At 61.7% G+C, this 57,671-nt stretch carries 50 protein-coding genes (1 of these 50 running past the window's edge); 18 read left to right on the top strand and 32 right to left on the bottom strand.

Annotated features, from left to right (window positions below; genetic code table 11):
• From U5A65_RS23780 to U5A65_RS23725, 12 genes are all read right to left on the bottom strand, one after another.
• Window positions 1-313, bottom strand: partial view of a TadE family protein gene (locus U5A65_RS23780; RefSeq protein ID WP_321912823.1) — the 5' portion only. 65 nt of this gene lie to the left of the window's left edge; the window shows 313 of its 378 coding nt (coding positions 1-313); its start codon is at window positions 311-313; its stop codon lies off the left edge, out of view.
• 183 nt (window positions 314-496) lie between these two features.
• Entirely contained in the window at window positions 497-1,465 is a 969-nt protein-coding gene (locus U5A65_RS23775; protein ID WP_321912825.1) for a type II secretion system F family protein, read from the bottom strand.
• Between the two features lie 45 nt (window positions 1,466-1,510).
• Entirely contained in the window at window positions 1,511-2,488 is a 978-nt protein-coding gene (locus tag U5A65_RS23770; protein ID WP_321912827.1) for a type II secretion system F family protein, read from the bottom strand.
• Window positions 2,489-2,519: 31 nt separating this feature from the next.
• The gene (locus U5A65_RS23765; RefSeq protein ID WP_321912829.1) at window positions 2,520-3,911 is read right to left on the bottom strand and encodes a CpaF family protein; all 1,392 of its coding nucleotides are present in this window, start codon (window positions 3,909-3,911) and stop codon (window positions 2,520-2,522) included.
• 12 nt (window positions 3,912-3,923) lie between these two features.
• Window positions 3,924-5,132 carry an AAA family ATPase gene (locus U5A65_RS23760; protein WP_321912831.1) on the bottom strand — a complete coding sequence of 403 codons (1,209 nt, stop codon included), beginning with the start codon at window positions 5,130-5,132 and terminating at the stop codon, window positions 3,924-3,926.
• Between the two features lie 48 nt (window positions 5,133-5,180).
• Window positions 5,181-5,480, bottom strand: coding sequence for a hypothetical protein (locus U5A65_RS23755; RefSeq protein ID WP_321912833.1), 300 nt, complete (start codon window positions 5,478-5,480; stop codon window positions 5,181-5,183).
• A gap of 21 nt (window positions 5,481-5,501) precedes the next feature.
• Window positions 5,502-7,361, bottom strand: coding sequence for a type II and III secretion system protein family protein (locus U5A65_RS23750; RefSeq protein ID WP_321947760.1), 1,860 nt, complete (start codon window positions 7,359-7,361; stop codon window positions 5,502-5,504).
• A gap of 105 nt (window positions 7,362-7,466) precedes the next feature.
• Window positions 7,467-8,303 (bottom strand): Flp pilus assembly protein CpaB, encoded by an 837-nt coding sequence (cpaB, locus tag U5A65_RS23745; protein ID WP_321912835.1) that lies wholly within the window; start codon window positions 8,301-8,303, stop codon window positions 7,467-7,469.
• A gap of 83 nt (window positions 8,304-8,386) precedes the next feature.
• Window positions 8,387-8,929 (bottom strand): prepilin peptidase, encoded by a 543-nt coding sequence (locus tag U5A65_RS23740; RefSeq protein WP_321912999.1) that lies wholly within the window; start codon window positions 8,927-8,929, stop codon window positions 8,387-8,389.
• A 72-nt stretch (window positions 8,930-9,001) separates the two neighbouring features.
• On the bottom strand, window positions 9,002-9,172 hold the full coding sequence (locus tag U5A65_RS23735; protein ID WP_321936439.1) for a Flp family type IVb pilin: 171 nt from the start codon (window positions 9,170-9,172) through the stop codon (window positions 9,002-9,004).
• Between the two features lie 74 nt (window positions 9,173-9,246).
• Window positions 9,247-9,417, bottom strand: coding sequence for a Flp family type IVb pilin (locus U5A65_RS23730; RefSeq protein WP_321912838.1), 171 nt, complete (start codon window positions 9,415-9,417; stop codon window positions 9,247-9,249).
• A gap of 156 nt (window positions 9,418-9,573) precedes the next feature.
• On the bottom strand, window positions 9,574-9,744 hold the full coding sequence (locus U5A65_RS23725) for a Flp family type IVb pilin (RefSeq protein ID WP_321912840.1): 171 nt from the start codon (window positions 9,742-9,744) through the stop codon (window positions 9,574-9,576).
• A 753-nt stretch (window positions 9,745-10,497) separates the two neighbouring features.
• Between U5A65_RS23725 and U5A65_RS23720 the strand changes: the two genes are divergently transcribed.
• The 4 genes from U5A65_RS23720 to U5A65_RS23705 are packed head-to-tail and all read left to right on the top strand — an operon-like array spanning window position 10,498 to window position 15,416.
• Entirely contained in the window at window positions 10,498-11,733 is a 1,236-nt protein-coding gene (locus U5A65_RS23720; protein ID WP_321947758.1) for a glycosyltransferase family 87 protein, read from the top strand.
• Window positions 11,734-11,748: 15 nt separating this feature from the next.
• A complete protein-coding gene (locus U5A65_RS23715; protein WP_321947756.1) occupies window positions 11,749-13,020 on the top strand; it encodes a glycosyltransferase family 87 protein in 1,272 nt (423 codons plus the stop codon).
• A gap of 33 nt (window positions 13,021-13,053) precedes the next feature.
• On the top strand, window positions 13,054-14,127 hold the full coding sequence (locus tag U5A65_RS23710) for a glycosyltransferase family 2 protein (RefSeq protein WP_321947754.1): 1,074 nt from the start codon (window positions 13,054-13,056) through the stop codon (window positions 14,125-14,127).
• 2 nt (window positions 14,128-14,129) lie between these two features.
• The gene (locus tag U5A65_RS23705) at window positions 14,130-15,416 is read left to right on the top strand and encodes a glycosyltransferase family 87 protein (protein WP_321947752.1); all 1,287 of its coding nucleotides are present in this window, start codon (window positions 14,130-14,132) and stop codon (window positions 15,414-15,416) included.
• Window positions 15,417-15,661: 245 nt separating this feature from the next.
• Here the strand turns inward: U5A65_RS23705 and U5A65_RS23700 are convergent, their stop codons facing one another.
• The 3 genes from U5A65_RS23700 to U5A65_RS23690 form a co-directional block, all read right to left on the bottom strand.
• Window positions 15,662-15,955: a superinfection immunity protein gene (locus U5A65_RS23700; RefSeq protein ID WP_321947750.1), complete on the bottom strand. Its 294-nt coding sequence runs from the start codon at window positions 15,953-15,955 to the stop codon at window positions 15,662-15,664.
• 206 nt (window positions 15,956-16,161) lie between these two features.
• Window positions 16,162-17,418, bottom strand: coding sequence for a glycosyltransferase family 87 protein (locus U5A65_RS23695; protein ID WP_321947749.1), 1,257 nt, complete (start codon window positions 17,416-17,418; stop codon window positions 16,162-16,164).
• 475 nt (window positions 17,419-17,893) lie between these two features.
• Window positions 17,894-19,288, bottom strand: a complete 1,395-nt coding sequence (locus U5A65_RS23690) for a phosphomannomutase/phosphoglucomutase (protein WP_321947747.1) — start codon at window positions 19,286-19,288, stop codon at window positions 17,894-17,896.
• A gap of 247 nt (window positions 19,289-19,535) precedes the next feature.
• On the opposite strand from U5A65_RS23690, the gene U5A65_RS23685 reads away from it, so the two are divergent.
• Window positions 19,536-20,798: an oligosaccharide flippase family protein gene (locus tag U5A65_RS23685; RefSeq protein ID WP_321947745.1), complete on the top strand. Its 1,263-nt coding sequence runs from the start codon at window positions 19,536-19,538 to the stop codon at window positions 20,796-20,798.
• Window positions 20,798-21,634 (top strand): glycosyltransferase, encoded by an 837-nt coding sequence (locus U5A65_RS23680; protein WP_321947981.1) that lies wholly within the window; start codon window positions 20,798-20,800, stop codon window positions 21,632-21,634. Before U5A65_RS23685 ends, U5A65_RS23680 begins: the two co-directional genes overlap by 1 nt.
• 198 nt (window positions 21,635-21,832) lie before the next feature.
• On the opposite strand, the gene U5A65_RS23675 is transcribed toward U5A65_RS23680, so the two are convergent.
• Window positions 21,833-22,087 (bottom strand): citrate/2-methylcitrate synthase, encoded by a 255-nt coding sequence (locus U5A65_RS23675; protein WP_321947979.1) that lies wholly within the window; start codon window positions 22,085-22,087, stop codon window positions 21,833-21,835.
• A gap of 377 nt (window positions 22,088-22,464) precedes the next feature.
• On the opposite strand from U5A65_RS23675, the gene U5A65_RS23670 reads away from it, so the two are divergent.
• Window positions 22,465-23,910, top strand: coding sequence for an acetate kinase (locus U5A65_RS23670; RefSeq protein ID WP_321947743.1), 1,446 nt, complete (start codon window positions 22,465-22,467; stop codon window positions 23,908-23,910).
• A 45-nt stretch (window positions 23,911-23,955) separates the two neighbouring features.
• On the opposite strand, the gene U5A65_RS23665 is transcribed toward U5A65_RS23670, so the two are convergent.
• The 6 genes from U5A65_RS23665 to U5A65_RS23640 all read right to left on the bottom strand — a co-directional run bounded on the left by U5A65_RS23665 (window position 23,956) and on the right by U5A65_RS23640 (window position 29,398).
• A complete protein-coding gene (locus tag U5A65_RS23665; protein WP_321947741.1) occupies window positions 23,956-24,615 on the bottom strand; it encodes a hypothetical protein in 660 nt (219 codons plus the stop codon).
• Between the two features lie 62 nt (window positions 24,616-24,677).
• Entirely contained in the window at window positions 24,678-25,364 is a 687-nt protein-coding gene (locus U5A65_RS23660; RefSeq protein ID WP_321947739.1) for a C39 family peptidase, read from the bottom strand.
• A 3-nt stretch (window positions 25,365-25,367) separates the two neighbouring features.
• Window positions 25,368-25,865, bottom strand: a complete 498-nt coding sequence (locus U5A65_RS23655) for a hypothetical protein (RefSeq protein WP_321947737.1) — start codon at window positions 25,863-25,865, stop codon at window positions 25,368-25,370.
• Window positions 25,866-26,067: 202 nt separating this feature from the next.
• Window positions 26,068-27,327: a hypothetical protein gene (locus tag U5A65_RS23650; RefSeq protein WP_321947735.1), complete on the bottom strand. Its 1,260-nt coding sequence runs from the start codon at window positions 27,325-27,327 to the stop codon at window positions 26,068-26,070.
• 959 nt (window positions 27,328-28,286) lie between these two features.
• Window positions 28,287-29,030, bottom strand: a complete 744-nt coding sequence (locus U5A65_RS23645) for an LrgB family protein (protein WP_321947733.1) — start codon at window positions 29,028-29,030, stop codon at window positions 28,287-28,289.
• Entirely contained in the window at window positions 29,027-29,398 is a 372-nt protein-coding gene (locus U5A65_RS23640; protein ID WP_321947731.1) for a CidA/LrgA family protein, read from the bottom strand. Before U5A65_RS23640 ends, U5A65_RS23645 begins: the two co-directional genes overlap by 4 nt.
• A gap of 373 nt (window positions 29,399-29,771) precedes the next feature.
• On the opposite strand from U5A65_RS23640, the gene U5A65_RS23635 reads away from it, so the two are divergent.
• The 4 genes from U5A65_RS23635 (at window position 29,772) to cysC (ending at window position 34,074) form a co-directional block, all read left to right on the top strand.
• A complete protein-coding gene (locus U5A65_RS23635) occupies window positions 29,772-31,016 on the top strand; it encodes an O-antigen ligase (protein WP_321947729.1) in 1,245 nt (414 codons plus the stop codon).
• Between the two features lie 114 nt (window positions 31,017-31,130).
• Window positions 31,131-32,309 (top strand): glycosyltransferase family 4 protein, encoded by a 1,179-nt coding sequence (locus U5A65_RS23630; RefSeq protein ID WP_321947977.1) that lies wholly within the window; start codon window positions 31,131-31,133, stop codon window positions 32,307-32,309.
• A 32-nt stretch (window positions 32,310-32,341) separates the two neighbouring features.
• Complete coding sequence (gene galE / locus U5A65_RS23625; protein WP_321947727.1) at window positions 32,342-33,373, top strand: UDP-glucose 4-epimerase GalE; 1,032 nt, start codon at window positions 32,342-32,344, stop codon at window positions 33,371-33,373.
• Between the two features lie 125 nt (window positions 33,374-33,498).
• Window positions 33,499-34,074: an adenylyl-sulfate kinase gene (gene cysC, locus U5A65_RS23620; RefSeq protein WP_321947726.1), complete on the top strand. Its 576-nt coding sequence runs from the start codon at window positions 33,499-33,501 to the stop codon at window positions 34,072-34,074.
• Window positions 34,075-34,144: 70 nt separating this feature from the next.
• On the opposite strand, the gene U5A65_RS23615 is transcribed toward cysC, so the two are convergent.
• From U5A65_RS23615 to U5A65_RS23600, 4 genes are read right to left on the bottom strand one after another with little or no spacing between them, the layout of a single operon-like run.
• Window positions 34,145-36,028, bottom strand: coding sequence for a nucleoside-diphosphate sugar epimerase/dehydratase (locus U5A65_RS23615; protein WP_321947724.1), 1,884 nt, complete (start codon window positions 36,026-36,028; stop codon window positions 34,145-34,147).
• Window positions 36,015-37,052 carry a glycosyltransferase family 4 protein gene (locus U5A65_RS23610; RefSeq protein ID WP_321947722.1) on the bottom strand — a complete coding sequence of 346 codons (1,038 nt, stop codon included), beginning with the start codon at window positions 37,050-37,052 and terminating at the stop codon, window positions 36,015-36,017. Before U5A65_RS23610 ends, U5A65_RS23615 begins: the two co-directional genes overlap by 14 nt.
• A gap of 26 nt (window positions 37,053-37,078) precedes the next feature.
• Window positions 37,079-38,035, bottom strand: a complete 957-nt coding sequence (locus U5A65_RS23605; protein WP_321947720.1) for an NAD-dependent epimerase/dehydratase family protein — start codon at window positions 38,033-38,035, stop codon at window positions 37,079-37,081.
• A complete protein-coding gene (locus U5A65_RS23600; RefSeq protein WP_321947718.1) occupies window positions 38,032-38,877 on the bottom strand; it encodes a glycosyltransferase family 2 protein in 846 nt (281 codons plus the stop codon). Before U5A65_RS23600 ends, U5A65_RS23605 begins: the two co-directional genes overlap by 4 nt.
• A gap of 854 nt (window positions 38,878-39,731) precedes the next feature.
• Between U5A65_RS23600 and U5A65_RS23595 the strand changes: the two genes are divergently transcribed.
• From U5A65_RS23595 to U5A65_RS23565, 7 genes are all read left to right on the top strand, one after another.
• Window positions 39,732-41,156 carry a UbiA family prenyltransferase gene (locus U5A65_RS23595; RefSeq protein ID WP_321947715.1) on the top strand — a complete coding sequence of 475 codons (1,425 nt, stop codon included), beginning with the start codon at window positions 39,732-39,734 and terminating at the stop codon, window positions 41,154-41,156.
• Window positions 41,157-41,159: 3 nt separating this feature from the next.
• Complete coding sequence (locus tag U5A65_RS23590; RefSeq protein ID WP_321947713.1) at window positions 41,160-42,476, top strand: FAD-binding oxidoreductase; 1,317 nt, start codon at window positions 41,160-41,162, stop codon at window positions 42,474-42,476.
• On the top strand, window positions 42,473-43,213 hold the full coding sequence (locus U5A65_RS23585) for an SDR family oxidoreductase (protein ID WP_321947711.1): 741 nt from the start codon (window positions 42,473-42,475) through the stop codon (window positions 43,211-43,213). Before U5A65_RS23590 ends, U5A65_RS23585 begins: the two co-directional genes overlap by 4 nt.
• Before the next feature lie 11 nt (window positions 43,214-43,224).
• Window positions 43,225-44,895 (top strand): hypothetical protein, encoded by a 1,671-nt coding sequence (locus tag U5A65_RS23580; RefSeq protein ID WP_321947709.1) that lies wholly within the window; start codon window positions 43,225-43,227, stop codon window positions 44,893-44,895.
• A 109-nt stretch (window positions 44,896-45,004) separates the two neighbouring features.
• Window positions 45,005-45,943 carry an NAD(P)-dependent oxidoreductase gene (locus U5A65_RS23575; protein ID WP_321947707.1) on the top strand — a complete coding sequence of 313 codons (939 nt, stop codon included), beginning with the start codon at window positions 45,005-45,007 and terminating at the stop codon, window positions 45,941-45,943.
• 6 nt (window positions 45,944-45,949) lie between these two features.
• Window positions 45,950-47,233 (top strand): NAD(P)/FAD-dependent oxidoreductase, encoded by a 1,284-nt coding sequence (locus tag U5A65_RS23570; protein ID WP_321947705.1) that lies wholly within the window; start codon window positions 45,950-45,952, stop codon window positions 47,231-47,233.
• On the top strand, window positions 47,230-47,658 hold the full coding sequence (locus tag U5A65_RS23565; RefSeq protein WP_321947703.1) for a GtrA family protein: 429 nt from the start codon (window positions 47,230-47,232) through the stop codon (window positions 47,656-47,658). The genes U5A65_RS23570 and U5A65_RS23565 overlap by 4 nt, the downstream gene beginning before the upstream one ends.
• A gap of 195 nt (window positions 47,659-47,853) precedes the next feature.
• On the opposite strand, the gene U5A65_RS23560 is transcribed toward U5A65_RS23565, so the two are convergent.
• From U5A65_RS23560 to U5A65_RS23535, 6 genes are read right to left on the bottom strand one after another with little or no spacing between them, the layout of a single operon-like run.
• Window positions 47,854-49,797, bottom strand: coding sequence for a glycosyltransferase family 9 protein (locus U5A65_RS23560; RefSeq protein ID WP_321947701.1), 1,944 nt, complete (start codon window positions 49,795-49,797; stop codon window positions 47,854-47,856).
• A gap of 2 nt (window positions 49,798-49,799) precedes the next feature.
• Window positions 49,800-53,210 (bottom strand): glycosyltransferase, encoded by a 3,411-nt coding sequence (locus U5A65_RS23555; RefSeq protein WP_321947699.1) that lies wholly within the window; start codon window positions 53,208-53,210, stop codon window positions 49,800-49,802.
• 32 nt (window positions 53,211-53,242) lie between these two features.
• Window positions 53,243-55,135 carry a glycosyltransferase family 2 protein gene (locus U5A65_RS23550; protein WP_321947697.1) on the bottom strand — a complete coding sequence of 631 codons (1,893 nt, stop codon included), beginning with the start codon at window positions 55,133-55,135 and terminating at the stop codon, window positions 53,243-53,245.
• Window position 55,136: 1 nt separating this feature from the next.
• Window positions 55,137-55,886 carry an ABC transporter ATP-binding protein gene (locus tag U5A65_RS23545; protein WP_321947696.1) on the bottom strand — a complete coding sequence of 250 codons (750 nt, stop codon included), beginning with the start codon at window positions 55,884-55,886 and terminating at the stop codon, window positions 55,137-55,139.
• Window positions 55,887-55,895: 9 nt separating this feature from the next.
• A complete protein-coding gene (locus tag U5A65_RS23540; protein ID WP_321947694.1) occupies window positions 55,896-56,678 on the bottom strand; it encodes an ABC transporter permease in 783 nt (260 codons plus the stop codon).
• A gap of 58 nt (window positions 56,679-56,736) precedes the next feature.
• Window positions 56,737-57,666 (bottom strand): glycosyltransferase family 2 protein, encoded by a 930-nt coding sequence (locus U5A65_RS23535; RefSeq protein ID WP_415765563.1) that lies wholly within the window; start codon window positions 57,664-57,666, stop codon window positions 56,737-56,739.
• Between the last annotated feature and the right edge of the window lie 5 nt (window positions 57,667-57,671).

Genomic DNA, 57,671 nt, shown 5'->3' with positions numbered 1-57,671 from the left:
GTCCGAGCGCCAATCCGTTGTACGTATAGGAGACGGTCACCGAAAGCGGTTGACCGAAATTGCCGCCGGCGCCAGTCGTCACGACCGTAGGCGTATTCTGCGTTCCGAACGTCAGCAGGTAGCTCGACGTGTAATTCGTCACGACCGTCTGGACGTCGCTGGCCGTTGGCTTCGGGCTCTTCAGCACGACTCCGGCGCGGGCGCCTTCCCGGCTGGCATTGGTAATCACCGCCTTGTCGTAAAGGAACAAGCCCATTTCGATGATGCCGAACAGCAAGATCAGCAGCACCGGCAGCACGAGAGCAAATTCCACTGCAGCCACGCCGCGCTGGCCGCGCCTGCCGGGCCTGCGCCGCGGGCTCGCTGGGCCCCTATTTCCCCGTCCCGGGCCTAACGGAAGTGACGGCGCGCCGGTCTTTGCAGTTTTCATAACATCCCCCGATTGAATCGCCCGTACAGGGCTTGCTCTATTCATGTCGCGCGTTCCAGCCCACTACTAGCCGCCGTTCATGGTCGGCAGCATCGTCCGATAGATATGCAGCATCGCCGGCCCCATCAGCACCACCATCAGCGCCGGAAAGATGCAGAACATCAACGGAAAGAGCAGCTTGAGCGCGATTTTTGCGGCCTTTTCTTCTGCAAGCATGCGACGGCGCGTGCGCAGCGTATCCGAGAGCACGCGCAGCGAATCGCCGATGCTGGTGCCGAAACGCTCGGCCTGGATCAGCATCGTGCTGAAGGAGTCGACGTCTTCCACACCCGTGCGCATGGCGAGGTTGCGCAACGCCTTTTCCTTCGAATAGCCCGAGCGCATCTCCAGAAGCGTGAGGTCCAGTTCGTCGGCGACCACTGCGCTGCGCAACCTGATCTCCTCCGCTACGCGCATCAATGCGGCATCGAGACCGAGGCCCGCTTCGACGCAGACCGTCAGCAGATCGATGGCGTCGGGGAAGTCCTCGAAGATCGCGCGCTTGCGTTGCGCGACGAAGCGCGCGAGCGCAAGCCCCGGCAAGTAGTAGCCGAACACCACAAGCGACACGAGAACGACTGCGAAGCGTGTAACCGAACTGGCCGCCCCGCCGCCGCTAATCATCCACATGGCCGCAAGCGTGGGCAACAACAGTGCCAACACGGTGCGAGTGCCGAAAAAAATCGCCACGGCACCCGGCGAGCGCCAGCCCGCGTTCATCAGGCGTACGCGCAGCGCCGAAACTTCCCAGCCCTCCTTGGGCGTCGAGAGCCGGGAAAGCGGCTCGGAAATCTGCACGAGCTTTTCGTACCAGGCCTCGTTGGTGGCATCCGGCTGCATACCAGGAACAGGTGAGCCGCGAGCGCCGCCCACTTGTTCAATGCGCCGCCGCATGGTCCTCGGTGCAAGGACATACATGCCGGCCAGAGACAGGCCGAATACGCAGGCAAACAGACAGATCAGCAACAACAACCGCGTCGAATCGATCGCTAACATGACTCCCCCCTTCGAATTTTGTGGATGGCGCGAAACGCGGCGTCTTCAGACGCGTATGCGTACGATGCGCCGCCCCCAGAACATGCCGGCCAGCAGCAGCGCGGTGCCGGCTTCGAGCATCATCACGCCCGCCGGGTCCTGCCATAGCACTTCTAGAAAGTCAGGATTCACGAAGGAAATGGCGCCGCCCGTGACCACCGGCAGCAAACCCAGCACCCGCGCCGAGAGGACCCCTTCCGCCGAAAGCACGCGCACCTTGTCGAACAGTTTGAAGCGCTCCCGCACGAGGCTCGCAATGCCGTCCAGCAGCTCGGCCAGGTTGCCGCCCGTCTCGCGCTGGATCAGCACGGCGATGACGAGGTAACGCAGATCCCCCACCGGCATGCGCTGCGCGAGCGCCGTCAATGCCTCGTTGAGCGACACGCCATAGTTGATCTCGTCGAACGTGGTGCGAAACTCGGCGCCCATCGGGTCGGCGAACTCGGTGCCGACGAGGTCGATCGCACCCGTGAGCGCATGCCCAGAGCGCAATGCGCGCGCCAGCATGTCGCAGGCATCCGGCAACTGCTTCTGGAAGCGCTGCATCCGCTTCGTGCGCCGATAACGCACGTACATCAATGGCAGCAGCGTAGAGACCGCCGCACCCGACGCCAGCATGACGAGCGGTACATGGATGAACATCGCCGCTACGGTCGCGAGAACCGGCATGAGCGCGCACATTGCGATAACGCGTGAAGCCGTCCAGCTGATGCCCGACTGCTGCACCCACGCCTCGAACGAGCGAATGCCCGGCGTGAGCAGCAGCATGCGATCGACCAACTTCGACCCGTCGAGCTTGCGCGCCTTGAGGATCGACATCGCCTCCTTGCGCCCCAGTCCGCCCGTCGCCACGGCCTCGATGCGCGACTCGAGGCGGCGCGCAACGGCGCCGTGCCGGCTGTTCCACCATTCCCACGCGCCCTGGCTGGCAAGCACCACGGCTACGAAGAGCAGCAGGATTGCCAGAATGAAGGTTGTACTCATGCCATGCTCCCCCGGATGAACGTCGTGAATATCAGACCGTGTCGTAGCGTCGGCCCGGATCGAAAATCTGCTCCGGCAGGTTCACGCCAAACGCCGCGAACCGCTCGCAGAATTTCGGCCGCACACCGGTCGCACAAAAATGGCCACGCACGTTGCCGTTCGAATCCATGCCGGTGCGCTTGAACGTAAAGATTTCCTGCATGTTGATGATGTCGCCTTCCATGCCGGTCAGCTCCGAAATGCTCACGATCTTGCGGCGGCCATCGGTCAGGCGTGCGGCCTGCACGACCACCGAGATCGCAGACGAGATCTGATGGCGCATCGTGCGCGGCGGCAACGCGAGGCCGCCGAGGCTGATCATGTTTTCGAGGCGTGTGAGCGCATCGCGCGGCGTGTTGGCGTGGATCGTCGCGAGCGAGCCTTCGTGGCCGGTGTTCATCGCGTTGAGCATGTCGAGCGCTTCCGCGCCGCGCACTTCGCCGAGGATGATGCGGTCCGGGCGCATACGCAGCGCGTTGCGAACGAGCGCGCGCTGGGTGATCTCGCCTTTGCCTTCGATGTTCGGCGGACGCGTCTCCAGGCGCAGCACGTGATCCTGGCGCAGTTGAAGTTCGGCCGCGTCCTCGATCGTCACGATGCGTTCGTCGTTCGGAATGAAGCCCGAGAGCACGTTGAGCATGGTCGTCTTGCCGCTGCCGGTGCCGCCCGAAACGAGAATGTTGACCTTGGCGCGCGCGAGGCCCTCGAGCACCTGGGCCATGGGCGGCGTGAGCGTTTGCAGCTCGATCAGATCCGAGACCAGCAGCGGCTTGACCGCAAAGCGCCGGATCGACACGAGCGGCCCGTCGACAGCCGAAGGCGGGATGATGGCGTTCACGCGCGAGCCATCGGGCAGGCGCGCGTCCACCATCGGGCTCGATTCATCGATACGCCGCCCCACCCGCGAGACGATCTTCTCGATCACCTTCATGAGATGGGCGTCGTCGTAGAAGTTGACGTCGGTGAGTTCGAGCTTGCCGCGGCGCTCCACGTAAGTCTGGCACCACGTGTTCACGAGAATGTCCGAGACAGTGGGGTCGCGCAGCAACGGCTCGAGCGGACCGAAGCCGAACATCTCGTCGTACACGTCGACGGCCAGCTGCTTGCGCTCGAGGTCGTTCGCAAGCGCCTTCTGCTCTTCGAGGATGCGGCCCACGAGCGCGTTGATTTCGCTACGGATCTGCTCCTGGGGCATGCGTGAGAGACGCTCGAGTTCCACGCGTTCGAGCACCGCATGATGCGTGTCGTACTTCAGCTTCTGGTACGCCTCGGTCTTCGCCCGGGACGGCGGCGCGGAGGCCAGGGCGGCCGCGCCGCCCGTATCGGTGCGCTCGACGATCGTCGGCTCGAGGCGCTGTGCAAAGATCTGCTCGCGAAGGGACATGACCTTTCTCCTTTACATCAAACCGAGTTTGGCTGGCGCCTGGCGGCCGAGCATGCGCGCGAACAGGGATTCGCCCTTGCCTCGCGTGCTCGCGCCTGTCGCGTTCGGGAGCGCAACGCTGGACGCCAGCGTACGCAGGCTGCGCGTCACAGCGCTGCCGGGCGCTGCCACGGCAATCGGCACCCCCTGATTGACCGCTTCGGCAACGGCGCGCGTATCGTCGGGAATGACGAGGAACGGCTTCATGGCGAGCACGGCGTCGGCGGCCTCGCGCACGCGCTCGCCGTGACGCGTCTGCCGGTTCAGAAGCAGTCGCATGCGCTCCGGCCCGTAACCGAGCGACTGCAATATCTCCTGTAGCCGGCGTCCCGCCTGAAGATGCGGCATGCTCGCCTGCAAGACGATGTGGATCTCGTCACTGCGATCGAGCGCGAGCATGGAAAGCGGATTGATCGTCTGGCCGAGATCGAGGATCACGCAGTCGTAACGGGGCGCGGCAACGCCGAGCACCCATTCGAGCCTGTCCTGGCGCATCTCGCCCGCCTTGATCGGATCGCCCGCGCCCGCCAGGATGTCGAAGTTCCCGGCGGCGTGCATCACACTCGCTTCAAAAAGCGCCACGTCCATGCGGTCGACTTCGGCGCACAACTGCGGCAGCGTCGAGGGCGGCGTCTCCGCTGTCACGAGAAACGCCGCGTCCGCGTAGAGCTGGTTCAGGTCGATCAGCAGCACGCGACGGTCGTGCGACTGGGAGACGATATGCGCGACGTTCGCCGCGATGAAGCTCGTTCCCACGCCGCCCTTGCACGACATGAACGAGACGATGCGCGACGTACGCGCGCTCCCGTGCGCACGCTGGCCGATTGCGCGCTGCAGCGCCTCGCCTATCGTGCGGCCGTCAGGCTGCCCAGTGACGACGTCGCGAAAGCCCGCGCGCATTGCCGCGATGAGTTCGTCTGGCGACGCATCGGGAGTCAGCAGAATGCACGTGAGCCGTTCGCAACGACGGCACAGCTCGCTCACGGAAGGCAACTGTGCCTCCTGCAGCCCTCGCGCGTCGACGATCAGGACATCGAACGCGTCGAGCGTGTCGCCGCGCTCGACGAGATCGAACGGTGTGCCTACGCTACGCGTCGTGCGGTACGGGCCGCATCCCGCGATCGTGCGCATGATCTGCGCAAGCCGCTCCGCGTCCGTCGAGGTAATGAGTATGTCGATCATGATCGTATGTCCCCGCTGTTGTTCCGTTCTCTGGCCGATGCACACCGCTTACTGGCTACCGCCGCCACCGCTCACGCCTATCGTGTAGGGGTTCGCAGATGCCGTCGGATGCTGGAACGACTTGTCGTAGTTGTCCATCGCCGATGCCGCCGACTTGCCGTCCACACCCGGCTGCGATGCGTGCTGGCCCGCGTCCGGGTCGATGATTTGCGCCTGCATCGAGTGGCGCACGGCTTGCCCGAAGTGCGCGTCCCAGATCGGCGTGCTGGTCATGCAGCCACCGAGCGCTGCGCCGAGCGGCGCGATCAGCAGGAACCGGCGAACGAATGCAAAGTTTTCGAGTTTCATTTTGGCCTCCTGATCGCCTGGTCAATGAGCGGTAGTTTCGTTCGAGGCGATGCGTGCCGCCTCGCGCTCGATTCGCTGCGCACGTGCCGCGCTGTCGTCGCCTGGCGAAGGCACGAGGGCCTGTGCAGCGACCTGCTGCGTGGGTACGGATTGCGCCAGCGCTTCAGCAGGCGGCGCTGCCGGCAGCGGCGATTCCTCGCGCCTGGAAGAGACCTGCGGCGCGGGCAGCGCAGCCGGCGTTTGCGGTGCGGCCGGGACCGGCGGCGTCGAGCCAGGTGCGGGCTCACCCGGTACGGCCTGCGTGCCAGCGGGCGCGGGCGGCGCAAAACGACCCTGGTTGCGCTGGGCGCGGCCTTCCATGTTGCCCGTTGCGTACACGTCGGCTTCGTGGACCGGCGAGAAGCTGTCCGTGGGCATCTGGAGTTGCGCGATATCCGCCACCGGCTTCACGAGGTGCGGCGTGACGATGAAGATCAGCTCCGAGCGGTCCTGCTGGAACGACGTGCTCCTGAGCAACGCGCCCAGTACCGGCACCTCACCGAGGCCCGGCACGGCCTTCAGTGAGCCGGTAATGTTGTTGCTGATGAGCCCACCGATCGCGAACGATTCGCCATCGTGCATCTGGACCGTGGTGGAAGCGCGGCGCGTCGTGATGAGCGGCAGGATGCTCACGCCGCTGACGTTCGACGCGCTGAGCGTGACGCCCGTGGGCGACAGTTCCGAGACCTCCGGCGCCACCTTCAGGTTGATGCGCCCGCCGTTGAGCACCGTAGGCGTGAACTTGAGCCCCACGCCGAACTCCTCTTCCTGCAGCGTGATCGCCGTGGCGGACGTGCCGCCGCCGCTTTGCGGCACAGGGATGAAGATTTTGCCGCCGGCGAGGAAGGTGGCTTCCTGACCGCTGATGGTGACGAGGTTAGGCTCGGCCAGGATCTTCACGAGGTTGTCGGTTTTCTGCGCGTCGATGGCGAACTTGAGCGGATTGTTGTTCGCCTTCGAGAAGCCGAATGCGCTCGACACGCCAGCGAGCAGATTGCTCACCAGCGCCCCCGTCCAGGAGCCGAAGCCGCCCTGGATATTGACGGCTGAGCCGAGCTGGTCGATCAGCGTCTTGTCGACTTCGGCGACCTTCACTTCGAGCATGACCTGCTGCGGCGAGTCGACGCTCAACATGTTGATCACGCCGCCCGTGTGCGCGCCGTTGTTGCTCTGACCGCTCACGCCGAACACCTGGGCGATTTCCGCGGCCTGCTGGGCGGCCTGCGCGCTCGACACATGGCCGGCGAGCACGATGTTGTCGGCCGCCGTCGAAACGCGGATGTCACGCTCTTGCGGCATCAGCTGCGCAAGTGCCGCCTGAAGGCCGCCGGAGTCGGCGCTCACGATCACATCGATCACCTGGCATGCGCCGCTCTTGCCCTGGACGATCATGTTGGTCGTCCCGACCGCCTGGCCGACGATGTAGAGGGTTTGCGGCGACACCATGGTCGCCTGGGCGACCTCCGGATTGCCGAGCGTGCGGTTGCGCACGGGTTCGTCGATCGGTACGAGCGTCGACTTGCCAAGTGGCACGACTACGTTGCTTTCGTTGCGAATGGCCCCGACGCAGTTCGGTCCGCGCAGCGGTCCGGCCACGGCTTTGGGCGGCGCGCTGCTGCCTTGCTGCGGCCCCATGCTGATGGTCATCTGCATGGGACCCTTGCCCATGGGAACCGCAGCGCTTGCGGCCGGCTTCTCCTGCCCTGCGTTGCCGTTCGACTGCTGTGCCCAGCCCGGAGTCGAAGTCATCAACCCGGCGCAAACCCAGGCAAGCGTTGCGACACGCCACGGACGAACGCCGTTGCGGGCCCCCGTGGACCCCACGTTTACTTTGGTATCCATATCGTTATACCCCGTACTTACCTGCGTTTTAATGGCGGCTTTACCGCTCACTCGCCCTCTACCCGGATGGTCATCGCCGGATTCAGGCAGCCGTCCTGCTTTCTTTCAGAAACACTCCTGACTGCCGGTCACGCCCGAAAGCACGCCGATACAGTTACGCTTGACTGGCGCACGCTCGGCGTACTTCACACGCACCGGGTGCGCCGGCTCGGGCAGCGGCACGGGTGGCGGCAGCGGGCCACCCAGCAAAGTCTGTTTGGTCGCGCCGTCGGTCATGAGCTTGTTGTCGTCCACCTGGTTGCGCAGGACGAGCGAGAGCGTGCCCACGCTGCGCGCCAGATCGAGCTTCTCCGCCTGCTCGGGCGTCACCTCCAGGGTCACCGCGTTCACAACCTTGGGTGCGGTATCGTCGCGATTGACCTGCTGCGCAACCGCCAGCACCAGAATTTTTTCGAGCACGATCTTCGAGATGCTCTGCTGCTGCGTATCGGCTTTTTTCTCCGGCTCCTGCGTGTTGACGATTACGTCGACGTAGTTGCCCGGCAACGCGAAGCCCGCGACGCCGACGACGTCGTTCACGCGGACCGTGATCGCGCGATGTCCGTCGCCAATCACCGCCGATAGCCCGCCTTTCGTACCCACGGGCGCGAGCTTCGACTCGAGCACCGGCTCGCCGCGCGTGAGGCTTGCGCGCACCACCCGCCCGTCGAGATCCTTTGGTAGTGCGAAGGTTCCAGGCGGGAGACTGTCCTTTGGCCAGCTGACCGTTCGGATCATCGTTTCATTGATCGGCTGACCGAGATTGATGTCGTCCGATGCGACGGCAACCGGCACCGTGGCCCCCGACGACGTTTGAAGCAACCATTTGGAAGCGAACACCACTGCGGCCAGTCCGGCCAGCAGAGCAATCGCGAGCATGACAAACGCGCGGCTGTTTTTCATGACATCCCCCGTAAGCATTCCATAACATTAGTAACCAACGAACCGACAATTCGGCCCTTGTCCCGCGGGCACCGGCCAGCGCTTTAGCTCACCATCGTGAATAGCGCTGCAACGGTTCCCCCGGCGATCGCGACACCATACGGAATCGATCCGACCGATTCGCGTACCGTACCTGGCGATACGCCCGCCATGCGCGCGGCGCGGCCCGCTCCCGCAAGCAACGCTGCAACATTTCCCGTCAGGCGGCCCAGTTGTCCCCGCATCAGGGCAATCCCTAACGACCATACCCCGCCGATGATGAAAGTGTTCACTGCGATATCGACGGTCGCCGCCGCTCCGAGCCACGCACCCAGCATCATCAGCAACTTGACGTCGCCGGCCGCCATGCCGCGAAGCACATAGAACGGCAGCAGAAGCGCGAATCCGGTCGCCGCGCCACCCAGCCAGATCGCGCAGCCCGGAACGACTCCGCGCAGCGCGATCTGCACCGCGAGCGCCGAGACAAGACCGACCACGATCAGCAGGTTCGGAATCCGGCGGCTAACGATGTCCGTGCTGGCCGCAAGAATCGCCAACGCGATCACACACAGCGGAACCGGCTGCGGCGGCAAGGAGACAGAAAGCATCGTGAATTCCATTTGTGCGCTCCCGGGTTAGACCTGCTTTGCCATGACCAACCTCGCTCGCCAGCGCTCGGGTTAGAGCGTATTGACGATGTCGGAAAAGACGTTTTGAAGCGTCGATCCGATTGAAGCGATGCTGGCCATGATCAGCACCGTGATCAGGGCCGCGAGCATCCCGTACTCGAGCGCTGTTATGCCGTTTTCGTCACGAACGAAGTGCTTGGCCTGAGCGATGATCTTTTGCATGTCTGGTCTCCAGTGAGAAGTGAGGTATGGGGCGAATGCGGTTTGCGTTGCCTATGCACTCGCCCGCATAGCGGTCAGATCGCGTTAGCGACGTCGGAGAAGACGTTCTTCAGCGTCGAGCCGATCGATGCCACGCTTGCGATGATCAGCACCGTGATCAGACCGGCGAGCATCCCGTATTCGAGTGCCGTGATGCCGTTTTCGTCACGTGCGAAGGTCTTTGCTTGAGCGATGAACTTTTGCATTTTGGTCTCCAGTTACAAAGGATTCTGGTTGGCCCCGATCCGGGTGAAGTCTGAGTCTGGTTTCAGCCCCACCTCTTCCAACCCATAAACCTGGCATGACTGACTATCAGCGGGCGAGTGTGGCTCGTGTTGCAGACCCACTCGCCCACGCAACGGTCAGATCGCGTTAGCAACGTCGGAAAACACGTTTTTCAGCGTCGACCCGATCGATGCCACGCTTGCGATGATCAGCACCGTGATCAAACCAGCGAGCATTCCGTACTCGAGCGCCGTGATGCCGTTTTCGTCACGAGCGAAGCCCTTTGCCTGAGCGATGATCTTTTGCATTTTTGATCTCCAGATGGATGTGTACATGGTTAACCCCCGTTCCATGTGGTTTTGAGGGTGCGTGGACTACGTCACTGGGTCAGTGCAGCAGTCACAGGACGCAGTTCTACGCGCCACGAATCGATAACTACGTACGGTTGGTCACATCCGCAATAATTTCCTACAGCGGACTACACGAAATCGGCAAAATTGACACGCCACATGTGGCCCATCCCGCGTAATTCGACGATGAAGCATCGGCTGTAAACATGCTTTATCCACTACTTTCCGACCATCTTCGAACGTCATCACTTGCTCGATGTCGTACTTGTTTTTCACTTTATGGCTTTATTTACGACTCTTTTCCTGACATATGGAAACGCTTCCACCTTTATCACATGAGATGAATTCTCATTTACAGTTGATATGTCAACTACATTTTTCACCTTGATGACGATCGTTAAGGATGTGCTTATACCAAAACCGGCGACGCACGCCGCTGCGAAAATTTAGTAGTTACTCAATACGAACAACATATTCGACGCTCTTCTACGTGCATTTACTTCAGAAGTGTTTCACCGAGGCTGGACTCGAGCACGAGAGTGTTCGTTTGCGAACGCCGCGGACTCACTCGCCATTGCTCCCGACACGCTCGCCTCACAATAATCGGAGCAACACACAGGGACTGCCACGCATCGCAGCTCCTGTGCGTACGGGGAACGAGAAATAGGCGGCAGCGCCGCCAACAGAAAATATTCAACGGGGACTACAAAAATGGGACCACTTGAGCGCAATCGCTCGCGCTTGCATTCGGCGGCGTTCGCCTGGCTCTCGCGCGAAAGGCTCATTGCCTACAGCACCGCCATGCTCGTCATCGGTGTCGGCTTCGTGGCACTCTGGGCAATCGTGACTCACGGCTTTTCGGAGACTCGCGGCTGGCGCCCGGGGTCAGATCTGATCGTGTTCTGGTCGGCCAGTCACGCAGTCCTGCACGGGCAAGCCTCCACGGTCTTCGATTACTCGGCGTTTTCCCGGATCGTGGCCGCGGCAACCGGCGGCTTGCCCAAAAGCGCGTTTATTCCCTGGCTTTACCCCCCCACCTTCCTGTTGTTCGTCGCACCGCTCGCGTTGTTGCCGCTTCCGATTGCCTACGGCTTCTTCCTGGTCGCGAGTGTGTCCGCTTTCGTCTGCGCGACGGTTCGCGTTTCCGGACTCGCGCACGGCCCGCTTGGCATTGCGGCGGCACGCTACGTCGTGCTCGCCATGCCGTGTGTGATGGTGTGCGCCATCTTCGGGCAGAACGCGCTGATTACCGCGGCACTCGCCGCGTTTGCCGTCGCGTCGACCGAACGGCGCCCCGTTATCGCCGGAATTTGCATCGGACTGCTGGTGATCAAACCGCAACTGGGCATCCTGTTCCCCGTTGTTCTGATCGCGGCACGGGCATGGAAAGTGTTCGGATGTGCAGCCGTGACGGCCGCGCTCTTTTCCCTGGCCAGCGTGGCGCTCTGCGGGACCGCTTCGCTTCGGCAGTTCGCCGGGAACATCGCGATGGCGCGTGAGCTGATCCTCGAGCACGACGTCCGCTTCTGGCTCGCTTCGCCATCCGTGTTCGCTTCGCTGCGGCTGCTTGGCGCGTCGCTGATCGCAGCAGGCCTGATGCATGCAGCGATTGGAATCATCGCCGCGTGCGGTGCGTGGAAAATCTGGCGCACGACGCGCGATTGCGCCCTGCGCGCCGCCGCGCTCGCAACCGCCACGCTGATTGTCACGCCCTATGTCTGGCACTACGAACTAACGTGGGTCGGACTCTCTTGTGCGGGCCTGCTCGCGAGCGGATTGCGTCGCGGATGGCTGGCCGGTGAGCAGCCCGTGCTACTCCTCGTCTGGCTCCTGCCGATCTTCGAATTCATCAATCAGATCCTGAGACTGCCGCAAACCGGACCTGTGATCCTGTTGCTCATGTTGCTCGCGCTGCTGCGCCGCGCTCGCATCGAGCCCATCCTTTAAGCGAGGCACCACGCCATGAGCCAGAGAACGTACCGCGATTACATGGATACGGCCAGGATCGAGCCAGCCCAGCCCCTCGGCACTCGACAGCACGTCTCTCACTGGTTGAGCGGCCAACGCCTGTGGATCTATCCGCTCGCCGCGCTTGCTTACTATCTCGGCGTGGCGCTCGCTTACGTGTATCACCTGGTCTGGCTCAAGGATCCCCAGCTGAGCGTGCTTGCCGTAGACTGCCTGCCGTTCTGGAGCGCCTCGCATCTTGCCCTGCAAGGACATGCGGTGGACGCCTATAACTTTGGCATCCTGAAGCCCATCGAGGAATATGCCGCCGGCCGGCCCGTCGGTACCCTTCCGTGGCTCTACCCGCCCACGTTTCTGCTATTTCTTTATCCGCTGGCGTTGCTGCCGTTCACGCTTTCCGCACCCATCTTCCTGTTCGGCACCCTCGCCTTGTTCGTCGCGGTGGTCAAGACGATCGCTCCCCACCCGCGCACGGCGCTCCTCGCCATCGCCTTCCCGGGTTCAGCGCTCGTGCTGACCGCCGGCCAGAACGGATTGCTCACGGCTTCGCTGGTGGGGCTCGGACTGGTCCTGCTGCGCCGCCGTCCGATACTCGCAGGGCTATGTTTTTCGCTCGTCGCCATGAAGCCACAGTTGTGCGTGCTGATTCCCCTCGCGCTGCTGGCTTCGCGCTCGTGGCGTGCACTGGGCGCGATGATCGCGGGCATGGCGATCTCGCTGGTACTCGCTGTACTGGCATTCGGTGGCGCAACGCTCGTCGCGTTCGTTCATAACATGGGCCTCGCCAACAGCTTTGTCGAGAGCGGCCGAGCGCTGCTGTTTCGCGTGCCCACCCTGTTCGCGGCCCTCAAGCTGCTTCACGCGCCAACCGTCATCGCCGGCGCGGCGCAAGCGCTATCGGCTTTGTGCGCCGCTGCGGCCGTGTGCTACGCATGGGGACGGCCCAGCGCCTTCGGGCTGCGCGCCGCCGTGCTCGTATGCGCCAGCATGCTCGTGAGCCCGTATCTCTACGACTACGATCTGACATGGTATGGAATCCTGATCGCATGGGTGGTCTATCACGCGAGAGAGCACGGCTTTCAGCGCGGACAGCGCGAATGGCTGGCCGTACTCTGGCTCGCTCCCGTCGCCGGGCTCACGCTCGTTTCGCATCTGCACATTCCGTTCACGCCGCTCATCTCGATTGCCACGCTCTGGATGCTCATTGCGCAGATCGCGCGCGAGCGAAAAGCGCGGGCAATGACCAACAGCGCTGCCTCGTTGTAGAAGGGAGAAGACATCATGAATATGCCTGTCGGTGTGGAAGCGCGCCGCGTTGCAGCCGCGTTCGAGCCTCCCCTTATCTCTATCGTTGCGCCGTTCTATAACGAGGAGGACAGTGTTGGCGCGTTCTTCTCGCAGATCGTCGCGACCATGGAGGCGATCGAGTCAATCCGCTTCGAGATCGTCTGCGTCAACGACGGCAGCAGCGACGCCACGCTTGAGAGGCTGATCTTCGCGAGCCAGCGCGAACCGCGCATCAAGGTCATCGACCTTACGCGCAATTTCGGCAAGGAGGCAGCGCTGACAGCGGGCCTCGACGAAGCGCGCGGCGACGCGGTCGTCGTTATCGATGCGGACCTGCAGGATCCCCCCTCGCTGATTCCCGAGATGATCCAGCGTTGGCGCGACGGCGCCGAAGTCGTGCTCGCCCGGCGCGCCAGCCGTGCCTGCGACTCCTTCCTCAAGCGCACGACCGCTGCGCTGTTCTATCGCGTGCACAACGCACTTTCGCCGTTGAAGATCCCTGAGAACGTGGGTGACTTCAGACTCATGGATCGCAAGGTGGTTAGCGCGCTAAGCCGCCTTCCGGAACGGCATCGGTTCATGAAGGGACTCTTTGCGTGGGTTGGATTCAAGTCAGTGACGATCGATTATGAGCGCACGCCACGCAGCGCGGGCACCACCAAGTTTTCGGGCTGGCGCTTGTGGAATTTCGCTCTTGAAGGCATCACGAGCTTCAGTACCGTGCCCTTGCGCAGCTGGACGTACATTGGCGGCGCGATAGCCGCGCTGGCGTTTTGTCACGGGGGCATCATTGTCTGCCGCACGTTGCTGTTCGGCAATCCGGTTCCCGGATACGCTTCGCTGATTGCCGTCTTGCTGTTCTTGAGCGGTATCCAGCTGGCCGGTATCGGTGTCATCGGCGAATACGTCGGGCGCATTTATGACGAATCGAAAGAGCGGCCCATTTATCTCGTCCGCCGCCGTTACGAGTCGCGCTCCCGGACCGGCGCGCTGCCAGTTGAACATGAGGACGCCCACAGCCATCACGAGGCCCTGGAGCGGGTTCACAGGTGCGATCCGCCATGGTTGCGCGCGAGCGGACACTGACCATGCGCCATCCGAAAGCCGCTGTCGAGGCAAACGCCCCGGCAGCGTGCACGGCTGGCTACGCCAACCGTGAGAGAGGCACCGCTGGACGCAAGACGTGGCTGACCCGGGAGCGGCTTGCGCTGTATAGCGCGTCGTTATTGATTGTTCAGGCCGTGTTCATCGGAATCTGGGCGGTCGCGTATTGGGGAGTGCACCAAGCGGGCATCCCACTGCCCGGCTCGGATTTCCGGGTGTTCTGGTGTGCCTCCGACGTCTCGCTGCACAGCGGCGCAGCGGCGGCGTTCGATCAACAGCGGCTGCTCGCCTGCGAGGCGTCCCTGCAAGCCGGCGCGCCTTTGGCAAACATGTTCGGCCCTTGGATCTATCCGCCGACTTTTCATCTGCTCGTCTATCCGCTGGCGTTGCTGCCCTACGCGGCATCGTATGCACTCTTCATGGGTATCGGCATTGCGGCCTGCCTGATTGGCTGCCTGCCGGCGATGAGAAAGCGCGCTTTGCCATGGATAACGGTCGCCGCGTTTCCCGGGATATGGGTCACGATGGTCTACGGCCAGAATTCCTTGCTGACGCTCGGATTGGCCGCCGCTGCGCTCGGCATGCTGGAGTCGGCGCCTGTATGGGCAGGTATCTGCGCGGGCATGCTCGTCATCAAGCCTCAACTGGGCACACTGTTGCCGCTGCTCTTCCTGTGCGGCCGCCACTATCGAGCGTGTATCGCAGCGATTTCAACAGCCGCCCTGTTCTGCGCCGCAAGCGCAGCCCTGTTTGGCTGGACGCTGTGGGTCCAATTCTTCCAAACCGCAGCCTGGTTTCAGCACGCCGCGCTGGAGCACGATGCAGGCGGACTCTGGCATGCCATGCCGACTGTCTTCGCGTTCCTGCGTAGTGCGGGCGTTGGCGCAGGCATGGCGTACGGCGTGCACACGGGAGTCGCGCTTTCGGCGGTGGCGGCCACCGCGATGGTCTGGGCGCGCCGTGCGAACCGGAACCTGTTGGCGGCATCCGCCATCGTCACCACATTGCTGGTTCCGCCCTATCTCGTGTACTACGACCTCGCGTGGCTGCTTCTCGCTGTTATCTACGCTTGTGCACGCGCTAACGCTCGGCACCCGTCTACGTCTCTTGCAGCTATCGAGCGCGCCATCGTGACGCTCGCATGGTTCACGCCCCTGCTGTCGTTTCTCATGATCTGCAACACGACATCCATGCACCCGTGGGCTGCGTTTCTGCCGCCAGCGTGGCTCATTCTGATACTCATGCAATCGTCACGCGACTACGCGAAATAAATCACAATCGCCGCAGCGTAAGACGTGGAACTCAAGCGAAATCCGCCACAAACGCGGTGCATGGCCTGCCGCGATCGTTTCGGAGTGGAAACGAATATCGGCATTCTCGTTTCGTACCTGACGTGGCCACGAAAATCCCCTATCGCTCTACTTCGAGAGGCGTTCCGCGCCGTTTGAGGCACCCTGGGTGCGCGAAACCCGAGACGTACCTGCGTCCGGTCGCGAAGTTCAGCTCGAACATTCAACTAGTGAAACACGGTTTGCACGTCCTTGCCGACTTGCGCCGTTTCACGTGCGCATTCGCTCATTGCAGTGCCGCCCTTCTTTACTGAAGTCAGCGCCCACAGGAAAGCGACAATCCAGCCGAACACCGTCCATCCGAGCAGCATGTTAAGCCTCTTGATGGCGTGTCGCTTACGGTGCATACCATGGAAGGCAATGATCGAAGGCGCGCAATACACCAACACCAACATGACGAGAGGTCCGCCCGAATCGCTCGGCGTGTCCGCGGCATCGGTGCTCGATTGATAGTGACTCATGTTGTCCCCCGTAACTCACAGCGCAAGCGTGAAATCACGCGATGCGCCTCTGACGCCTCATGGCTGTGCACCAGCTCTAAATGAAGTCATTTTGAGGCTAACTCGGTACCTACACATATATCTGCCAGCCGTAATTCGGTCCATGCGCTGGCAGACAAAACCAGACCCAAAACGAGATCTCAAGACAATCCCTGAACGGGCGTCGTCTATCGACCGCATACGTTCGATCCGCTCCGTTCACACGCCAAGGCCATACTGGCGCACTCGCTAGCGTGCGCTGCCTGTTGCGCCATGCAGCGCCGCACAACGACCATCAACAATGCGAATACGATGACCGGTACATAAACGCCGGCCGCCCAATTCCCCGGGGTATAGAAGATAAGCGGCGAAAGCCATGCGCTCACCATCGCGACCCCATCGCCCCGAATCCAGCCGTTGCGGGCAGCATCGCGTATGAGCCACAGCAACGGCAAGCCGAGTAAAAGCAAGTCGTAGGGCATGAGATAAGTCGGCACCAGCAGCGTGGCGAGCACGAGCGCGGACGCGCGCAACTCGAAAGCCGCGCGCGTGGCCCAAAGCCAGGCAACGGCGCTCGCGGCCAGCGCCGCCACGACCGCGTGCAAGGCGTAAGCGGTCGGCACGGCCACGCCGAAATGGCGCGCGGCGCCGAACACCGTCAAAATGCCGCGCGGCCACCTGTCCGAATACTCGACTACGAATTGGTTAAAGGCGGGCAACGCCTGCGCAAAGCGGGCGAACGTGTCGAAGCCGAGCACGAGTCCAGTGAGCGCACAGAACACGCCGACAGTCAGCGCCGCCGACACGAAGGCGCGCCAATGCCTGCCGAACAGCAACGCAAGGGGAATGACGAGCCCCAGTTGCGGCTTGATGGCCAGCAGTCCAAAGAGAATGCCTGCGAGCCACGGTCGCCTGTCAAGGGCAACGAGTCCAAGCCCCATGAGCCCAAAAGTCAAAAATGAGTTCTGCCCGGCGCCCGCCGCGACCCAGATTGCAGGAAAGGCGACAACCGGTAGCCACCATCCCGGGTGCCGCACGGTTGGCAGGATCCGCGCACACACGTGGTATGCAAAGGCAATCCCCGCCGAAACGTACACGAAACACGAGACGGGAAAAGGCAACAACGCAGCCGGAAGCATGACCAGCAAAAAAGTGGGCGGATAGGTCCACGGCGTAACAAACGGCGTCGGCAGCATGTTCTGCAGCGGTAGCGCAATCCGCTCGACGAGGGCCGTGTCGAACACGCTAGCTGCCGGCCCGTGCAGCGCGAGCCAGGAGGCGCTCCAGAATACGGCGAAATCCCATCCGGGCGGGCTGACGTTGGGTATCCGGTCGATGCATCCAAACCATATCCGCAGCGCAAAGTAGCCAATATTCACAAGCAGCACGAAGGCTGCGTAGACACGGATACGCTGCGCGTCGAGCCAGCCAGGTGGGACGTGCAATGGCCGGGAATCGCAATGGAGGGAGTCGTCGCGCCTCATCATGCCGCCTGATACGCCCATCGGGCGGGCAAAGCGCAAGACAGAACAACGCTACGGACGACAGCCGCAAGGGTTAGCAGCCAGTTAGTCCAGAATTGAGGCCCGAGCCCGCTGCATTCGACCCGGGCAATCGAAGCGCGATCGCCGATCGCAACGAATCCAGCGATTCCGAATTTGACGACACGCGGCATCCCCCGGCCCTCCTTGACATGCGCGACGCTCGGGCCGGAAGACCGCGACGCCCCACCCTTAGGTCTGGCGGCGCATCTCGTACTGGTCGTGCCTCGCGATAGCTTGTATCGCCAAGTATGGAGGAACAGCTTGCCGCGCGACAGGATCAATGAGCACGTAAACGTTAGCGAGCCCGCACACGGCCGTTGAAACGATCGTGTGCGGGCTCGCTGTGTACGTGCCGGCGGCTGCGCGGCCGGCTTCGTCAGAACGGCAGCTTCGCGTCCGGCTTCTCGGCGAGAATCACGCGCTTGAAGTCAGCCTGGATGCGCGCAAGCGCGGCATCGTTGTCGGCCTCGAAGCGCATCACGACCACGGGCGTGGTATTCGACGAGCGGGCAAGACCGAAGCCGTCTGGATATTCCACACGCAGACCGTCGATGGTGATGACCTCGTCGGCGCCCGTGAACTTCGCGTTCTTCTGCAGCTTCGCGATCAGCTCGAAGTTCTCGCCTTCCTCGAGCTTCAGTTGCAGCTCTGGCGTGGCGTGCGAGTTCGGCAGCTCGTTGAGCAGCTTGCTCGGATCGGCCACGCGCGAGAGGATTTCGAGCAGACGCGCGCCCGTGTACAGGCCGTCGTCGAAACCGTACCAGCGGTCCTTGAAGAACACGTGGCCGCTCATTTCACCCGCGAGCGGCGCGCCGGTTTCGCGCAGCTTCGCCTTTACGAGCGAGTGGCCCGTTTTCCACATGAGCGGCTCGCCGCCCTTGGCCTTCACCCACTTCGCGAGATTGCGCGTGCACTTCACGTCGTAGATGATCTGCTTGCCCGGATTGCGCGAGAGCACTTCCTCGGCGAACAGCATGAGCTGGCGATCGGGGTAGATGATCTGGCCGTCCTTGGTCACGACGCCCAGGCGGTCGCCGTCGCCGTCGAACGCGAAGCCGATTTCCGCATTCGTTTCCTTGAGCGCGCGGATCACGTCCTGCAGATTCTCGGGGTGCGCCGGGTCCGGATGGTGGTTCGGGAAGTTGCCGTCGATTTGCGTGAACAGCTCGACCAGCTCACAGCCCATCGCCTTGAACAGACGCGGCGCAAGCTCCCCTGCCACGCCATTGCCGGTGTCGACGACGATCTTCAGCGGACGCGCGAGCTTCACGTCGCTCACGATGCGCGCCACATATTCATCGGCGATGTCGTACTTCGTGTAGCTGCCCTCGCCCGCGTCGAAACGCTCTGCAACGATGCGGTCGTAAAGCGCGAGGATCTGGTCGCCGTAAATCGCCTTGCCGCGCAGGACCATCTTGAAGCCGTTGTAGTCGGGCGGATTGTGGCTGCCCGTCACGACGATGCAGGAGTCCACGTTGCGCTCGCCGCCCACCAGCTTGAGCGGCACGCTCGCGGCGAAGTAGCCCACGGGCGTGGGCACCATGCCGACATCGACCACGTCCACGCCGGCATCACACAGGCCGTCGGCCAGCGCTCGCGAGAGATCGGGACCCGAGAGCCGGCCATCGCGCGCGATCACCACGGCGTCGCCGCCCTGCGCACGCACTTCGCTGCCGAAGGCACGGCCGATGGCGCGCGCGGTGTCGGTGTCGAGCGTCTTGCCGATCACGCCGCGAATGTCATATGCCTTGAAAATCGATTTCGAAATCATGTTGGGCTCACGTCCAGATGGGGATTCGGGTCTATTCGTAACACGGACAGGCAGCTGAAAGCCTCTGGCGTTACGAAAAGTGGGATCCGTTACAAACTATAATTGCCGTTTTTCGGCAGTGGTATGCACCCATTTTAATGCTTCGCCGTCACCTTTTATCGCCAAAATATTCGTCAAAAATGGCGGAGAAATCGCGCATGCCGCGTACCTGCCCCCTTTTTAGCGCCTCCCGCCGTGGCGAGGCCCAATGTTGAGCCTCAAGCGCTTTGGCAACCCCGACGTCGCCCGTGCGTTGGCAAACATCGTGTGGCTCGGCCTCGAGCGCGTCACGCAGATCGCGGTGGCCATCGTCATCAGCGGCGTGCTCGCACGCTACTTCGGCCCTGACGTATTCGGCAAGTGGCAATACGCCAACACGCTTTTGCTCGTGCTCGCGCCCATCACCTGGGTGTGCGGCGCCGAGATTCTCGTGCCCACCATCGTCAACAAACCTCCGGGGCAGCTCGGCACCGTGCTGGGCAGCGCGTTCGCGCTGCGCATCGGCGTGTCGGCGGCGGCGCTGCTCGTCACGTGGGCGGGCATTGCGCTCGGCGTGACCGATCCGCTCGTCGGCGCCATGCTCGCCGGGCTCGCCGTGACGATGCTGTTTCGCGAGCCGTTCGTGGGCGTGATCAACGCGTGGCTGCAGAGCATGACGTACAGCAAGCCGCAATTGCTCGCGAGCATGACGACGGCCGTGATCAAGGCCCTGCTCGTCTACCTGCTCGCGCGCGCGGCGTTCGCGCCCGCCACCTTCGGCTGGCTCTGGGCGCTCGAATCGGCGGCGATCGGCGCGGCACTCGTGCTCTACTTCCGGCGCCACCACGGCGGCAAGCTCGGCTGGCACGTGGACCGCGCGCTGTTCAAGCATTTCGCGAGCGCGGGCACGGTGTTCTGGCTCGGCCTGATCTGCATGTACCTGTTCTTGAAGCTCGACCGTTTGATGCTCGAGCGCACGATCTCGTTCGCCGATCTCGGCCGCTACTCCGCCGCCCAGCAGCTCAACGAGAACTGGATCACGCTCGCGCTCATGCTCTCGCAAACCATCGCGCCGGCCTTCGTGTACCGCGTGCAGCAGACCGCGCAACTGCGGCGCAACCTCGTGCGTCTCCTGGCGATGACGGCGGTGCTGATGGTGGCGGGCGCGCTCGTGCTCGACGCGCTCGCGGGCTTCATTATCGGCCGCGTGTTCGGGCCTGACTACGAAGGTGCGATCGGCATCTTCCGCTGGGCCGTGTGGCTTTCCGTGCCGGCGGGACTCGAAGCCATCGGCAACCTCGTCGTGCTCAAATATCAGGCGAAGTTCGTGCTGCTCGCCAAATGGCTGCTCGCGCTCGCCGTGGCGTTTGCCGTGAATCTCGTCGCAATCCCGCGGCTCGGTTCGTACGGCGCGCTGTGCGGTCTCGCGGCGGGCTATCTCGCAGCGGCCTGCGTGAATCTCTATTACATCCGCTTCAAGCTCGCTTCATGATGAATTCCGCCGCGCTCCCAGCGAGCGACGCACGCGAGGGCGCCCTCGCCGACGTCGCCGTGCTCATGCCCGCGTACAACGGCCAGGACGACGTTGCGCGCACGCTCGCTTCGTTCGATGAGAACGCAACGATTTACGCGCTCGTCGTCGACGATGGCAGCACGCCACCTATCGTCGCACCCGAGGTACCGGGCATGTGCGTAGAAGTCTTGCGCATGGCGAAGAACGGCGGCATCGAGCGCGCCTTGCAGGCCGGCATTGAAGCACTTGCGGCGCGCGGTTTTCGCTACGCGGCGCGGATCGACGCGGGCGATCTCGCCGCGCCCCTGCGCCTCGCAAAGCAACGCGAGCGCATGCAGGCCGAGCCCGCGCTCGCGGCGCTCGGTACATGGACCCAGGTGGTCGATCGCGCTGGCAAGCCGCTTTTCATGCTGCGCCCGAGCGCTGATGCGCGCGCGCTACGCCGCACGCGCCTGTTGCGCTCGCCGCTCGTGCATCCTTCGGTCATGCTGAGTATCGATGCCGTGCTCGCCGTGGGCAACTATCGTGTGCAATATCCGGCCGCTGAAGACCTCGACCTGTTCCTGCGACTGATGGATCGTTACGAGTGCGCGAACCTGCCGGAGCTTGGGCTGTACTACGAATTGAACGAAGGCGGCATTAGCGCGACGAAGCGTCGGCGGCAGATCGTCTCCACGCTGCGTCTGCAGCTGCGCTACCTGAATGCGCTCAACTGGCGCGATTGGGCGGGCGTGGCGAAAAGCCTGCTGCACTTCGTGACGCCGTACCGCGCTCTGCAGAAGATGAAGCGCGCGTTGTTCGCGCGCGGCACATAGCGAGACAAAGCACTCATGCGATGTCTTGTCGTTGTGCCCGAGTAGCGGGGTTAGCGATCGCTCATTTCTGAGGACGTTCGCCAGCCCAGTCTTTCTCCAATAGCGCAAAGTCAAGTTTGCGCCGGACGACCACAATCAGGATGCCTACAAGATTCAGTTCAGTAGACCGCCAGCGAGCGTGGCGCCGGAAGCGAAGCCCTACGCGTATACGATAGGTAGCGGCTCCGGGCTGCCTCGCGGCGTGACATCCAGTGCACTGCAGTGTGCGAAGCCGCACAGACACGCCATATCAGCGGCGACCGATCCAACCGGATACCCCCCCGAGCGACCCGCCAGACGCATCGTCGAACTCGACGCGTTCTGTTCATGTTCTGCGTGCGGGATGCGGATGCGATCAAGCGCACGGACGCGCACATCATTGAAGTTGTATTCTTCGCATGGGTTCGAAAACATCATGCGCATGAAGTTCGCGAGCCATACGAGAACTCGTGCGCGCATACAGGAGCAACTGGCCGAAGAGGTACCTGGACACGATGGCGACCAGTGAAGGTGGCTTCGCAATCGTGAGAATCGCAGACACTTCACAGTAGCGCCGATGCTGGAAATTGAATCGCTCCTGCACTAGTCTGTATGGATCTGTCATAGCAATGAATGGCACGACCGCATCCTGGTGCTGATGGCGAATCTCGGAGTATTTGCCGATGCATTCGCGCGCAAGGTCAAGCGCTCATCGAAGGCGCTGCATTGCGGCATAGGGTGACGGGTCGTCGGTGTCGGTCTTTTGTCGAAGTTCATAGAAGTAGAACTGCAAGCCTGCCATGGAGAAACCCATGAAGTGCATGCGATTTCGACACATACGCGCTATCAGTTACGCGGCGCTGCTGGCATTCAGCGTCGAAACGCACGGGCAGTCGCTTGAAACACAGGCCGCGGAGACTGACCAGGCGAACATAAAAGCACTACGCAACGAAGTCGATCAGCGCCTGAAGGAACTCGAGGCGCTCAAGCGCAAACTCGCGGACGAAGAGGCGAACTTTCAGCAACTCAGCCGTAGACTGAATGCTAGCCAGCTTGACACGAGGCGCGCTGCAGGTGGCACCGACGTAAACGGCTTGCCCGTGGGAGCCGCGGCAACAGGTGGCGCGACTGCCGCCGTGCAGGCAGTGCAGGCGGATCAAGCTGCGCAGGCAGGCGCACCCGCGAGCGCGCAATCCGGCGGCGCCACCCAAGCAGACCAGAACGCAGGCGCCAATGCCGGCAACTCGGCCCAGCAAGGTACGCCATCCACGCCGGTCGGCCAGGCCCCCGTCGCGGACACGCGCCCGCCTGCCGTCGCGCCGATCTTCGATCAGCCCGGCGTGCTCACGCCACGCCATACGTTCGTCGTCGAGCCGTACTTCCAGTTCGGCTACGCGTCGGAAAACCAGATCTCACTCGTTGGCTACACGATCATTCCGGCGCTTCTGATCGGGCTCATCAACGTGAACGAGGTGAAGACAACGACGCTGACCGGCGGCGTCGCTTTCCGCTACGGGATTACGAACCGGATGGAGTTCGAAGTCCGCGTGCCGTACGTGTACCAGTGGAACGATGTTGTCGCGCGCGAGCCCTTCGTTGGCACCGCGGCAAACACCACGATCAGCAGTAGCGGCCACGACATTGGCGACGTCGAAATGACGTTGCGCTATCAGTTCAATCAAGGCGGTCCGGACAAGTTCTACTATGTTGGCTGGCTGCGCTTCAAGACCGCGACGGGCAAGAGCCCGTTCGACGTCGTGACCGATTGCGTGGTGTCGTGCGTGGCAAGCACGACAGCCAACACGGGCCTGCCGCTGCAGCAACCGACCGGCTCGGGTTTCCTCGCGATCCAGCCAGGCCTCACGTGGCTGTTCCCGACGGACCCTGTCGTGTTCTTTGGCAACTTCAGCTACCTGCACAGCTTCGGGAAGGACGAGAGTCTCACGCTGCTCAACGGTGTGACGGAGGCGCTTGGCAAGATTCAGCCGGGCGATATCTGGGGATTCAATATCGGCATGGGCCTCTCGTTGAACGAGAAGGCGTCGGTCAGTATCGGCTACGACCAGAGCATCGTATTGCCGACCTCGCAGAATGGCCAAACCGTGCCCGGCTCGGTGCGCGTCGTGCTCGCCACGCTGCTGATCGGCTACTCGTACCGCCTGTCGCCGACGACCACGCTCAACTTCTCGATCGGCGCCGGCCTCACGCGCGACACACCGGACCTGACGCTCACGCTGCGCGTGCCGATGTCCTTCTAACCGCCCTGAAACTCACGCCGCAGCGACGACGATGCGCTACCGCGACTAGCGAGGACGTACCGCGCCGGCGAGCGCGCTATTCATCGTGGACAGGAAGTTCATCGCCTTGAACGCGCCAAGCGAGTTCACGCCCGCATTGATCGTCGTAAGCGCCTGTATCTGCTGGTTGTTCAGCGAGTTCTGGATCACAGCACCAGTCAGTCCGGGCAGCGCCCCTTGTTGCACGGAGTTGTGTGGCCCGACCTGCACCAGCGCTCCGGTGTTCGCACTCGCGAGCATCTGCGCCTGCTGAGCCGTCATGTTGGCGATATCCGGAATGTTGAAGCTCGTCTGCGCCACAAGATTGCCGTTCACGAACGCAGCACGCGATATGCCGAACGACACCACCAGACCGGATGGCAAGTCGAACCCGCCGCGCATGTCGTCCAGCCGGCTCTCGCTCACCGCCACGAGATCGGCGGACGCCCACGCCGGGTCGGCATCACCCGCCCGGGATTCAGGCGCGGGCGTCGCGACGTCCGCCGCATCCGCCTGCACCGCGTCGTGTGCGTCTCGTGACTCCATCGCCGCGACGTGTTGCAGGGGCACGACCTCGTCATCTGTCGCATACGCCGCGTCTTGCGGCGCGCCCTGCGTCGTCATGACCAGACCGGTCGCGATTGCCGGCGAATCGCCTATGGCCGCGCCTGTATCGAACGAAGACATGCTGCTACATAACACTGTGACAGCGCCGGCCAGTTTCAGGTGTCCGGATTTCATCGCTAGCCTCAGAATTGACCTGGACCGAGTTTCGGTACGACCACGTTGAACAGGCTGTCATGCGGAATGCCGGTATAAAGCGGCGCGTCCGGTGCGACATGCCAGTCTCGTGCATCGTTGAAGCTCGCCATTTGACGCTTGTTGTGAATGACGAACACGATGTGGTCCTGCCACTTTTCGTCAAAACTCTCCCGCGACATCGCGCGCGTGCCGGTGGCCGGATCGCCGACCAGCACACGGCCGTTGCGCAGCCCCTTGATAACGACGAAGTGGTGGTAGCCGTGTTCGACGATCAGAACGATCGCGGGCGTGTTCGTTTCGCTGAGCTTTTCAAGCGGCACTTCAAAGCCGTCGGCTTCAAAGCCGCGCGACATCAGGAAGTTGCGGATATCGAGCAGCGAGAAACCTTCCCGGCGAATCTTGTCCTGATTGCCGTTCTGGAACATTTCGACGAACGCCTGCTGCTCGGTCACCGGAAAATCGTATTGATACGTCAGCAGTGTTGCCACTGCCGCCGAACCGCAACTGAAGTCGTATTGCTGCCTGATCGTCCGCTTGAAGCGGGCTTCCTTCAGGCTCGTCACATGCAGCGAGTAATACCCGCCCGACGGGTCAGTGACGTCGATGGGGTCGGCGTGAGCGGCCGGCAAGCAACAGCTGAACGCGAACGCGAGATACGCTGCAACGTGTTTCATCGCCTAGTTCCCGAAGCGCACGTTCAACACCGTCGCGTTCTGAATCAGCACATTCGAACCAGTGTTCTGGATGACGGTCGGCAATCCGCTCGAATTCGAGAACGATCCGTCGCTGATCGCATTCGAGCCCGTCACCACACGGTTCGCAACGTTATCCGCAACCGTGCCGTTCAAAAAATTCTGGCCGACCAGTGCATCGCCGCCTCGCAGGCCGTCCAACTGATCGGAATTCAACGCAACCCCAAAGCTCGCATCGTGAGCAGGCTGCGTGTCCGTCGTGGACGTTGCCGGCGCCGTTTGCGCAACCGGTGCGGAACTATCCGCAGCGGCTTGCGTTGCGGTGGTAGCGCCGACAAGTGCGGCACTCGTCTCACCGGCTTTTACGGCTACAGGCAGTGATTGCGATTCGAGCGACTCGGCGGCGGCCGCCTGAGCGATCAGGCCAGACAGCACAACCGCAAAAGGCATGACCAGCTGCGCAAACCGTTTTTGCGCTTGCATGGTTGTCTCCTTGCCCTCTATGCGACGCAAAGCAACCGGCGCAGAAGGCTCGATAGCTGCGTGTTGTGTCATGCGGCTTGCAGCGTGGGCTTCAACGAAAGCGCGCTGACCTCGTCCGCATGACGACGGGACGACTGCCGTGAGGCGCAACTGCGCACCCCACGGCAAATCGCACGACCGACTTCAACAAGCTCCGTTTCGCCTAGTGGCCGACGTTCAGGTTAGCTTGAACGGTCACTGCCTGCTGGATCAGCGATGCCATACCGCTGTTCTGGCTCATCACCGTGATGCCTGCTGCGCCTGACGCCGCACTGCCCATGGTGTTCGACATGTTGAACGAGCCCGCATCGACTGAAACGGCTCCGCCTGCGCCGCCTGCGCCGCCAACTGCACCGTTGCCCGTGCCACCGTTGCCGGTGCCACCCGCGCCGCCCGTGCCCGTTGCACCGACCGCGCCACTGCCTGCGGTTGCGCTGCCGTTGCTAGCCATCGTCGACGAACCGCCATTCGATGCGTTGCCGCCAGCTGCCGAGCCGCCCGCGCCGCCGTTGCCAGCGGTGGCGGTTGCCGTGCCGCCCGCACCGCCGGTGGACGAGCTTGCTCCGCCGGTTCCCGAGCCTGCTCCGCCCGAAGCCGTCGACGCGCCTGCCGAGCCTGCGCCGCCAGTACCGGTGCCGGTGCCGGTGCCGCTGCCGAGCGCCGTGCCGGAGCCGGAGCCGGAGCCGCCGGAGCCTGCCCCTGTGTTCGAAGCCGTGCTCGCGCCAAGGGTAGCCGAGCCAGAGCTCGCTGATGAGCTACCCGAACCGCCAGTACCCGTACCCGAGCCCGAACCCGAACCGCCACCCCAACCGCGACCGCTGGCGCCGCCACCTACACCGACCGATGCAGCAAGTGCGCCGCCGCCTTTGCCTGATGCGTTGCCACCAGAAGAGTCGGCCGAGCCAGCCTTGGTATGTGCGTAGGCATCGCCGCCATTGGCGCCCGTAGCAGCGTAGCCATCGCCAGCCGTGGAGCCCCCGTTCGACGCAGCACCTGCGGTCGCGCTGCCGTTCCTCGCGTTGCCACCGCTGCCGCCATCGCCGCCGGAGCCGGAGCCGCCTGCGCCGCCCGTGCCGCCCAAGCCGTAGCCGCTACCGCCACGGCCGCCCTTGCCACCGCTGGCGTTGCCCCAATTCTGGGCGACGTTGCCGATGTTGGAGACCGTGACGCCGGACACTGCACCGTCAAGCTTGCTGAGCGCAACAGCCTTGCTGGTGTTGTATGCGTCCGCGTAACTACCTTCGTTCGCGTTACTGCCTGTGGTGCTCTGCTGCGCTGACGACGCGCTAATGCTCGACGAGTTCGATCCGATTTCGGTTTTCTGGTTACAGGACGTACTGCCGTCCTGGCATGGGTTTGCCATTGCGTAGCCGCTGAAGCCAAAGGCGAGGATCGCAGCGGACGCTAGTATTGTCTTGCGCATAAGAACCTCCTGTTGAGCCGGGGGGTGGGTTGGCAAAGTGCACCAATCCGCCGCCCCAGTTGCATAGGCGGTGCCACGCGCATAAGACGTTGAATTAAAAGGGAAATTTTCAGATATTGGGATACGGTACTTTGTGTAAGTGTTTCCACTCGCGCCGTATGTTTCTCAAATGCAACATTGAAACGGGCATTGCACCGGTTTCAGTGGACCAGCAGATCGGGAAAATTCTTTAGATTCAGTTTGATAAGTGGTCTTTCTAAAGTTGATTAGAGGACCTGAAAAACGTATCTATTTTGATGCATCCAAAAATTGCATCGGGGTCTATTCCTTCGACAGCAGATTCGGCTTGCCGGCCTGAAGGCCTTGTCCGTGCTAGCTCTAGCTCTTTTCCGCCACTGCGCTAGAGGTAAAAATGAACTGCCTGAACATCTGCGAAAACGTATCTTTTACGCGTCCCCACATCGCAAATACCAAATACCATCTCAACCAATGTCCAATTATATGAAGTTTTATTGTCGATGAAGTATACGTTTTGCACATGCGAATTTTAACAAGAGCGCGCATGCATTCTGTTGGGTTCCACACATTTCAGAACATCTTTACGTCAAGTTTCTGCACTGCACGAAAAAATGGATTGAGGTTGAGTTGTGCCGCTGCGCGGGTGGCTGAAAACAAGTGCCACTGGACACGCCGGCAATTGCTTCGGGATCCTTTCTTTATCTGCTTTCGCGGCGGCATACCACGAGTTGTCACGCAGCGCTGGGCAATCCCCTCGGTTGGCGTCGTGCAGCGCAGCGCGAAAAGGCGTGCGCGGCGGTTGCCTGCAAACATCGCCCCGCCACATCGTTGTTCTCCACTACAACGACGTATGGCGCGCTTCGTCACGAGCGAGGCATTGACTTTCGATGTGCAAATCCAGTTCGCATCGCAGCGTCACAGCGGATGAAGATGAAACGCGCTTAGAGCCACCGTAGAAGCACAGGGAGCAAAACAGGCACGACGAAAGCCGTGAACACGCCGTTGAGCCCCATGCCGAGGCCCGAGAACGCGCCCATTTCCTCGCTCACCTGAAACGCCCTTGCAGTCCCGATTCCATGTGACGCCACGCCGATCGCAAAGCCACGGACCTCGGTCTCACGCACGCGAATTACGTTAAGAATCCAGCGCGCGGTGACCGCGCCGAACACGCCCGTCGAAATCACGAGCACAGCCGTGAGCGACGGGATGCCGCCAATCTTGTCGGCAACGGCCATGGCGATCGGTGTGGTGACAGACTTCGGCGCGAGCGAGGCGATGGTCTGGTGTGACGCGCCGAAGAGCTTCGCGACACCAACCGCCGACACGATCGCCGTGAGCGAGCCGGCAACGAGGCCCCCGAGCAACGGGAGCGCGCCGCGTTTGAGCTTATCCCACTGACGATAAAGAGGGAGGGCGAGCGCGACCGTTGCCGGGCCGAGCAGGAAGTGCACGAATTGGGCGCCCTCGAAATACGTGCGGTACGGCGTATCTGTGATCTTGAGCGCCGCAACAACGAGCGCCACGGCGATGAGCACCGGGTTTGCGAGCGGATTGTGCCTGGCACGCGCGTAGATATTGATGGCGATGAGATAGGCGACGAGCGTCACCGTCAAGCCGAGCAGCGGCGTGGCGGCGAGATAGACCCAGATCGCGTCGAGCTTCGTGATCGGCAGGTGGCTGTTCACGATGCGCCCTCCCCGGCGGTTGTGTTCGGCCGCTGGCGACGCAGCAGTGCGCGCGTGACGAGCGCCGTCACCGCGATACCGAGCGTCGTGCTCACGACGAGGCTCGCGATCACGGCGAGCGCCTCGCCGCGCACCGCCTTCGCCGACACCATGATGCCCACGCCCGCCGGAATGAATAGCAACGAGAGATGGCGCAGCAATTCGAGCGCCGTCGGCTCGATGGCCTCGGCGGCAGCGGGCCGCATCAACGCGAAGGCGAACAGGAGGAGCATGCCGATCACGGGACCGGGAACGGGAAGCGAGAACACGTAGGACACGCTCTCGCCGAGACACTGGAATATCAGGAGGGCGGCAAGGGAACGAAGCATGGCTGGGGCTATGGCAGGGCTGGAAACATGCGCGGCGCGCGAAGTGTAGCCCAACGGCGAGCGAGGCGCAGCGATTCGTCGTACCAGTGGGTGATTCGCCCCCCTTCTCGTGCGCACTGTAGACTACGCACGTTACGTTCGCTCCCGATTTTTATCGGGCCGTTGGTGATCACCTGCGTGCTCCCGGATCAAGGGAGAAGCAGCGAGCGAGGAACATCTATGCGTACAATAGACGGTTCCGCTTCACGCTCCGCCCCCACAAAGCGGCGTAGTGAGAGGCCGCAATACGGGGACGACGTGCAAACAATCCGCCCTTACATACAACAGCAGTGTAGCGATGCCCACAGCAGTTACGATTGATTCCCGACGCACAGTGCCCGGCGACTGGCTGACCGCGGCTTTCCTGCTCGCCTTTCCCTCTATCGCGATGCTCGTGCAAGGCGCTTCGAGTGCCGTATCGATTGGCGCGGGCGTCATTGCACTGGCGGCGCTGATCTGGCGGCCAAACGGCGCACCCTATGCTTATGCGCCGCTTGAACGTCACTCACTCGCGTTTTGCATCGCACTGTGCAGCCCCGTTGCCGCTGTGGCCCTCAGTACGCTCTCGCATGGGCATCCCTTGCTCCGGACCTGGGATTCGCCGTCGCGGTTCCTGCTTGCGATCCCAATTTTTCTGGCGCTGCGACGTGCGCCGCAGCGCATCTTCGTCTGGGCGGACCTCTCCTTTACGCTGGGCGCCCTTTCGGCACTGGCGCTTGCCATGCTCATGCCGCGCGATTGGGGCGAGGGCCGCATCGGCAGTGCGTTCCTGAACCCAATCCATTTTGGCGATCTCGCGCTCGCGCTCGGCGTGCTCTCGGCGATTGCGCTGAACTGGTGGCGTAAGGATTCGGCGCTCTGGCGCGCACTCAAGATCGCGGGACTGTTTGCAGGCCTCGCTGCCTCCCTGCTGTCCGGCGCGCGCGGCGGCTGGGCAGCAATTCCGCTCGTAGCCTTGCTGATCGTGTGGGAGCTCGGCCGCAACAAACCGCTCCACTGGAAGTTGCTGATGCCGGTGGCTGTCGCGCTGCTGCTCGGGCTCGTGTACGGGCTTTCGGGGACAGTGCGCGACCGCGTCAACGATGTGTCATCGAACTTGACGCAGTACACGCAAGGCCATCGAGATACGTCGGTCGGCATCCGTCTGCAACTCTATGAGGCAGCCTCCACACTGATCGCCGAACATCCGGTGCTGGGCCTCGGCGGAGACGGTTTTCGGGACAAGATGGCCTCGATGGCGAAGCAAGGTGCAATCACCCCCACAGCGGCGGCGTTCGGCGAGGGCGAAGTGCATAACCAACTGCTCGCCTACATGGCCAACTACGGGATTGTCGGCGGTCTCGCGTTGCTCGCGATCTACATCGTGCCTGCCGTCTTTTTCGCGGCAAAGCTCAAATCCGCATCGAGGATAACGCGGCGTACGGCGCTCATGGGGCTGTCCTTCGTCCTGATGTTTTTCGTCTTCGGGTTGACGGTTGAGACCTTCGACCTGAAGAGCACGGTGTCGTTCTACGCGACCGTGCTGGCCGTTCTCGCGGCGATAGCGGAACGCTTGGATGACAAAGCCGAGCTTTTCTAGCGCGGCTTCTTGCATCGTTGCAGCACGGCGTCTCACCATGCCCGTCGGCTAAAATGTGCGCCCCGGCCGCCGCGGCCATTGCCTGTCAACGACGCCCCCGCTTTCGTGAACTCCTTGCCTGCCCGAACCGCTGCCGCCGCCAGCGCGCCTCAGTCCGCCACGCATCCGCGTCCGCTGCACGTCGCCCTCGTCTGCAACACGGCCTGGGCGATCTATACGTATCGACGCGGGCTGTTGCGTGCGCTCACCGATGCGGGCGCGCAAGTCACCGTGATCGCACCGCGCGACCGCACCTTTGAGCCTCTCGCCGCCATGGGCTGCCGCTGCGTCGAACTGCCTGTGGCCTCGAAGGGGACAAACCCGCTCGATGACCTGCGCACTCTCCTCGCGCTCTATCGCCACTATCGCGCGCTCAAACCGGACGTCGTGTTCCACTACACGATCAAGCCGAATATCTATGGATCGATTGCCGCGTGGCTCGCACGCACGCCCTCAGTGGCGGTCACGACAGGCCTCGGTTACGTATTCATCCAGAAGAGCCGCGCCGCGCAGGTCGCCAAGCGTTTGTATCGCTTCGCGTTCCGTTTTCCGCGCGAAGTGTGGTTCCTCAATCGCGACGATGAAGCCGCCTTCAAGGAGGGCAATCTCCTCGCGCATCCCGAGCGCGCGAGGCTGCTGCACGGCGAAGGCGTCGATCTCGAAGATTTCCCCTTCACGCCGCTGCCCGAACGCGCAGAGTTTGCCTTCGTTCTGATAGGCAGGCTGCTTTGGGACAAGGGTGTGGGCGAGTACGTCGAGGCCGCACGCACGCTGCGCGGGCGCTATCCTCACGCGCGCTTCAGGCTGCTCGGCCCCGTGGGCGTGGACAATCCGAGCGCAATCTCGCGCGAAGAAGTCGCGGCCTGGGAGCGCGAAGGCGTGATCGAATATTTCGGCGAAACGGCCGATGTACGCCCCTTTATCGCCGATGCGGACTGCGTCGTGCTGCCCTCGTACCGTGAAGGCGTGCCACGCACACTGATGGAAGCGAGCGCGATGGGCCGCCCGATCGTGGCCACCAACGTGCCCGGTTGCCGCGAAGTGGTCGCCGATTGCGTGAATGGGCTGCTGTGCGAGGCGCGCGACGCGAACTCGCTGGAGCAGGCGCTCTCGCGCATGCTCGACCTTGGTGATGCAGCTCGCGCCGCCATGGCCGCGCGTGGCCGGAAAAAAATCGAGAAAGAATTCGATGAGCGCGTTGTGGTACAACGCTACCGGGAACTGATCCGGGAAATTACCGGGTCGACGTTTTGATCGAAAATTGATTTCTCAGGAATGGACACGGCATGACTGCGACGATATCAAAGGGCACCATCCTCGTCACCGGCGGTGCGGGCTACATCGGCTCGCACACCTGTGTCGAACTGCTCAATGACGGCTATGACGTGGTCGCCGTCGACAATCTCGTGAACAGCAGCAGCGAATCGCTCGAGCGCGTCGAGCAGATCACTGGGAAGCCGGTCGCGTTCTATGAAGCCGACGTGCGCGACTCGGCCGCCCTTTCGCGCATCTTCGAGGCGCACAACGTCACGGGGGTGATCCATTTCGCAGCGCTAAAGGCCGTGGGCGAGTCGGTCGCGAAACCCATCGATTACTACCGCAACAACGTCGACGGGTTGCTCGTGGTGCTCGACGTGATGCGCCAGCACGCCGTGAAGCAGTTCGTGTTCAGTTCTTCAGCAACGGTGTACGGCATGCCCGAAAGCTCGCCGATCGACGAATCGTTTCCGCTTTCCGCGACGAATCCGTACGGTCAGTCGAAACTCATCGCGGAGCAGATCCTGCGCGATGTTGAGATCTCGGACCCGGAGTGGCGCATTGCCGTGCTGCGCTATTTCAATCCGGTGGGCGCGCATGAAAGCGGGTTAATCGGTGAGGACCCGGCGGGTATTCCGAACAACCTTATGCCTTATGTCGCGCAAGTGGCAGTGGGCAAACTCGAAAAACTGCGGGTGTTCGGCGGCGATTATCCGACGCCAGACGGCACAGGCGTGCGCGATTATATTCACGTGGTCGATCTCGCGAAGGGCCACCTCAAGGCGCTCGATGCGCTCGCCTCGCGTGGCGAAGGCTTCGTCGTCAATCTCGGCACCGGACGCGGATATAGCGTGCTTGAGGTCGTGAAGGCATTCGAGCAGGCCTCGGGGCGGCCTGTGCCTTATGAGATTGTGGCTCGGCGGCCGGGCGATATTGCCGAGTGTTATGCGAATCCGATTGCGGCGGAAAGGCTTATTGGTTGGAAAGCGGAGTTCGGAATTGAGCGCATGTGTGTAGATCACTGGCGCTGGCAGGAAAAGAATCCGGGGGGATTTGAATAAAAAACGCCTTTATCACACTAAATTACTTTCCTGTAAATTTGTTGCGTTTTATTACGCAGACGTTACAACAGCCACTCCGACGTTACAATTGCTCGTGATTCGCATTGAACTCGGAGTAACGCGAAGTGGAAACAACAACGTCGGCGGGAGTCGTCATCTGGCTGACCGGCATGTCTGGCGCGGGTAAGTCAACCATTGCATCTGCTTTGGTCAATCGGCTGCAAACGTTTGCACTTCGGGCGACGATGCTCGACGGCGATGTCTTGCGCACGGGACTCAATGCGGACCTTGGCTTCAGCGAGGCTGAGCGCACGGAAAACCTTCGGCGCGTCGCCCACGTGGCGGCGCTCTTTTGCAAAGAAGGATTTGTTGCCGTCACGGCAACGATTTCACCCGAGCCCGAGCACCGTGAAAATGCACGGCGCATCGTGGGCGATGCAAATTTCGTCGAAGTGTTTGTGGACACACCACTCGATGTCTGTGAGCAGCGCGACCCCAAAGGGCTTTACAAGCGAGCGCGCAGCGGCGAAATCCCGCAATTCACCGGCATTGGCTCACCCTATCATGCACCTCTCCGCCCTGACCTCAGCCTGCGCACCCATGGCAACAGCGTCGAGCATTGCGTCGACGTGATAATTGGCTATCTGACTAGTGAGCGCCGTTTCGCCCTCAAAAATATGCGCGAACGCACCACGTCTTGATTCCAGCAACACGCGGCGCAACGCTAAGCGCTAGTCGATACACGGCTGGCGTCAGAGCCCAGCGTTGCTGTTAGCCCGCAGCGCGTACCGATGTGCCCGCCACGCTCTGCAGTTTTGGTGTACCCGTTGGCTGATACTCGGGCACCCAGCGCCGCAAGTCGCGGCGTACTTCGTCGTCGCCCGGCACACGGTGCTGCATGAGCCACGGCAGCAATTCATCCAGCAGATTGTCGGGTACTTCGCGCGCCTTCGCCGTGCGCAGTTTCGCGTGCGGCGTGCGCGTGGTGGTTTCATCGTCAGCGAGCAGTTCTTCGTAAAGCTTCTCACCAGGTCGCAGACCCGTGAATACCACACGAATCTGCTCTTCCGAGTAGCCATAAAGGCGGATCAAGTCTCTCGCGAGATTGACGATCTTGACCGGCTCACCCATGTCGAGAATGAAAATCTCGCCGCCGCGCCCCATGCTTGAAGCCTGGAGCACGAGCTGCGATGCCTCGGGGATCGTCATGAAGAAACGCGTGACTTCCGGGTGCGTGACGGTCACTGGACCGCCCTTCGCAATCTGCTGCTGGAACTTCGGAATCACGCTGCCTGCGCTACCCAGCACGTTGCCGAAGCGCACGGTCTCGAACTGCGTGCGCTCGCTGGTCTGCTGCAGCGCCTGGCAGGCCATCTCCGCAAGGCGTTTGCTCGCACCCATCACATTGGTGGGGTTGACCGCCTTATCGGTCGAGATCAAAACGAAATGCCTGACCTGATGCTTGATCGCCGCGCGCGCCACGCGATATGTGCCCAACACGTTGTTGCGAATCGCCTGCCACGCGTTGAGTTCCTCCATCAACGGAACGTGCTTGTATGCAGCGGCATGAAAAACGATATGAGGCGTGTAGCGCGCCATGACCTGATCGAGCAGCAAGGCGTCTTTAGCGTCGCCGACGATCGGCATCACGGAAAGCTCGGGGAACCGCTCCCGGATCTCCTCTGTGAGCCGATACATCGCGTATTCGGAAATATCGAGCGCAACGAGTTGCGCGGGCGCGAAGCGCAGAATTTGACGGCATAGTTCGGAGCCGATCGAGCCACCAGCTCCCGTGACCATGACCACCCTGCCGCTCAGCAGCGCCTCAACGTGCGGCGTGTCAATGTTGACCGCGTCGCGCCCAAGCAGATCCTCGAGGTCGATGTTACGCACCTGCGAAAGAAAGCCCTGGCCAGGCAGTAAATCGCTCAACGAAGGCAGCATCAACGCCTTTACGCCCGCTCGAACGCATTGTGTAGCGACACGCCGTTGCACTTCCGCCGATGCCGAAGGTATGGCGATGATGGCAAATTCGCAGCGCAGGGTTTGCGCCCAGTGTGCGATGTCGTCGATCGAGCCCAGCACCTTGTAGCCGTAGATCTCGCGGCGTTGTTTCGCCGGATCGTCGTCGAGCAGGCCAACGAGGCGCCATTCGGCGGAGCGCGACAGCTCGCGCGCGAGACTCGCGCCGGCACCTCCCGCGCCAATCACGATCACGGGTTTGCCCTGCGCGACGAGGCCGCCGTAAAGATAGAACTCCTTGCTCGCGCGATAGAGTGCGCGCGAGCCGCCCATGACGAAGAACACGATGAGCGGCGAAACGATCAGCACCGAGCGAGGAATGATTGGCGTGGGCTGCAACATAACCGCACCGATCATGACGATCAGCGCGGCCGACGCAATCGCCTTCGAAATGCGCATGAGATCCGGCAGGCTCGCGAAGACCCACATACCGCGATACAAGCCAAAGATACGAAACATCACCGCATAGACAGGTAGCACCCAGACCAGCGTGCTGACCGCACCGTGCCAGAATTCGGGCGGAACGGACGCGTTAAAGCGTAGAAAGTAAGCCGTCAGCCATGCAGCGGCCACCGCGCCAATGTCAAAGAGAAAGGCGCTGAACGAGAGCCAGGAGGCTTTATTGCGGAGCATCAGCGTCGACCTCTGTTTTTCTTCCAAGGGACTGGAAAGTGCGCCAGCGAGCGTCAATCGCCGTACCCATCAAAGCAAGCACGACGGCCCAACCAGCGACGATCCCCCACTGCAGCGTTGTGGAGCGATCAAGCGCCCATACAGCAAGTACCGTGCCGGCAAACATTACCAGATACCAGGCTAAAGCTGTAGCTGCGTGCCCCGTCCCGAACCGCACCATGCGCTGATAATAATGCTCACGATGGGCCTGCCAAAATTTTTCGCCACGCAAAACCCGGCGGATTAGCGTGACAGAGGCGTCGGCGATGAAGGGCGAAAACACCAGCACCGGAAACCAGACCGGCCAGCCACCGTTACGCCACCCCCAATAACCCAGCGCGCCTGCGAGAAAGCCCATTGGAATCGAGCCGGCATCGCCGAGGAATAGTTTCGCGGGATGGAAATTGAAGAGCAGAAATCCCGCCGCCGCTCCTGCAACCGCCGCGCATGCCCAGCCGAGTTCCGGCATCGGCGCTGGCCCCAAAAGCGCCGCGACCGCATAAGCTCCGAAACCGAACAGCGCCATGCCGCCGGCAAGCCCGTCGGCCCCGTCCATGAAATTGTATAGGTTGACCAGCCACAGCATCAAAAAGGTCAGACCTGCCAGGCACCACCACGGAACCGAAGCCGGATAGACAGCAATCAGAGCCAACACGGCCAGGAAATGCGCAGCAAAGCGCACGCGCGCAGGAAGTCCGCGGCGGTCGTCGATCTGGGAAACGGCGGCAAGGAATGCCGCGCCAAGCGCGATCAGCCATAGCGATGGCGCTAGAAGCGCAATCGCCAATACCGCAACCGGCACCAGACCCCAGCCTCCGACACGCGGTGTCGGCCGCACATGGAGTGAGCGGTCGTTTGGGATATCCGTGGCAAGGCGCCACGCGAGCCCGCTCTTCAGCAGAAACGCGAGTATGGCCGCGCACAGCGCCCCGCTAGCCAAGGCGATCCACACGGCGCTCAACGGTGACAAAATCGGTAAATGCATGGTCTACGTCTACGGTCTCCGCGAATTCAGTGCGTCGCACGATACCAACGAGCAGTCGCTTCCAGCCCCTCCTCCACCGCAAACGGCGGCCGCCAGCCGAGCCGCTCGTGAATCAGCGACGTGTCGACTTGCAGGCTGGACGTCAGACGCTCCAGTTGTGCGGCGCGGCCGGTCAGTACGCCGGCGGCACGCAGCAACCCAGTCGGAACGGGAATCAGGCGCGCGGGCTTCGAGAGGTGTCGGCCGAGGCCGCGCAGCAACTGGGCAACAGTAAGGTCGTCCGCATCTGCCACGTGGAAGCAGGCGTTGGCGGCTCGCGGGTCGGTGACGCAACGCATGAGCGCATCAGCCAGATTTTCGGTGTACACGAGACTGCGCCGCGCGTTCACCGAACCAAGCGGCAGCGGCACACCGCGCCAAAGCGCGTCCATCATCTGCAAAAAATTGGCGCCGACGCCGGGACCATAAACGAGCGGCGGCCGAACAACCACGACTTCCAGGCCTGTTTCCTCGCCCAGACGCCAGAGCGCCTCCTCCGCCGCCCGCTTCGAAAGTCCGTACGGGTCAAGCGGCATGGGCGGCACCGATTCCGCCAGCGGAACGCCACCATCCACTTCCGCCACAGCCTTGATACTGCTCACGAATACCATACGCCGGGCCCCACGGGCCAGTGCAGCACGCGCAACGCGCAGGGTGCCCTCGACGTTCGTCGCATGGAACGCCGCCAATGGATCGGGAGCGTCGTCACGCATTACGTGGACCCGCGCAGCCAGATGCACAACGCAATCGGGGGACAAATCGTTCGGCCACGCCTCCTGAAGTCCCACAAAATCGGCCGTCTCGTGATGCCATTCATGCACAGCATCCACGTCGACGGCGCCGCGCCGCAGCAGCGCAGTCACGTCGTGGCCATGCCGCGAAAGCGCCGCACACAGCGCTCTCCCTACGAGACCATTCGCACCCGTTACCAATACGCGGCTCAAAGCCATTTCCACCCGAACCGGTTATAGAACTTGAACGCCGACGCGAGGAACATCCGGATGTGCGCCAGCCCTTTGCGTGATGCGCCACCGCCGTGGTGCAGCACCCGCACAGAAGGCGCATAGACGACACGCGCGACATCATGCGCACGCAAGCTGAGATCGTAGTCCTCGAAGTAGAGGAAATAGCGCGCATCGAAGCCCGCCAGCTTTTTGAGCACGCTCGTGCGAAACAGCATGAAACAGCCGCTCACGATAGGTGGATCCCAGATCGTGTCCCGCTCGTTGATCTGCGCGCGCATCTCGTAGCGAGCGAGGCGTGCGTCGAAAAGTCGGCGCGCGGCGTGGGGCAGGAAGCCGCGCACGAATAGATCAATAAGGGTTGGATACTGTCGGCAAAGATATTGCAATCGACCTGCGTCGTCGACGATGGCCGGGGCAAGCAAACCCGCTTCCGGATGCGCCGTAAGAAACCCCATTGCCGCCACCAGCGCGCCGGCCTCGAGATCCACGTCGGGATTGAGCACGAGGTGATAATGGCTCGACGCCTGCTCGATTGCCAGGTTGTGGCCGCGCCCGTAGCCGATGTTGCCGTGCCCCGCGAGTACCGTGCACTCGATGCCCGCTACCGACAGCTCGGCGAGGCTGCTGCGCATGTCAGGCAGGCCGCCGTTGTCGACCAGATACAGGTGAATCGAGGTCCCTGTCTCGGCGCGCGCCAGCACGGCGCCCGCCTGGGCGAGACTGGCAAATGTTTGCGCGAGCAGTTGCTGGTCTGGGTTAAAAACGACCACCGATACGGACACTACGCCGTGATCCACGCTTGATACCGCACTGACTGTCATCTGGGAACGCGACGATTCGGCACCGTTTGTGCCATCTGTTTAAACGGGGTCGGTTGAAAACGATTAGTTTGCTGAAAATGCGCAGTTACGGCAACTGACTTTTCTATTTGTTACGCGGGAGAGACAGTGCAAGGTCAAATTCCGCGTCGCCGGACGGTTGCCGGCGTGCGGCTGGCGAATTTGAAATCCGCCTGGGAAATAGTACGATTTTACCGAGCGTTGGACGGCAGCCCATTTACCAACCGCAGCGAATAATTTGCCCTATCTGAAACCTCTGGCAAAAAGGAGCCGCTTCTGGCCGGCGGTCGTCCTTTCACTCGGCGCCGCGATTTTCGCCGCGACCTGCGCGGCAGTGATTTACCGTTTCTGTCCCGCTCCCTCTTTGAGACCTGTGGGCCGCAGGACTTCCCCGACTTTGCCCCGGACCAGCGCGAGCATGCGGTGCGGGAGGGGTGATCTCCGAAAACGCCGGCGCATCGGTAAAATTGACAGCATTAGCACGGCCGCGCCGCTGATCGGCGCGCAGCCAGCACATGACTCTACGAGCCGGCCGACAACAATACGTCTCTTCGATCATGGTCGCCGATCGCCGATCGCGCCCGGAACGTACTGGATGCAGACACCACTGGCGCCCAACGCCCGGATCTCGTGCCTCGACCTGGATCCGGAGAGCGATGATCTGCCGCGCAAACGTCAACAGTGCGCGGGCGCACAAGATATCAACGGCGCGCCGGTAACGCGGCCGCAAGTTCCGGGTAAAATTCCTGGCTTGAAAACGGCGCAGAATTCGGATCAATCGAGGTGCGCGCCAGATAAACCACGCTCAACAAACCAATTGCCAACTGGCCGACTGTATGCGCAGCAGACCACTCGTTGTTGACCTGGATGGCACGTTGATTCGATCGGATGTATTAATCGAATCGGGATTCGCTTATTTCAAATCCGCACCACTGCGGTTTTACCGACCGCTCATGTGGCTCGCACGCGGCGGCAAACCGGCGCTCAAGGCCGGCCTGGCCGAACACACCAACGTCGACGTCACCGTCCTGCCCTACGACGCGCAGGTGCTCGACTGGCTCAAGGAAGAGCGCGAAGCGGGGCGCCCCCTCGTGCTGGCGACCGCCAGCCACGAGCGCTACGCCCGTGCGATTGCCGATCACCTGGGCCTCTTCGAGCGGACCTTCGCGAGCGCAGACGGTGTCAATCTCTCGGCCCGCCGCAAACGCGACAAACTCGTGGCCGAATATGGCGAGAAAAACTTCGACTACGCCGGCAATTCGCATGACGACATCGCGGTCTGGCAGTCCGCTGCGCGCGCTTATGTGGTGAACCCGGCCAACGGCGTCGAGCGCGCTGCCCGCAAGATCGGCAATGTCGAGCGCGTGATCGAGTCACGGCCACCGGCGCTGAAGACCTGTACGAAGTCGTTGCGCCTGCATCAATGGCTGAAGAACCTGCTGATCTTCGTACCACTGCTTGCTGCACACAAGCTCGCCTATCCGGAACTCATCGTTGCAGCATTGATTGCCTTCCTCGCCTTCGGGCTCTGTGCGTCAAGCGTGTATCTACTCAACGACATGCTCGACCTCGAGGACGATCGGCACCATCCGACCAAGCGCAAGCGCCCTCTGGCGTCCGGCGCGCTGCCACTCACCTGGGGCATAGCCCTCTTTCCTGTCCTGCTCGCTGGCGCCTTCGTACTCACCGCGCTCTTCCTGCCATGGCGCTTCGCCGCCGTCCTGCTCAGCTACTACGCGCTCACTCTCGCGTACTCGACCTACCTCAAGCGCCAGGTGATGGTGGATGTTGTCGTGCTGGCGATGCTGTATACCACTCGCATCGTTGCCGGAACAGCCGCCATCGGCGGTCACCTCACGTTCTGGCTGCTCGCGTTCTCGATGTTCATCTTCCTGAGCCTCGCGCTCGTGAAGCGCTACGCCGAACTCTATTCAATGCAGGCACGCGGGCTCGCCAAAACGCGCGGGCGTGGCTACCTCGCGAGCGACCTGCCTCTCATCTCGTCCCTCGGCACAACGTCTGGGTACCTCTCGGTACTCGTACTCGCGATGTATATCCAGGACGGCAACACGGCGCATCTCTACCGACACCCACAGGTCATCTGGCTCGCGTGTCCCTTGCTGCTCTATTGGGTGAGCCGCACATGGATCATTGCACACCGGGGCCAGATGCACGACGACCCGATCGTGTTCGCCGCGCGCGATCGTGTAAGCCTTGCGGTGATGGCCCTGTGCTGCCTCGTCTTCTGGGCAGCGACCTGAACGATGGGAACGGTACATTCCTGGGGCCGTTATCCCGCCCACCCGCAACAGGCACACGCAATCGGGTGGCGCGACCGCGCGGTCGCGACCTGGCGCGAAGTGATCGAAGCAAACGGCAACGCGCTCGCATTTGGCAACGGCCGCAGCTACGGCGACAGTTGCCTTGCCGCCTCGGACCACGTGCTGCAAACCCTGCCACTCGACCGACTGATCGCGGCCAACTGGACAACCGGCGTATTGCGCGCGGAGCCGGGCATCACGCTCGAACAGATTCTCGAGGTCGCCATTCCGCGCGGCTGGATGTTGCCGGTCACGCCCGGCACTAAATACGCGACACTGGGCGGCGCGATCGCCAACGACGTCCACGGCAAAAATCACCACGTGCGCGGGACGTTTGGCCGCCATGTGCGCCGCTTTGGACTTGCGCGCAGCGATGGCGCGCTGCTCGAATGCGCACCGGACGCGCATGCGGAGTTGTACGCGGCCACGATCGGCGGACTCGGCCTCACGGGGCTGGTCCTTTGGGCAGAAATCCAGCTCATGCCGATCCGCTCCAGCCTGATCGACGTGACGAACATTCGATTTTCGAACCTCGACGAATTCTTCGCGCTTTCCGAACGCCTCGACCCGCTGCACGAGTACAGCGTGGCATGGGTGGACTGCCAGAGCCGCGGCTCGACGCTTGGACGCGGCATCTTCATGGTCGGCGACCACGCGAGAGGCGGACGGCTCGAAGTCGACAGGCGCAAGAAGCGAACGGTGCCGCTGACGCTGCCCGTTCCGATCTTCAATTCGCTCACTTTGCGCGCATTCAATGGCGCGTACTATCACCGGCAGCGCAGCGGAGAGAGGCGCTCTAAAGTGAGCTACGACGCTTACTTCTACCCGCTCGACAGTTTGCTCGAGTGGAACCGGATTTACGGGCGCAAGGGCTTTCAGCAGTACCAGTGCGTCGTGCCACCCGAGGCCGCGCGCGATGCAATCCGCGAGATTCTCGAGGCCATTGCGACGAGCGCAACGGGCTCCTTTCTCGCCGTGCTCAAGCGCTGTGGCGATATCGCCTCGCCGGGGCTCCTGTCGTTCCCTCGTGAGGGCACCTCACTCGCGCTCGACTTTCCGCAGCGGGACGCACAAAACGCGCGGCTTTTCGAGCGTCTCGACGCGATCGTGCGCGAGGCGCGCGGCCGACTCTATCCGGCGAAAGACGCCCACATGTCCGGCGCGGATTTCAGGGCCGCGTATCCGCAATGGCAGCAACTGGAATCGCTTCGAGATCCGGCGATGCTTTCACGGTTTTGGGAACGAACGACACGAACATGAAAAATATCCTGATCATCGGTGCAACCTCGGCCATCGCGACTGCATGCGCCCGTCGTTGGGCTGCGCAAGGCGCGAGCTTTTTTCTCGTAGCTCGCAGCGCAGAGCGGCTGCAGCAGGTCGCCGACGACCTTCGCGCGCGCGGCGCCAAAGCGGCGACGTGCCACGCACTCGACATTAATGACGTCGACCAGCACGCGGCCATGCTGGCGCGCTGCGAGGCCGAGTTTGGCACGCTCGATATCGCGCTCGTCGCGCCCGGTACGCTCCCAGATCAAGCGCAGTGCCAGGCCGACGCTGCCGCGGCGATGCGTGAATTCAACACCAACGTTACGTCGATTATCGGGCTGCTCACGCCGATCGCGAATCTGGTCGAGGCACAGCGCCATGGTACGATCGCCGTCATTTCGTCTGTAGCAGGCGATCGCGGCCGGCCGTCGAACTATCTCTACGGCAGCGCGAAGGCCGCGCTCACGGCATTCTGCGAGGGTCTGAACGCCCGCCTTTTCAAGGCGGGCGCGCATGTCGTCACAATCAAGCCGGGTTTTGTCGCTACCCCTATGACTGCGGGCCTGCCACTGCCCGGCCCGCTCGTCGTAACCCCAGACAAGGTGGCCGCCGACATCACGCGCGCCATCGAGAAGAACAGGGACGTTCTCTACACGCCCTGGTTCTGGTCGCTCATCATGTTGATCATCCGGTCCGTGCCGCGGTTTCTCTTCAAACGTGCTTCGTTGTGACTACAAAGAGTATGATGAAATACCAAAAGCAAACCGCAGGACTAGCTCTCGTAATCGGGATATTGACCATTGCAACAACGACGTTCGGCGTGTGGCGGCACTTTACTCCTGTGCCGCTCGGTGATTCATGGGACGGAACCGTCGGCTTCTATGTGCGCGCACTCAATGATCCGTGGCAAGCATTCTTTGAGCAACACAATGAACACCGGCTTACGTTCTCTCGGCTCATTTTCTTCACCGACGTACAATATTTTGGTGGCCGAAATGTTTTTTCACTGCTCGCAAACCTTGTTCTCGCCGGATTGCTGTGTCTGACCTTCTGCAAAGTCGCTCTCCATAGTCAGCCGAAGATGTCTCTGTGGAGCAAAGTCGGTCTCGCGGGTGTCACGACGGCCCTAACCTTTTCCTGGCTTCAGCAAGAAAATTTGACTTGGGGCTTCCAGAGTCAGTGGTACGCCGTGTACTTGTTCGCCTTGCTCGCATTCCACTTTCTTGAGCGCGGCAAGCCATTGCACCCAAACGCTTCCGGTTGGCTTGCTCTATCGATTCTCAGCGCAACGGCTGCGGCATATAGCATGGCCAGTGGTTTGCTGGTCTTTCCAGTTTTGCTCATTCAAGCAGCCTATCTGCGCCTGAATGGACGGAAATTGATCGCAATCACACTCGTTGGCATTGCGGTCTGGTACTCCTACTTCCACGACTGGATTCCGATATCAACCAATGGCGGCATCAAGTCGCTTTTGCTTCACCCAGTTGACGCCGTCCGGTACCTTCTCCTTTATCTCGGCTCGCCGGCTGACGGCACGCGGCTTGGTGCCCCTGGTGCGTACGTATGCGGAATCTTCATGCTGGCAGCTGTCGTCCTGTGGTCATTGCGCGCCCTTCGACTTCGTGCGACGCCGCCAGCAGCAATTGCGTTGCTCGCCTTTGCAATCTTCATCGTGCTCAATGCCGCAGCGACGGCATCCGGGCGCCTCTGGATGGGCCTCGATACCGCACTTGCTTCACGCTACACGACGGCGTCGCTGACCGGATGGCTGGCGATGCTTATATTTTCGGCGCTCAACACGAGAAGCTCGACAAAGCAGCGAACCATCCTCGCTGCCGCGGTGTGTGCGATGCTAATTGTCGCTGTCGCACAGAGACTCGCGCTACACGCCGACTACAACCTTCGGTGGCAACGCATGGTTGGCGGTCTCGCCACTCGCGAGCAGATATACGACCTCGCGGTTACGCGTCCCATCTACCCGTTTCCAGACAGACTCGCGGAGATCGTTCCGGAAGTCCGGGCAGCGCGCATCTCCATTTTCGCCGGCGACCAGCGCGACTACGCCACCCCGCCGCCGCGCATTTCCATTGGCTCGACTTGCGAGGGCTATGTGGATGGTGTATCACGCTCGGAGACCTCTGACATGTACATTGTTCATGGCTGGATCTATGACCCGTCGACTCGTCGCGTGCCCCAGAATATCGTCGTCACGGCGCCCGACGGCCGAACTGTTGGGGTTGGCCTCGCCGGCGGGGATCGTGATGACGTCGTGGCCCGACTTGGCCACAACGCACGTTTCAGCGGCTGGATCGCGTTCACTCACCGGCCGCCAGAAAACCTGATCAACATCACCGCTGCCACTGTGAATGGCACCTACTGCGCGCTCCGAGGCTCGTACCCCGTTCCTCACTAAGTCGCGAGTGGCCGCTTTCAATGCACGTTCCACCTATCCAGCGAGCCCAGACATAAATTCGGCGGCCGACACGACATTCAGTGCAACGCCGCTCTCCAAGTGAATCCGTATGAAAGACACTCGCGTTCTTCTTCCCGGCGGGGCCGGACTCGTCGGACAGAATCTGGTCGCTCGGCTCAAGGCACGCGGCTACACCAACATCGTCGTGCTCGACAAGTTCAAGGCGAACCTTGACATCCTGAGCAGCGTGCATCCGGACATCACGGCGATCTACGCCGATCTGGCCGAGCCGGGTGACTGGGCACAGCATTTCGACGACGCTGACGTCGTGGTGATGCTGCAAGCGCAGATCGGCGCGCCGAACCGCGACCCGTTCGTGCGCAACAACATCGTGGCAACGCGGCACGTGCTCGACGCCATCAAGCAGTACAAGATTCCGCACACGGTACACATCAGTTCGTCCGTGGTGAATTCCGTGGCCGAAGACTGGTACACCGAAACCAAACGCGAACAGGAAAAGATCGTGGTCGCATCGGGCGTCGACTGCGTCGTGCTGCGGCCGACGCTGATGTTCGGTTGGTTCGACCGCAAGCATCTCGGCTGGCTCTCGCGTTTCATGCATCGCGTACCGGTCTTCCCGATTCCAGGCAGCGGCAAGTACATGCGCCAGCCACTCTACGTGGGCGACTTCTGCAACGTGATCATCAGCAGCATCGAGTCGCGCATCAAGGGTAAGGCGTACAACATCAGCGGCCTCGAGCGTGTCGATTACATCGACATCATTCGCCAGATCAAGCGCGCCACGAAGGCACGCTGCGCAATCGTGCGGATTCCTTATGGCCTGTTTGACGTGCTGCTGAGAATCTATGCACTGTTCGACAAGAACCCGCCGTTCACGGCCGATCAGCTCAAGGCTCTGACGGCGGGCGACGAGTTCGAGGTGATCGACTGGGAAGGCATTTTCGACATTCGCGCCACGCCGTTCGCCAAGGCCATGGACGAAACGTTCAACGATCCCACCTATAGCCACATCGCCTTGGAGTTCTGAAGAAAGATGAGTGCAGATCGCATTGCCGTACTCGGTGCGGGACCAATGGGCCTGGGCGCCGCCTACCAACTGGTCAAGGACGGTCGCAAGCCGATTATTTTCGAGGCCGACGACCGCGTGGGCGGCATGGCCGCGTGTTTTGATTTCGGCGGCCTGTCGATCGAACGCTACTACCACTTCCACGCGATTTCGGATCACGCCTTCTTCGAGGTGCTGCGTGAGCTCGGCATCGAGGACAAGATGAAGTGGTGCGAAACGAAGATGGGCTATTTCTATCAGGGCCAGGTGCAGCCGTGGGGGAACCCGATCGCGCTGCTCAAGTTCAAGGGCCTGAGCTTCGCGGCAAAGTTCCGCTACGGTCTGCATGCGTTTCTTTCGACCAGGCGCAACGACTGGAGGCCGCTCGATCATGTGGAGGCCACGAGCTGGATTCGCCGCTGGATAGGCGAAGAGGCGTGGGAAGTGCTGTGGCGCCGCCTGTTCGACTACAAGTTCTACGCCTACGCGGATAACCTCTCCGCAGCCTGGATCTGGAGCCGTATCCGCCGCATCGGGCGCTCGCGCTATGACCTCTTCCGCGAGAAGCTGGGCTATCTCGAAGGCGGCTCCGACACGCTGCTCAACGGCATGCGCGCCTACATCGAGGCGAACGGCGGCGAGTTCCGGCTGGGCACCGCGGTGCAGAAAGTGGTAATGGAAAACGGTGTGGTCAAGGGTATCGAGGCCTGCGGCGAATTCCACGCATTCGACAAGGTGATCAGCACGATTCCGCTGCCCTATGTGCCAGGCGTGATGCCCGATCTGCCCGCCGACATTCTTGAAGCATTCAGAAGCAAGAAGAACGTTGCCGTCGTGTGCGTGATCGCGAAGCTCAAGAAACGCGTGACCGAGAACTTTTGGCTCAACACCAACGATCCCGAGATGGACATCCCGGGCATCGTTGAGTACACGAACCTGCGCCCGCTCGACGATCACATCGTCTACGTGCCGTTCTATGTGCCCGGAGAGCACCCAAAATATCAGGAGCCAGATTCGGCTTTCATCGACAAGGTGAAACGCTATCTCATGAAGATCAATCCCTCGCTCACGCCGGACGACTTCATCGACGTACGTGCGAGCCGCTATCGCTTCGCGCAGCCGATCTGCGAGCCAGGCTATCTCGATCGCCTGCCGCCGATCCCGTTGCCGGTGAAGGGTCTGCTCGTGGCCGATACCTCGTACTACTATCCGGAAGACCGCGGTATTTCCGAGAGTATCGGGCTGTCGCGCAAGATGGCGAGAATGATATGACCGAATTAAAGCAAACGATGCGCTCGGCCTTTTTCTCTCGCAGCTTTTTGCTCTTTCTGCTAACGGGAGGATTTGCGGCAGCAGTCAACTGGAGTAGCCGCATCCTCTATAACATCTGGATGCCGTTCTCCGCGGCGATCGTCGTTGCCTATATCACGGGCATGATCGTGGCGTACGTCCTTGCGAAAATCTTTGTCTTCAAGGGTAGTACGCAGTCGACGCATCGTTCGGTCTTCTTCTTCGTCGTCGTGAATCTGATCGCCATCCTGCAAACGTGGGCCGTCAGCATCGTACTGACTTACTACGTTTTTCCGGCCATGGGTTTGCAATGGCACGCACGCGAAGTGGCACATGCTTTCGGCGTCGCCGTGCCGGTCTTCACAAGCTATCTGGGACACAAGCACTGGACGTTTCAACGTCGATAGCCACAGCCTGATCGACTCACAAGGCGCTCTCCCGGCAGAAGTCATCGCCCGGTTCCGCTTTCAGCGACTCGTGCAAAGCGTCCCCATCCACGGTTCGGCTTTCTGCCTTGCCGCTTCGCCCATCTCCCGCCGATTCAGGCACACAGCGCTCCGGTCACGGAGCGCTAGTCCCGACGGCATGGCCGCTGCGGCGAGCTAGCTCGGACTGACGGCTGGTAGCATCGCAAAGAACTCTTGCAGCGCGAGCCGGTCAACCGTATAACCCGTGCAGTAGTCGCGCTCCGGATACGCAACGCAGGTCAACGAATTGCACGGCGAACAATTGACGATAGGTCCGAGATTCAGGCACGGACTCAGTTGGCCGCGAAACCAGCGCTTGGAGCTCACGTGATCCGGATGTGTCGAGCCGTACACGCAGATTTGCGGAATGTCGAGGATCGCCGCGAAGTGCGATGTCCAGGAATCCACACAAATCAACGCTCGGCCAAGGGCGAGAATCTCCTTCCACTGTGATGGCATGAAATTCTCGAGTATCGCGCCATCGGTATGCGCGACGCGTCGGTCACTGGCTGCGCCAATCTGAATGAGCTTTAAGCCCGCACGATGAACTTCCTCGGCCAGGCCGGCCATGGTGTGCGGAGGAATCGACTTCAGACTCCAACCGCCGAGCGGGTGCACAAAGACAGTGTCTTCGCCGATCCCCACGACGATTTCATGTGCCCGACGTTGCTGAGCGTCGGTGCTGACCGGTTGCAGGTTGGGCAGTCGGGTTTCCAGCGGCAGCCCCGCCTCTTCCAGCATGTATTCGACGAGATTGCGCCCGGTATCCGACAAGCTCCGGCTCGGATGGCACCGGGCAATCCGGGGCGCTGCGTCGTGGCGCAAAGCAACGTATTGAAAGGCCTCGAGCAGCACGCGGTAAGTATCCTCCGCAGCGGCAACCGGAACAGGTACTGACTCGACATGGATGCCCGTGCCGAACTCCCTGGCCCAGGAAACGAGTTGCTCCGCGACATGGAGCCGAACGCGCTTGCCAGACGCGGCTACACTCGCGGCAACTTGCACGGCAAGGATCATGTCTCCGCGATGGAACGGGCACACGATCTCGATGACTTCGTTTTCGTCTTGACCCGCGGATGCCGGCTTGGCGGCGATCCGGCGCAAATCGTAGATCGCCTCCCAAGGCGGCCCCCCATCGGTGAGTTTCTCCAGCATCGAGCGCGAATACGCGTAGCCGCTGCGCACGACCGGCACGCCTTTCGCCGCCAGCCTTTGCGCGAGCGCGGTGACGGCGAGATTGCTCAACAGGCGCGTGTCGAACAATTGACCGGCGTCGTCCGCCAGCAACGCACGCGCTCCACCGAAAATGCCCTCTGAAAAGACAACTGCCGGCTGGCTCGACGGCAATTTTGCCGGCTTAAGCTTCCTTTCGGCTATCGCGCGCGCCAGCAGGGCGGCGCTCTCCTCAGCCTCGAGAATCGCGGCTTCCTGCTCGCACACCGGGCGCGGGTCGACCGTGGTCGAGCGCAGGCTCGCATCCGGCGCCACCGCGCCCGAGACGACCACGGCGCTGCCCTTTTGCTCGATCTGAGTCTTGAGCAAATAGGTAAAACAGCCATCGAGCGGCACATCATAGCGACCCACGATCCAGACGTTCTCGTGCTGCGCTTCATGCCACCCCAGCGAAAGCGCATCGGCATAGCGAATGTCCTGCGGCGAGTACGGCACCACCTTGAAGCGGGTGAGCGGCAGGCGCCGCCGCCAAGACTCGACGGAATCGCGAATCGCTACGAAACGCGGCTGTTCCGCGGTCGCGTCGACGACCACAATCTCCGCAACGTCCAGCTTCTCCTTGCGAAGCTCGTCAATGACAACCGCGACGTTGTCGAACGGAGCCGTGCCAACCACCACGATTGACGACCGGGCGGCGAGGGCCGCGACATCCGCAATGTCGATGCGCACACGCTCGTCAAACTCGCGCTGGCTGTCATGAATATGCGCGATCAGGTTTCCGAACCTGGCCGCATTGCGCACCGCGGCGCCACGCGCCGCACGCAAGGCCACGCTCAAGCGATCCGCAATGCCCGGCGCAGCACGTCTGATCATGCGCTTCAAATCGCGTTTTGCACTTGCTTTCATGTCTATCTCACCTGCGTATTGGCTGGCTTCCAGCGCTTCACTACGCGCGGGGGAAAGGCGAGACCGTAGTTTTCGCCAGCGATCGTTAGATTCGGGCTATAAAAAGGGTCATGAGCGATGACGTCGCCCCAACGGGACAACATGTACGCACGCTCGCGAGCATCACGCTCGATCTGCGCAGCCGAAAGGTTCGCACCTCGCGAAATCGACTCGAGGTGATACAACTCCGCAAACGGGGTGTACACGATGTCGTAGCCAACTTCGCGAATCTTCAGGCATAGATCGACGTCGTTATAGCCCACAGTCAGATTGACTGCGTCGTAGCCGCCGACGCGCTCGAATACGTCCTTACGAACCAGCATGCAGGCCGCCGTCACGGCAGTCATGTTCTGCACGAGCATCGGCCGACCAAAATAGCCGATCGTATTGCGCGGGAAATGGCGATGTCCGTGCGCAGCCACACCGTACAGACCGAGCACCACGCCGGCGTGCTGGATCGTGTCGTTGGCGTAATAGAGCTTCGCGCCGACCGCGCCGACATTCGGCTGACTCAGTTGCGTCACCATCTCCAGCAGCCAGTCGGGATGGATGATCTCGATATCGTTGTTGATGAAACCAATGACCGAGCCCGTCGCGACAGCGACCGCTGCGTTGTTCAGCGCCGAAAAATTGAACACGCCCGGGACAGGCAGCACCTTCACGCGTGAGTCGCGCTTGATTTCCTCGAAATACTCAAGCGTCTCGGCTTCCTCGCTGTCGTTGTCGACCACGATGATTTCGAGGTTCCCGTAGTTCGTTTCGTGCATCAGCCCATCGACTGCGGCGCGCAGCACGCCCAGCCGGTCACGGGTCGGCACAATGAGCGAAACACGCGGCAACTCGGCGGGTTGTCGACGCTTGATGCGCCACCATCCCGGGAAACTGTCGATCCCGACGACTTCCGACGTCGGCTCGACGTCGGCAAAGTACTCCAGCATTGCACGACGCGCGGTCTCGACCGATGCATCGGGATTGTCCGTCGAGAAGCTGGTCACGCCAGGGAAAATGCGCCAGTGGTAGAGCACGTGCGGAATATGGCGGATACGACTGCCATCCGTATGCTTGAGGAAGCGCAACGCAAAATCGTAGTCCTGACTACCTTCGAAGCCCACGCGGAAGCCACCGATCTGGCGCGCAATCGACGTTCTGTACACGCCAAGGTGCGCAATGAAATTCTGCGAATAAAACAACTCACGATTCCAGTCGGTCTTGAAGTGCGGATCGTGACGCTGGTCGTTTTCGTCGACCTTGTCCTCGTCGGTATAAATCAGGTCGACGTCGGGGTAACGATTGATCTCGTCCGCCACCATGAACAGCGTATGGGCCGGGATGGCGTCGTCGTGGTCCATCAGCGCAACGAATTCGCCCTTGACGATCTCGAGAGCCGAATTGCTCGACGCAGAAATATGCCCGTTCTTTTCACGGAAAACGACCCGGATTCTCGGGTCCTTGCGCATGTATTCTTCCAGCACCGTGCGAATTTCCGGATTCGGCGAGGCATCGTCGGCAATACACAGTTCCCAATGCGGATACGTCTGCGCAATGACACTGTCGAGGGCCTTGCGCAAATACTTCGGGCGTGTGTTGTAGACGGGCATCAACACGGATACAAGCGGCTTGTTCGGCAGTTCTTCGCCAAGCTGACGCAAGCGCACAAGATCCTCAGGGGTGAGCGTATCGTACGTCTCCACCCACGCGCGGTATTCTCCCTTGTCGTATTTGCCGACAATACCGGAACGCACCAGCGTTTTCGCCTGATTCAGCTTTCCGCGGAACAAGGCACGCCAGACTCCAGTGCGTTGCGCCGGCGACAGCGCCGCGTAACCCTCGCGCACGAGCCCCAGCGTGCCGACGTTGCGTACGGAAACGTCTTTCAGATGAAAGCGAACATCGCGACGATCGGTGGGATCGAAACGCAGCGAACGCACTTCCGGAGGCAGCACGATCAGACGCTTTTCGCGCCCTTTGCCATACCCAGGCATGGCATATGAGGCAACCTGTGCGCCGTCTGCACCATGAAACGCGTAGAGAACCGGATTCAGGCTTGGCTCGGTAGAATCCATCTCGACGGTAAGCACGGCCCAGCCCGGACGCAGTCCCGTCCAATGGGGCGCGACGGCGACTTGCGGATCGGCCCCCGTGGACACGAAACCACCATCGCCCGTTGACTCTATTTCGTGGATGGGCGCAAACGCGGGCCTATTCGGCGAGGTCATCAGTCTCGACAGCGCGCGAACGACGTTGCGACCGCGCCGGGCCACACGGCTCGCGATGCGCACCGGCGCGGTCACGCGCCAGCTGAACGACGTGCGATAAGCGTGCACGGACGCATTGAGCTGCTCCACCGATGCGCCGAGCCGGTTGATCGTGGCTTCGAATTCCTGCTTCTCGGCCTGCCAACGTGTCAACTCCGTTCGTTGTGCGCGAGCCGCGCTGCGCAGCGTGTCGACAGTTGAGTTGGCGCTTTCCAGTTGCTCGGCCTGCATTTCGAGAAGCGCATTGGCGCCTTGCAGCGCTTCCTCGGTGCGAACACGCGCTGCACGAGCTTCTTCTTCAGCCCCCCGCACCTGCTGAAACGCAGCCTCGAGCGCGGTACGCCCTTCGCGGAACTCGAAGATCTCGTGATCGCGCGCCGCGATCGCCGCCTTGAGACCAGTAACGACGTCGGACTCGCCGATATCGGTTTCGAAGACACCGGAGGCCAACACGGGCAAATCGCCATCGGACGCCACGGCGATGAGATACATCGGCGCGACGATACCCGTGCCACGCTCGACGGTACCCTGAGCCTTGCGGAAGCTTTCGATGCGCCCGTCCTGCTCCGACAACAACGCCGAGGCATAAACCACGCGCTGGCCGTAGATGGCGACGTGCCTGAACGATGCATGCAGCAGCGCCTGAAACTCCTCGCGAGTCAATTCCTTAACGTGATACGGATTATGAAAGCCCGGCAGTTCGGAGTAGACGACGCGGTCCGGGCTCGACATGACGAGTACGCCGCCCGGTCGCATGACGCGCCGAAGCTCGGCCATCATTTCATTTTGCTGATCGTGGTGCTCGATCGTTTCGAAGCTCACCACGACATCAATGGACGCGTCCGCGACGGGAATTTTCTCCGCCGAGCCTACGCGGTATTCGAGGTTGGCACCGGCATGTTGACGCGACGCGTGGTCGATCGCTTCCCGTGCGATATCGACCCCAATCACGGAAGCCGCATTGCGTGCAAGCAGGGACGCCCCATAGCCTTCGCCGCAGGCGATATCCAGGACGTTTTTACCTTCGCATAGCTCAGCGGCACAAAGATACCGGTGCACGTGTTCGAGCTCAATGTTGCCTGTCTGTTCTGGCACAAAGCGTTCGCCGGTGAATTTCATGATTCCTTCGTTGAATTTTCGCTAAATAGATGCTAATCGAATTGGCCTATGCGCGGCGATGCCGATAGACGGAAGAATTGTCCGCCATCGATTTCGAGATTCGGGTTGTATGCGGGATCGCGCACCAGGACGTCCCCCCACCGCTGCTTCATCCAGGATGCCTCCCGGTTCAATCTGGCGGCGCGCTCGCCGGTCTGGTCGGTCCCTCGCGATGCGGACTCGTGATGATAAAGGCTGGCGTAAGGTACATAGACGTTACGACGACCTTGCGCATTCAATTTCAAACATAGATCAACATCGTTGTAGGCAACGCCCAGGTTCCCCGCATCAAGTCCACCGACCTGATCGAACAGCGCCTTGCTCACCACGAGGCATGCGCCCGTCACCGCCGCTACCCGCTGCGCGAGCAGTGCACGGCCGAAATAGCCGGCTTCGTCGCGGCCGAGCATGTGATGACAATGGCCCGCGACGGCGTCGCCCGCGAGCGCGACGCCGCCATGCTGCAGCCGTTCGTTCGGATACCAGAGCGCTGCGCCCACCGCGCCGATACCCGGCTGCAAGGCATAGCCGCACAAGATCGAGAGCCATTCGGGATCTCGCGCGTCGATATCGTTGTTCAATAGGCAAAGTACGCTGCCGCGCGCCAGTGCCGCCGCCTTGTTGTTAAGCGCGGAGTAGTTGAAGGGCGAATCGTCGCGTATCACGCGACAATTTTGCATCGCTGCGTATCCTGCCAGCAATGTCAGCGCGCGCGCATCGGTAGAGCCATTATCGACGATCAGGATCTCAATATTTGCATAACGGGTCCGCTGCACCAGACCGTCGACACATTGCGCGAGCAGTTCCGGCTTATCGCGCGTCGGGATGATGACCGACACCAGCGGTTGTGGCTCCGGTACCGGAAAAATCACTCGCAGCATGGACGACGATGCGCGCAACCAGTCTACATCGGCGACGCGCCCGGTTCTCTGCAGGTGCTCGCTCACTGCTCGCTTTGCGGCCTCTCGAACGTAAGGCTTCGCCGCCACCTCGCGTGCCGTGCTTTGCTCGCTGATGCGCCAGTGATAGAGCACATGGGGAATATGAACGATTGCGCTTTCAGGCACTTTTTCGGCGCAACGCAATACGAGGTCATGATCCTGACTGCCTTCGAAGCCCGCGCGGAAACCGCCGACCGCGCGCACCAATGCCGTGTCAAACACGCCGAGGTGCGAAAACATGTTCTGGCCGAGCATGAGCACTGGATCCCAGTCCGGCTTGAAATACGGCTCGATCCGCTCGCCGCCCGGCGTCAGCTTATCCTCGTCGCTGTAGATCAGCTTTGCATCGGGATGCAACTGCAGATACTGCGCGACCATGTAGAGCGCGTGCTCCGCGAGCCGGTCGTCGTGATCGAGGAGCGCAACATAAGCGCCCGTTGCCAGCCTAAGCGCATCGTTACTCGCCTCGCAAATGTGACCGTTGCGTGCCCGGCGCACGGTCTTGATGCGAGCATCGGCAGCAGCGTACTGCGCAAGGATTTGCGCCACGTGAGGCTCGGTGGATGCGTCATCACAGAGGCACAGCTCCCAGTCGGGATAGATCTGCGCCAGCACGGAGTCGAGCATTTCCCGCAGATGTTCAGGCTGCGGGTTGAACACCGGCACGACGATGGAGATACGCGGACGAGTCGCGAACCGGGCAACCTTCTCACGAAGCGACGCGCGGCTGACATCGTCGATTGTGTCGAATCGGGCAATCCATGCGCCGTAGTCATCGGCATTGGCGGCACGCGCGAGAAGGCTGCGCAGACCTGCTCGACCCTGGCGGCGAATCACCGCCATCGCTGCCCGCGCAACCGGCAGGACGCCGCCGCGCGAGCGCACGGCCTGACGGGCTGCGCGCAAGGCACGGCATGCGAAACCTGGCACCGAACTCCAGCGCATCTCAGCCGACCTGCTGCTCGTACGCGGCGACGACTTCTTCCACTGGGCCAAATGCACGCACGCGGCCGCCATCCATCCACAGCGCCTTGTTGCACACGCGGCGAATCTCCGAATTCGCGTGCATGGCAAGCACGACGATCTCGGCGCGGCTGTGCAAATCGCGCAGGCGCTCCTGCGCCTTGTGCATGAATGATGCGTCGCCGACGCCCATCACTTCGTCGAGCAAGAGAATTTCGGCGTCGACCGCCGTCGACACGGCGAATGCGAGACGAACACGCATACCGCTCGAATACGTACGCAACGGCAGATCGAGGTAGTCGCCCAGCTCGCAGAACTGGACGATGCTTTCGGTCTTTTCCTTGATTTCGGCATCGGTCATGCCGAGAAGCAAACCACGCAGCCGGATGTTCTGCATGCCGGTCGAATTGTCGTCCATGCCGAGGCTGATATCGAGCAGCGGCACGATCTTTCCGTTGCTCTCGACCGTACCGCGAGTCGGCGAGTAAATGCCCGCCATAGTACGAAGCAGCGTCGACTTGCCGGCGCCGTTTCTGCCGATCAGACCGATGCGGTCACCCGCTTCGAAGCGCAGATCCACATTGTCGAGCGCCTTTACGACGACCACGCCATCGCTGTCCTCGGCGATCGTGTTGCGGCGACCCATGCGAAGCACCTGCTTCTTGAGCGACCGACCCTGGACGTCGTAGATAGGCAGGTCCAGACTCGCACCTTTCAATTCAATAAATGCCATCGTGCTCTCCTAGACCCAATACGGAATGCGTTTGAGATATCGGCCGGTCATCGCCAGCGCAAGCGTCCACCCGACCACGGCAAGGCCGATCGCGACTAGCCACGTCGTGAGCGACGGGAACTGCCCGATCAGTGGCGCACGGACCAACTCGACCAGGTGGGCAAGCGGATTCAGATCGACGATGAACGAAAACCGCTTCAGCGAATCGGGGCGGTAAATGATCGGCGTGACATAAAACGCAATCTGGATGAGTGCGGCGATGATCTGTGGAAGATCGCGGAAACGCGCCGAGAGCAAACCGGCCAGCATCGCGACCCAAAGTGCGTTGGCGAGATAGAGCAGCAGCGCCGGCACGAAGATTGGCAGCGCGGCCCAGTTCTTCACGCCAAAGATCACGAGCAGCAACAGCACGATGATGAAGTTGTGCGCAAGGATGACAAGGTTGCGCCACATGACCTGGAAGACGTAGATCAGCTTCGGCGTGGCTGCCTGGCGAATGTAGGTTGCGCTATTGATATAGGCGATGCTGCCTTCCTGCACCGTCTGCGCGAACATCGTCCACATCACGAGGCTGATCGCCAGAAACGGCAGATAGTCGCTCATCTTCTGGCCGAACAGGGACCCGTACACCACGCCGATCGAGCCGATCATGACGCCCATACTGATGGTCAGCCAGAAGGGCCCCACTCGCGAGCGCGCGTAGCGTTGCCGGATTTCGAGCCAGCCTAGCAGCGTCCACAACCGATAGGACGCGACACTCTGCTTCAAGTCTGCAAATATTAGTTTGAACATAGCTGTAGTCGAGGGATTGCATTGCTCGCGAAATCACGTTTACTTCGCGTTGCTTGTTTCATTGCACGGAATCGAGCGGGCCGCTGCGCCCCGTCAACCCGTGCCATAGGCCAAGAAATGCCATTTCGAGATGACGTCGCCGCGGCTTGAGCCAGATGCCATAAATGGCGAGGCGAAACGGCATCTTCAGCAATTCATTCGCCTTCCACCTCCAGGGCACGTACCGCCTCTTCATCAGCGCGACGGCATTTCTGAACATGTAGTAATGCCGAATCGGTGAATGGCTCGGGTAGCTTCGCCCCATGATATTCACCGGCTCGCCACCCAGTTCGTGCGCCAGACGCAACCACGGTGCACCCGCAACGCGATAGCCGGCAGCGCGCGCGCGAATGCACCATTCGAGATCAACGAAATCGATGAATAGCGAATCGTCCATCGCGCCGATCACTGGCCACGCATCGAGATTGACGCACGAGCCCGAGGTGATCAGAAAGTCCACGTCGATCAGCTGCGCGCCGTCGGCTTCGATACGGCGCAAAGCGGGAAACCCGAAGCGCACGAAAGGCGCTATGCCGCCAAGGCGAATATCTTCGTAAGCTGGCCCAATCAACGCGACACGGCGCCCCGCTTCGACCTCGCGCGACAGGGTGGCCGGTAGCTCGCGCAGCAACTGCTCCGAGGGCTCGCTATCCTGATCGAATAGCAGCACGAACCGACAGCCGGCGCGACGCACGTGCGCCACCCCTTGATTGAGCGCGGTCGCGATGCCGAGATTCGCGCCATTCGCAATAAACGCGATGTTCGGCTTCAGCCCCAACTCTGCGGCAGTGCGTACACGCTCTGTATTGTCGACCACGACGCACTCGCCAAACTCCGCCAGACGATTGGCTCGCGCGATACACGCTTCGTCGGGTCGATACAGCACCACGACGATACCTGGTTGCAACTCCGTCGACACGTTACTTCGCCAGCCAACGTACGTAACGATCCACG

Origin of the sequence: Paraburkholderia sp. J10-1, from assembly GCF_905220165.1 — a bacterium.
Taxonomy (GTDB): Bacteria; Pseudomonadota; Gammaproteobacteria; order Burkholderiales; family Burkholderiaceae; genus Paraburkholderia.
Note: the sequence above shows the minus strand (reverse complement) of the source record. Positions and strands in the feature narration are given on the sequence as shown.

Coding starts and splice junctions, on each gene's coding strand:
- U5A65_RS23580 (WP_321947709.1), top strand. CDS start 43,225: ATGATGAAATACCAAAAGCAAACCGCAGGACTAGCTCTCGTAATCGGG.
- U5A65_RS23650 (WP_321947735.1), bottom strand. CDS start 27,327: ATGCGCAAGACAATACTAGCGTCCGCTGCGATCCTCGCCTTTGGCTTC.
- U5A65_RS23690 (WP_321947747.1), bottom strand. CDS start 19,288: ATGATTTCGAAATCGATTTTCAAGGCATATGACATTCGCGGCGTGATC.
- U5A65_RS23570 (WP_321947705.1), top strand. CDS start 45,950: ATGAGTGCAGATCGCATTGCCGTACTCGGTGCGGGACCAATGGGCCTG.
- U5A65_RS23740 (WP_321912999.1), bottom strand. CDS start 8,929: ATGCTTTCTGTCTCCTTGCCGCCGCAGCCGGTTCCGCTGTGTGTGATC.
- U5A65_RS23775 (WP_321912825.1), bottom strand. CDS start 1,465: ATGTTAGCGATCGATTCGACGCGGTTGTTGTTGCTGATCTGTCTGTTT.
- U5A65_RS23640 (WP_321947731.1), bottom strand. CDS start 29,398: ATGCTTCGTTCCCTTGCCGCCCTCCTGATATTCCAGTGTCTCGGCGAG.
- U5A65_RS23610 (WP_321947722.1), bottom strand. CDS start 37,052: ATGCATTTACCGATTTTGTCACCGTTGAGCGCCGTGTGGATCGCCTTG.
- U5A65_RS23715 (WP_321947756.1), top strand. CDS start 11,749: ATGAGCCAGAGAACGTACCGCGATTACATGGATACGGCCAGGATCGAG.
- U5A65_RS23725 (WP_321912840.1), bottom strand. CDS start 9,744: ATGCAAAAGATCATCGCTCAGGCAAAGGGCTTCGCTCGTGACGAAAAC.
- U5A65_RS23700 (WP_321947750.1), bottom strand. CDS start 15,955: ATGAGTCACTATCAATCGAGCACCGATGCCGCGGACACGCCGAGCGAT.
- U5A65_RS23660 (WP_321947739.1), bottom strand. CDS start 25,364: ATGAAACACGTTGCAGCGTATCTCGCGTTCGCGTTCAGCTGTTGCTTG.
- U5A65_RS23655 (WP_321947737.1), bottom strand. CDS start 25,865: ATGCAAGCGCAAAAACGGTTTGCGCAGCTGGTCATGCCTTTTGCGGTT.
- U5A65_RS23590 (WP_321947713.1), top strand. CDS start 41,160: ATGGGAACGGTACATTCCTGGGGCCGTTATCCCGCCCACCCGCAACAG.
- U5A65_RS23750 (WP_321947760.1), bottom strand. CDS start 7,361: ATGGATACCAAAGTAAACGTGGGGTCCACGGGGGCCCGCAACGGCGTT.
- U5A65_RS23575 (WP_321947707.1), top strand. CDS start 45,005: ATGAAAGACACTCGCGTTCTTCTTCCCGGCGGGGCCGGACTCGTCGGA.
- U5A65_RS23675 (WP_321947979.1), bottom strand. CDS start 22,087: ATGTTTTCGAACCCATGCGAAGAATACAACTTCAATGATGTGCGCGTC.
- U5A65_RS23665 (WP_321947741.1), bottom strand. CDS start 24,615: ATGTCTTCGTTCGATACAGGCGCGGCCATAGGCGATTCGCCGGCAATC.
- U5A65_RS23615 (WP_321947724.1), bottom strand. CDS start 36,028: ATGCTCCGCAATAAAGCCTCCTGGCTCTCGTTCAGCGCCTTTCTCTTT.
- U5A65_RS23545 (WP_321947696.1), bottom strand. CDS start 55,886: ATGGCATTTATTGAATTGAAAGGTGCGAGTCTGGACCTGCCTATCTAC.
- U5A65_RS23755 (WP_321912833.1), bottom strand. CDS start 5,480: ATGAAACTCGAAAACTTTGCATTCGTTCGCCGGTTCCTGCTGATCGCG.
- U5A65_RS23730 (WP_321912838.1), bottom strand. CDS start 9,417: ATGCAAAAGTTCATCGCTCAAGCAAAGACCTTCGCACGTGACGAAAAC.
- U5A65_RS23770 (WP_321912827.1), bottom strand. CDS start 2,488: ATGAGTACAACCTTCATTCTGGCAATCCTGCTGCTCTTCGTAGCCGTG.
- U5A65_RS23540 (WP_321947694.1), bottom strand. CDS start 56,678: ATGTTCAAACTAATATTTGCAGACTTGAAGCAGAGTGTCGCGTCCTAT.
- U5A65_RS23555 (WP_321947699.1), bottom strand. CDS start 53,210: ATGAAATTCACCGGCGAACGCTTTGTGCCAGAACAGACAGGCAACATT.
- galE (WP_321947727.1), top strand. CDS start 32,342: ATGACTGCGACGATATCAAAGGGCACCATCCTCGTCACCGGCGGTGCG.
- U5A65_RS23765 (WP_321912829.1), bottom strand. CDS start 3,911: ATGTCCCTTCGCGAGCAGATCTTTGCACAGCGCCTCGAGCCGACGATC.
- U5A65_RS23550 (WP_321947697.1), bottom strand. CDS start 55,135: ATGCGCTGGAGTTCGGTGCCAGGTTTCGCATGCCGTGCCTTGCGCGCA.
- U5A65_RS23760 (WP_321912831.1), bottom strand. CDS start 5,132: ATGATCGACATACTCATTACCTCGACGGACGCGGAGCGGCTTGCGCAG.
- U5A65_RS23600 (WP_321947718.1), bottom strand. CDS start 38,877: ATGACAGTCAGTGCGGTATCAAGCGTGGATCACGGCGTAGTGTCCGTA.
- U5A65_RS23735 (WP_321936439.1), bottom strand. CDS start 9,172: ATGCAAAAGATCATCGCTCAGGCCAAGCACTTCGTTCGTGACGAAAAC.
- U5A65_RS23720 (WP_321947758.1), top strand. CDS start 10,498: ATGGGACCACTTGAGCGCAATCGCTCGCGCTTGCATTCGGCGGCGTTC.
- U5A65_RS23685 (WP_321947745.1), top strand. CDS start 19,536: ATGTTGAGCCTCAAGCGCTTTGGCAACCCCGACGTCGCCCGTGCGTTG.
- U5A65_RS23565 (WP_321947703.1), top strand. CDS start 47,230: ATGACCGAATTAAAGCAAACGATGCGCTCGGCCTTTTTCTCTCGCAGC.
- U5A65_RS23705 (WP_321947752.1), top strand. CDS start 14,130: ATGCGCCATCCGAAAGCCGCTGTCGAGGCAAACGCCCCGGCAGCGTGC.
- U5A65_RS23560 (WP_321947701.1), bottom strand. CDS start 49,797: ATGAAAGCAAGTGCAAAACGCGATTTGAAGCGCATGATCAGACGTGCT.
- cpaB (WP_321912835.1), bottom strand. CDS start 8,303: ATGAAAAACAGCCGCGCGTTTGTCATGCTCGCGATTGCTCTGCTGGCC.
- U5A65_RS23670 (WP_321947743.1), top strand. CDS start 22,465: ATGAAGTGCATGCGATTTCGACACATACGCGCTATCAGTTACGCGGCG.
- U5A65_RS23595 (WP_321947715.1), top strand. CDS start 39,732: ATGCGCAGCAGACCACTCGTTGTTGACCTGGATGGCACGTTGATTCGA.
- U5A65_RS23680 (WP_321947981.1), top strand. CDS start 20,798: ATGAATTCCGCCGCGCTCCCAGCGAGCGACGCACGCGAGGGCGCCCTC.
- U5A65_RS23585 (WP_321947711.1), top strand. CDS start 42,473: ATGAAAAATATCCTGATCATCGGTGCAACCTCGGCCATCGCGACTGCA.